At 65.1% G+C, this 55,740-nt stretch carries 57 protein-coding genes and 1 tRNA gene (1 of these 58 only partly in view); 5 read left to right on the top strand and 53 right to left on the bottom strand.

Annotation, left to right across the window (positions count from 1 at the left end; genetic code table 11):
• Window positions 1-79, bottom strand: partial view of a hypothetical protein gene (locus AC3WON_RS13990; protein ID WP_492352042.1) — the 5' portion only. Its footprint begins 767 nt before the window's first position; 79 of the gene's 846 nt are visible here — the first part of the coding sequence; its start codon is at window positions 77-79; its stop codon lies beyond the left edge, outside the window.
• Between the two features lie 265 nt (window positions 80-344).
• Between AC3WON_RS13990 and AC3WON_RS13985 the strand changes: the two genes are divergently transcribed.
• The gene (locus AC3WON_RS13985) at window positions 345-785 is read left to right on the top strand and encodes a helix-turn-helix domain-containing protein (protein WP_492321687.1); all 441 of its coding nucleotides are present in this window, start codon (window positions 345-347) and stop codon (window positions 783-785) included.
• On the opposite strand, the gene ureG is transcribed toward AC3WON_RS13985, so the two are convergent.
• From ureG to AC3WON_RS13760, 45 genes are all read right to left on the bottom strand, one after another.
• The gene (gene ureG / locus AC3WON_RS13980) at window positions 782-1,411 is read right to left on the bottom strand and encodes an urease accessory protein UreG (protein WP_013956047.1); all 630 of its coding nucleotides are present in this window, start codon (window positions 1,409-1,411) and stop codon (window positions 782-784) included. The genes AC3WON_RS13985 and ureG overlap by 4 nt on opposite strands.
• Window positions 1,412-1,425: 14 nt before the next feature.
• Window positions 1,426-2,118, bottom strand: a complete 693-nt coding sequence (locus AC3WON_RS13975; protein WP_492352041.1) for an urease accessory protein UreF — start codon at window positions 2,116-2,118, stop codon at window positions 1,426-1,428.
• 9 nt (window positions 2,119-2,127) lie between these two features.
• Window positions 2,128-2,739 (bottom strand): urease accessory protein UreE, encoded by a 612-nt coding sequence (gene ureE / locus AC3WON_RS13970; protein ID WP_492352040.1) that lies wholly within the window; start codon window positions 2,737-2,739, stop codon window positions 2,128-2,130.
• 29 nt (window positions 2,740-2,768) lie between these two features.
• Window positions 2,769-4,487 carry an urease subunit alpha gene (gene ureC, locus AC3WON_RS13965; protein WP_269148705.1) on the bottom strand — a complete coding sequence of 573 codons (1,719 nt, stop codon included), beginning with the start codon at window positions 4,485-4,487 and terminating at the stop codon, window positions 2,769-2,771.
• A complete protein-coding gene (locus AC3WON_RS13960) occupies window positions 4,484-4,789 on the bottom strand; it encodes an urease subunit beta (protein ID WP_011614866.1) in 306 nt (101 codons plus the stop codon). Before AC3WON_RS13960 ends, ureC begins: the two co-directional genes overlap by 4 nt.
• An 11-nt stretch (window positions 4,790-4,800) precedes the next feature.
• Window positions 4,801-5,412 (bottom strand): HupE/UreJ family protein, encoded by a 612-nt coding sequence (locus tag AC3WON_RS13955; protein WP_492352039.1) that lies wholly within the window; start codon window positions 5,410-5,412, stop codon window positions 4,801-4,803.
• A gap of 54 nt (window positions 5,413-5,466) precedes the next feature.
• On the bottom strand, window positions 5,467-5,769 hold the full coding sequence (locus AC3WON_RS13950; RefSeq protein WP_010809101.1) for an urease subunit gamma: 303 nt from the start codon (window positions 5,767-5,769) through the stop codon (window positions 5,467-5,469).
• Window positions 5,770-5,813: 44 nt separating this feature from the next.
• Complete coding sequence (locus AC3WON_RS13945; RefSeq protein WP_492352038.1) at window positions 5,814-6,683, bottom strand: urease accessory protein UreD; 870 nt, start codon at window positions 6,681-6,683, stop codon at window positions 5,814-5,816.
• 122 nt (window positions 6,684-6,805) lie between these two features.
• Window positions 6,806-7,498 (bottom strand): urea ABC transporter ATP-binding subunit UrtE, encoded by a 693-nt coding sequence (gene urtE / locus AC3WON_RS13940; RefSeq protein ID WP_013956039.1) that lies wholly within the window; start codon window positions 7,496-7,498, stop codon window positions 6,806-6,808.
• A 2-nt stretch (window positions 7,499-7,500) separates the two neighbouring features.
• Window positions 7,501-8,349, bottom strand: a complete 849-nt coding sequence (gene urtD / locus AC3WON_RS13935; RefSeq protein WP_010809104.1) for an urea ABC transporter ATP-binding protein UrtD — start codon at window positions 8,347-8,349, stop codon at window positions 7,501-7,503.
• Complete coding sequence (urtC, locus tag AC3WON_RS13930) at window positions 8,346-9,551, bottom strand: urea ABC transporter permease subunit UrtC (RefSeq protein WP_492352054.1); 1,206 nt, start codon at window positions 9,549-9,551, stop codon at window positions 8,346-8,348. The genes urtD and urtC overlap by 4 nt, the downstream gene beginning before the upstream one ends.
• Window positions 9,551-11,194, bottom strand: coding sequence for an urea ABC transporter permease subunit UrtB (gene urtB / locus AC3WON_RS13925; protein WP_492321681.1), 1,644 nt, complete (start codon window positions 11,192-11,194; stop codon window positions 9,551-9,553). Before urtB ends, urtC begins: the two co-directional genes overlap by 1 nt.
• Window positions 11,195-11,349: 155 nt before the next feature.
• Window positions 11,350-12,606 (bottom strand): urea ABC transporter substrate-binding protein, encoded by a 1,257-nt coding sequence (urtA, locus tag AC3WON_RS13920; RefSeq protein WP_010809107.1) that lies wholly within the window; start codon window positions 12,604-12,606, stop codon window positions 11,350-11,352.
• Between the two features lie 355 nt (window positions 12,607-12,961).
• Window positions 12,962-13,330, bottom strand: a complete 369-nt coding sequence (gene cyoD / locus AC3WON_RS13915) for a cytochrome o ubiquinol oxidase subunit IV (RefSeq protein WP_492320904.1) — start codon at window positions 13,328-13,330, stop codon at window positions 12,962-12,964.
• Window positions 13,330-13,974 carry a cytochrome o ubiquinol oxidase subunit III gene (gene cyoC, locus AC3WON_RS13910; protein ID WP_058698665.1) on the bottom strand — a complete coding sequence of 215 codons (645 nt, stop codon included), beginning with the start codon at window positions 13,972-13,974 and terminating at the stop codon, window positions 13,330-13,332. The genes cyoD and cyoC overlap by 1 nt, the downstream gene beginning before the upstream one ends.
• Window positions 13,975-13,979: 5 nt before the next feature.
• The gene (gene cyoB, locus AC3WON_RS13905) at window positions 13,980-15,953 is read right to left on the bottom strand and encodes a cytochrome o ubiquinol oxidase subunit I (RefSeq protein ID WP_010809110.1); all 1,974 of its coding nucleotides are present in this window, start codon (window positions 15,951-15,953) and stop codon (window positions 13,980-13,982) included.
• Window positions 15,954-15,961: 8 nt separating this feature from the next.
• Window positions 15,962-16,927, bottom strand: a complete 966-nt coding sequence (cyoA, locus tag AC3WON_RS13900; protein ID WP_010809111.1) for a ubiquinol oxidase subunit II — start codon at window positions 16,925-16,927, stop codon at window positions 15,962-15,964.
• A gap of 601 nt (window positions 16,928-17,528) precedes the next feature.
• Window positions 17,529-18,005 carry a MaoC family dehydratase gene (locus AC3WON_RS13895; protein ID WP_492320906.1) on the bottom strand — a complete coding sequence of 159 codons (477 nt, stop codon included), beginning with the start codon at window positions 18,003-18,005 and terminating at the stop codon, window positions 17,529-17,531.
• Between the two features lie 32 nt (window positions 18,006-18,037).
• Window positions 18,038-18,481, bottom strand: coding sequence for a MaoC family dehydratase (locus AC3WON_RS13890; protein ID WP_035819974.1), 444 nt, complete (start codon window positions 18,479-18,481; stop codon window positions 18,038-18,040).
• A 166-nt stretch (window positions 18,482-18,647) separates the two neighbouring features.
• Complete coding sequence (locus AC3WON_RS13885; protein ID WP_492352037.1) at window positions 18,648-19,766, bottom strand: acyl-CoA dehydrogenase family protein; 1,119 nt, start codon at window positions 19,764-19,766, stop codon at window positions 18,648-18,650.
• Between the two features lie 13 nt (window positions 19,767-19,779).
• Window positions 19,780-20,982 (bottom strand): acyl-CoA dehydrogenase family protein, encoded by a 1,203-nt coding sequence (locus AC3WON_RS13880; protein WP_492320909.1) that lies wholly within the window; start codon window positions 20,980-20,982, stop codon window positions 19,780-19,782.
• Window positions 20,983-21,077: 95 nt separating this feature from the next.
• Window positions 21,078-21,524 carry a DUF1178 family protein gene (locus AC3WON_RS13875; RefSeq protein WP_010809116.1) on the bottom strand — a complete coding sequence of 149 codons (447 nt, stop codon included), beginning with the start codon at window positions 21,522-21,524 and terminating at the stop codon, window positions 21,078-21,080.
• Between the two features lie 128 nt (window positions 21,525-21,652).
• Window positions 21,653-22,288 carry an NUDIX domain-containing protein gene (locus tag AC3WON_RS13870; RefSeq protein WP_492320911.1) on the bottom strand — a complete coding sequence of 212 codons (636 nt, stop codon included), beginning with the start codon at window positions 22,286-22,288 and terminating at the stop codon, window positions 21,653-21,655.
• Between the two features lie 44 nt (window positions 22,289-22,332).
• Entirely contained in the window at window positions 22,333-22,641 is a 309-nt protein-coding gene (locus tag AC3WON_RS13865; protein WP_010809118.1) for a DUF2818 family protein, read from the bottom strand.
• Between the two features lie 13 nt (window positions 22,642-22,654).
• On the bottom strand, window positions 22,655-24,130 hold the full coding sequence (nuoN, locus tag AC3WON_RS13860) for an NADH-quinone oxidoreductase subunit NuoN (RefSeq protein ID WP_492320912.1): 1,476 nt from the start codon (window positions 24,128-24,130) through the stop codon (window positions 22,655-22,657).
• An 18-nt stretch (window positions 24,131-24,148) separates the two neighbouring features.
• Window positions 24,149-25,615, bottom strand: a complete 1,467-nt coding sequence (locus AC3WON_RS13855) for an NADH-quinone oxidoreductase subunit M (protein WP_492352036.1) — start codon at window positions 25,613-25,615, stop codon at window positions 24,149-24,151.
• 27 nt (window positions 25,616-25,642) lie between these two features.
• Window positions 25,643-27,730, bottom strand: a complete 2,088-nt coding sequence (gene nuoL, locus AC3WON_RS13850; RefSeq protein ID WP_492352035.1) for an NADH-quinone oxidoreductase subunit L — start codon at window positions 27,728-27,730, stop codon at window positions 25,643-25,645.
• A 58-nt stretch (window positions 27,731-27,788) separates the two neighbouring features.
• Entirely contained in the window at window positions 27,789-28,094 is a 306-nt protein-coding gene (gene nuoK / locus AC3WON_RS13845) for an NADH-quinone oxidoreductase subunit NuoK (protein WP_010809122.1), read from the bottom strand.
• Between the two features lie 17 nt (window positions 28,095-28,111).
• The gene (locus AC3WON_RS13840; protein WP_010809123.1) at window positions 28,112-28,756 is read right to left on the bottom strand and encodes an NADH-quinone oxidoreductase subunit J; all 645 of its coding nucleotides are present in this window, start codon (window positions 28,754-28,756) and stop codon (window positions 28,112-28,114) included.
• Between the two features lie 184 nt (window positions 28,757-28,940).
• On the bottom strand, window positions 28,941-29,432 hold the full coding sequence (gene nuoI, locus AC3WON_RS13835; protein ID WP_010809124.1) for an NADH-quinone oxidoreductase subunit NuoI: 492 nt from the start codon (window positions 29,430-29,432) through the stop codon (window positions 28,941-28,943).
• A 58-nt stretch (window positions 29,433-29,490) separates the two neighbouring features.
• The gene (nuoH, locus tag AC3WON_RS13830) at window positions 29,491-30,555 is read right to left on the bottom strand and encodes an NADH-quinone oxidoreductase subunit NuoH (protein ID WP_340528739.1); all 1,065 of its coding nucleotides are present in this window, start codon (window positions 30,553-30,555) and stop codon (window positions 29,491-29,493) included.
• A 21-nt stretch (window positions 30,556-30,576) separates the two neighbouring features.
• Window positions 30,577-32,943: an NADH-quinone oxidoreductase subunit NuoG gene (gene nuoG / locus AC3WON_RS13825; RefSeq protein ID WP_492352034.1), complete on the bottom strand. Its 2,367-nt coding sequence runs from the start codon at window positions 32,941-32,943 to the stop codon at window positions 30,577-30,579.
• 12 nt (window positions 32,944-32,955) lie between these two features.
• Entirely contained in the window at window positions 32,956-34,251 is a 1,296-nt protein-coding gene (nuoF, locus tag AC3WON_RS13820) for an NADH-quinone oxidoreductase subunit NuoF (protein WP_340528743.1), read from the bottom strand.
• 1 nt (window position 34,252) lies between these two features.
• Window positions 34,253-34,750 (bottom strand): NADH-quinone oxidoreductase subunit NuoE, encoded by a 498-nt coding sequence (gene nuoE, locus AC3WON_RS13815; RefSeq protein ID WP_029044768.1) that lies wholly within the window; start codon window positions 34,748-34,750, stop codon window positions 34,253-34,255.
• A 187-nt stretch (window positions 34,751-34,937) separates the two neighbouring features.
• Window positions 34,938-36,191 (bottom strand): NADH-quinone oxidoreductase subunit D, encoded by a 1,254-nt coding sequence (locus tag AC3WON_RS13810; protein ID WP_492320917.1) that lies wholly within the window; start codon window positions 36,189-36,191, stop codon window positions 34,938-34,940.
• Window positions 36,192-36,200: 9 nt separating this feature from the next.
• Complete coding sequence (locus tag AC3WON_RS13805; RefSeq protein WP_010809130.1) at window positions 36,201-36,797, bottom strand: NADH-quinone oxidoreductase subunit C; 597 nt, start codon at window positions 36,795-36,797, stop codon at window positions 36,201-36,203.
• Between the two features lies 1 nt (window position 36,798).
• Window positions 36,799-37,281 carry a NuoB/complex I 20 kDa subunit family protein gene (locus AC3WON_RS13800; RefSeq protein WP_008643342.1) on the bottom strand — a complete coding sequence of 161 codons (483 nt, stop codon included), beginning with the start codon at window positions 37,279-37,281 and terminating at the stop codon, window positions 36,799-36,801.
• A gap of 6 nt (window positions 37,282-37,287) precedes the next feature.
• Window positions 37,288-37,647 (bottom strand): NADH-quinone oxidoreductase subunit A, encoded by a 360-nt coding sequence (locus tag AC3WON_RS13795; protein ID WP_010809131.1) that lies wholly within the window; start codon window positions 37,645-37,647, stop codon window positions 37,288-37,290.
• Between the two features lie 166 nt (window positions 37,648-37,813).
• A tRNA-Leu gene (locus AC3WON_RS13790) sits at window positions 37,814-37,898 on the bottom strand.
• A gap of 187 nt (window positions 37,899-38,085) precedes the next feature.
• Window positions 38,086-38,460, bottom strand: a complete 375-nt coding sequence (gene secG / locus AC3WON_RS13785; protein WP_010809132.1) for a preprotein translocase subunit SecG — start codon at window positions 38,458-38,460, stop codon at window positions 38,086-38,088.
• Between the two features lie 63 nt (window positions 38,461-38,523).
• Window positions 38,524-39,261 (bottom strand): triose-phosphate isomerase, encoded by a 738-nt coding sequence (gene tpiA, locus AC3WON_RS13780; protein ID WP_492320918.1) that lies wholly within the window; start codon window positions 39,259-39,261, stop codon window positions 38,524-38,526.
• Window positions 39,262-39,375: 114 nt separating this feature from the next.
• Complete coding sequence (locus tag AC3WON_RS13775) at window positions 39,376-40,380, bottom strand: NAD(P)H-quinone oxidoreductase (RefSeq protein ID WP_492352033.1); 1,005 nt, start codon at window positions 40,378-40,380, stop codon at window positions 39,376-39,378.
• Window positions 40,381-40,564: 184 nt separating this feature from the next.
• Complete coding sequence (gene pnp / locus AC3WON_RS13770; RefSeq protein WP_492320920.1) at window positions 40,565-42,736, bottom strand: polyribonucleotide nucleotidyltransferase; 2,172 nt, start codon at window positions 42,734-42,736, stop codon at window positions 40,565-40,567.
• 451 nt (window positions 42,737-43,187) lie between these two features.
• Window positions 43,188-43,457 (bottom strand): 30S ribosomal protein S15, encoded by a 270-nt coding sequence (rpsO, locus tag AC3WON_RS13765; RefSeq protein ID WP_010809136.1) that lies wholly within the window; start codon window positions 43,455-43,457, stop codon window positions 43,188-43,190.
• Window positions 43,458-43,630: 173 nt separating this feature from the next.
• On the bottom strand, window positions 43,631-44,887 hold the full coding sequence (locus tag AC3WON_RS13760; RefSeq protein ID WP_492320921.1) for a branched-chain amino acid ABC transporter substrate-binding protein: 1,257 nt from the start codon (window positions 44,885-44,887) through the stop codon (window positions 43,631-43,633).
• 202 nt (window positions 44,888-45,089) lie between these two features.
• On the opposite strand from AC3WON_RS13760, the gene AC3WON_RS13755 reads away from it, so the two are divergent.
• Window positions 45,090-45,617, top strand: coding sequence for a hypothetical protein (locus tag AC3WON_RS13755; RefSeq protein ID WP_492320922.1), 528 nt, complete (start codon window positions 45,090-45,092; stop codon window positions 45,615-45,617).
• Window positions 45,618-45,715: 98 nt separating this feature from the next.
• Here AC3WON_RS13755 and AC3WON_RS13750 read toward each other — a convergent pair whose 3' ends face one another.
• The 7 genes from AC3WON_RS13750 to AC3WON_RS13720 all read right to left on the bottom strand — a co-directional run bounded on the left by AC3WON_RS13750 (window position 45,716) and on the right by AC3WON_RS13720 (window position 53,437).
• Window positions 45,716-47,257: a 2-isopropylmalate synthase gene (locus AC3WON_RS13750; protein ID WP_010809139.1), complete on the bottom strand. Its 1,542-nt coding sequence runs from the start codon at window positions 47,255-47,257 to the stop codon at window positions 45,716-45,718.
• 335 nt (window positions 47,258-47,592) lie between these two features.
• Window positions 47,593-48,096, bottom strand: a complete 504-nt coding sequence (gene lysM, locus AC3WON_RS13745; RefSeq protein WP_010809140.1) for a peptidoglycan-binding protein LysM — start codon at window positions 48,094-48,096, stop codon at window positions 47,593-47,595.
• 124 nt (window positions 48,097-48,220) lie between these two features.
• On the bottom strand, window positions 48,221-49,120 hold the full coding sequence (gene pssA / locus AC3WON_RS13740; RefSeq protein ID WP_492320924.1) for a CDP-diacylglycerol--serine O-phosphatidyltransferase: 900 nt from the start codon (window positions 49,118-49,120) through the stop codon (window positions 48,221-48,223).
• Between the two features lie 25 nt (window positions 49,121-49,145).
• Window positions 49,146-49,796 (bottom strand): phosphatidylserine decarboxylase, encoded by a 651-nt coding sequence (locus AC3WON_RS13735; protein WP_492320925.1) that lies wholly within the window; start codon window positions 49,794-49,796, stop codon window positions 49,146-49,148.
• A gap of 246 nt (window positions 49,797-50,042) precedes the next feature.
• Window positions 50,043-51,059: a ketol-acid reductoisomerase gene (gene ilvC / locus AC3WON_RS13730; RefSeq protein ID WP_010809143.1), complete on the bottom strand. Its 1,017-nt coding sequence runs from the start codon at window positions 51,057-51,059 to the stop codon at window positions 50,043-50,045.
• Window positions 51,060-51,182: 123 nt separating this feature from the next.
• Entirely contained in the window at window positions 51,183-51,674 is a 492-nt protein-coding gene (gene ilvN, locus AC3WON_RS13725; protein WP_010809144.1) for an acetolactate synthase small subunit, read from the bottom strand.
• Window positions 51,674-53,437 carry an acetolactate synthase 3 catalytic subunit gene (locus AC3WON_RS13720; protein WP_041687231.1) on the bottom strand — a complete coding sequence of 588 codons (1,764 nt, stop codon included), beginning with the start codon at window positions 53,435-53,437 and terminating at the stop codon, window positions 51,674-51,676. Before AC3WON_RS13720 ends, ilvN begins: the two co-directional genes overlap by 1 nt.
• 378 nt (window positions 53,438-53,815) lie before the next feature.
• Here AC3WON_RS13720 and AC3WON_RS13715 point away from each other — a divergent pair, with 378 nt between their 5' ends.
• Genes AC3WON_RS13715 through AC3WON_RS13705 form a run of 3 tightly spaced genes read left to right on the top strand, consistent with a single transcriptional unit; the run spans window position 53,816 to window position 55,591 of the window.
• Entirely contained in the window at window positions 53,816-54,382 is a 567-nt protein-coding gene (locus AC3WON_RS13715; protein WP_492320927.1) for an RNA polymerase sigma factor, read from the top strand.
• Complete coding sequence (locus AC3WON_RS13710) at window positions 54,379-54,810, top strand: DUF3619 family protein (protein WP_492320928.1); 432 nt, start codon at window positions 54,379-54,381, stop codon at window positions 54,808-54,810. The genes AC3WON_RS13715 and AC3WON_RS13710 overlap by 4 nt, the downstream gene beginning before the upstream one ends.
• A 1-nt stretch (window position 54,811) precedes the next feature.
• Entirely contained in the window at window positions 54,812-55,591 is a 780-nt protein-coding gene (locus AC3WON_RS13705) for a DUF3106 domain-containing protein (RefSeq protein ID WP_492320929.1), read from the top strand.
• Window positions 55,592-55,740 lie beyond the last annotated feature (149 nt).

Genomic DNA, 55,740 nt, shown 5'->3' with positions numbered 1-55,740 from the left:
CGGGAATGAAGTCCGACGGCGCGTGGCGGTCGGCATGGAGGGCGCGCATCCGCGCCTCGAACAGCGTGAAGATCTGCATGGCAATCCCCCTGCAGGGCGACAGGCCGCAAGGCGGCTGTCCGCGCAGCTCGGCGCACGCATGACAGCGTTGCGCGCAGCATTGCGCAGTGGCCCGTTTGGCTCGGCCATGCAGGCCGTCCGGTTGATGCCATCGTGTCGCGCCATTTTGCCTGGCGCACCCCTCAATTTGCGGGTCGGACACCGATAGTGAGGAAGAGGATAAGTTGTCGTGGCCTCAAGGTCAAACCCTTAGCCTCAGACCACTCCGAACCTTTCACGACCCCATGACTTCTCGAAATCTCAGACTATTCGGATTGCATCTTGCCTGGCTACGCAAGCAGCGGGGCTGGTCCCAGGAAACCCTGTCGCTTGAGAGCGGGCTGTCGCGCTCATACCTGAGCGGCATCGAAAGCGGCAAGCGCAACCTGGCGCTCGCCAACATCTGCAGGCTGGCCGAGACGCTCGCCGTGCCAACTCCAGAGATGCTCGACTTCAGCCGCCATGACGCCAGCCAGCTGCAGGTGGAACAATCGCGCGCGCCCTTCGGCAACCGCCAGCGCGCGGCGATCGAGGCCACCGTGCGCCATATGGCGGAGCTGACCGAGCCCGAGCTGAACCTGGTGGCCGCGGTGGCGCGGGCGCTGGCGGGCAAGGGCAGCTTCCGCCCGTCGCTGACTCACGCCACCAACGCCGCGCCCGATGCCAAGGGCGACAGCGCAGACTAGACGCCCAGCATGCCCTGCCGTTCGATAAAGCGGATCACCTCGTCCAGGCCCTGCCCGGACTTGACGCTGCCCATCACGAACGGCCGGGCGCCGCGCATCTTGCGCGCATCGCTCTCCATCACTTCCAGCGATGCCCCGACGTATGGCGCCAGGTCCGTCTTGTTGATCACCAGCAAGTCGGACTTGGTAATGCCCGGCCCACCCTTTCTCGGAATCTTCTCACCGCCGGCTACGTCGATGACGTAGATCGTCAAATCAGAAAGTTCTGGGCTGAAGGTGGCAGCGAGGTTGTCGCCGCCGGACTCGATGAAGACCACGTCAGCATCCGGGAAGCGCGCCAGCATGCGGTCCACCGCCTCCAGGTTGATCGAGGCGTCCTCGCGGATCGCGGTGTGCGGACATCCGCCCGTTTCCACGCCCATGATGCGTTCCGCCGGCAACGCGCCGGAGATCGTCAAGAGGCGCTGGTCTTCCTTGGTGTAGATGTCGTTGGTGATGGCAACCAGGTCGTAGCGGTCGCGCATCGCCTTGCACAGCATTTCCAGCAGCGTGGTCTTGCCGGAGCCAACCGGGCCGCCGACGCCGACGCGCAGCGGAGGGTTCTTCTTGGTACGGGCCTGGGTCATGGTGCGGTATGGGTTCAGGATCGGAACAGCCGGGAGTACTGCGTTTCGTGGCGCGCGGAAAGCAGGCCCAGCATCGGGGAAAAGGTGGAGAGTTGCGGCGGCGTGGCGTCGGCGCGGCGCGCGGCTTCATCGACCGTGTCGAGCACCGCGCCGTGCAGGCGCCGCAGCATGTGCTGCCCCGCCACCTGGCCCAGCGGCACCGCCTTGATCGCCGCGGCGACCTGGTTCTCGGCCCAGTTGAAGCAATAGGCGGCGAGGCCGTCGCGCGCCTCGACCTGCAGCGCCACGCATGCCGCAGTGAACGCCGTCGGCAGGCACACCGGCGACAGCGCCGCCAGCGTCTCGCGCAGCACGGGCGCGCCCCACTCCATCTGCGCAATCAGCCTGGACAGCGACCAGCCCATCTGCTCGGTCTCAAGCCGCAACTCGGAAGTCTCGCGCGTGGCGCGGAACCAGTCGCTCCATGTCCGCACCTGCGCGGCATCGCCCGCTTTCCAGCAGCGATGCAGCAGCAGCCACAACGGCGCTTCGCATTGCGCCTGCACATGCAGCAGGTTGTCGCGGATCCATCGTTCTGCGCTCGGCGCATCGTGCACGCTGCCACAATCGATCGCAGCCTCCAGGCCTTGCGAATAGCTGAAGCCGCCGATCGGCAGCGATGGCGATGCCAGGTGCAGCAGCGAGATCAGTTGGGGCAGGCCGGTCATGGCACGCAATCAATGCTTGTGTCCGCAATGCTCGTCGTGGACATGGTGCGGATCACCGTGATCGTGGGAATGACCCTGTCCATGCGAATGCCCGTGCTCGTGCCCATGATGCTCATGAAACACCGCCTGCGCCGCCGCATAGTCCTCCGCAAACGTCGCATCGTGCCCATGCCTGTGCCCGCCGCCATAAGCCCCCGCCTCCGGCTCGAACGGCAGCTCGGCACGTTCGGCGCGCACGCCCAGCCGTTGCAGCATGTCCGCCAGCACCGCGTCGTATTCCAGCCGCAGGTAGTCGCGCCCGATCTCCACCGGCGTATGGCGGTTGCCAAGGTGATAGGCCGCGCGCATCAGCGCATGCGGGTCTTCCGCGCGCACTTCCAGCACCGCCTCGGCAGCGGCCTGCACTTCCACGAAGCTGCCGTCTTCGGCCACCAACAGGTCGCCGCCGCGCAGCACGGTGCCGCGCGGCAGGAACAGCGCGGCTTCGTCGCCGTTGTCGAGCACCGCGCGCAGGCGGCTCTTGCTGCGTTCGGCGAAGGGCAGGACCAGCTTGGGCGAGCGGCGCACCAGCACGGGCGCGATGCCGTGCGGGGCGCTCAGGAGTTTGTCGATCTTCAGCATGGGCGATGCGGGGCGCGGGCCCCGGCCAGTCAGAACAGGAAATAGCGCTGCGCCATGGGCAGCTCGGTGGCGGGCTCGCAGGTCAGCAACTGGCCGTCGGCAACGACCTGGTAGGTCTCCGGATCGACCGTGACGTGCGGTTGCCAGTCATTGTGCACCATGTCGCGCTTGCTTACCGTGCGCGTGCCGCGCACCGCCGACAGCGTCTTGGCCAGCCCGTAGCGCTCGCCGATGCCGGCCGCCAGCGCCGCCTGCGACACAAAGGTCAGCGACGAACGGTGCAGCGCCCCGCCGGCCGAAGCAAACATTGGCCGGTAGTGCACCGGCTGCGGCGTCGGGATCGACGCATTGGGATCGCCCATCGCGGCCGCGGCAATCATGCCGCCCTTCAGGATCAGGCTGGGCTTGACGCCGAAGAACGCCGGACGCCACAACACCAGGTCGGCCCACTTGCCGACTTCAACCGAGCCCACTTCATGGGCAATGCCATGCGTCAGCGCCGGGTTGATGGTGTACTTGGCGACATAGCGCTTGACGCGGAAGTTGTCGTGCCCGCCGCGCGCATCGTTGGGATCGCCCGGCAGCTTGCCGCGCTGCAGCGCCATCTTGTGCGCGGTCTGCCAGGTGCGGATGATGACCTCGCCGACGCGCCCCATCGCCTGCGAGTCGCTGGAGATCATCGAGAACGCGCCCAGGTCGTGCAGGATGTCTTCGGCGGCGATGGTCTCGCGGCGGATGCGGCTTTCGGCAAAGGCGATGTCCTCGGCAATCGACGGGTCCAGGTGGTGGCACACCATCAGCATGTCGAGGTGCTCGTCCAGCGTGTTGACCGTGTACGGGCGCGTCGGGTTGGTCGACGACGGCAGCACGTTGGCCTCGCCGCACACCTTGATGATGTCGGGCGCATGGCCGCCGCCTGCGCCTTCGGTGTGGTACGTATGGATGGTGCGGCCCTTGAAGGCGGCGATGGTCGCTTCAACGAAGCCGGCTTCGTTGAGCGTGTCGGTATGGATCGCCACCTGGGTGTCGGTTGCGTCCGCCACCGACAGGCAGGTGTCGATCGCCGCCGGCGTGGTGCCCCAGTCCTCGTGCAGCTTCAGGCCGATGGCGCCCGCTTCCACCTGCTCCAGGAGCGGCCCCTGCTGGCTGGCGTTGCCCTTGCCCAGCAGGCCGATATTCATCGGGTAGGCATCGGCCGCCTGCAGCATGCGCTCCATGTACCACGGCCCAGGCGTCACGGTGGTGGCGAAGGTGCCGGTGGCCGGCCCGGTGCCGCCGCCGATCATGGTGGTGACACCGCTCATCAGCGCTTCTTCGATCTGCTGCGGGCAGATGAAGTGGATATGACTGTCGATGCCGCCTGCGGTGACGATCATGCCCTCGCCCGCGATCACCTCGGTGCCCGGCCCGACCACGATGGTGACGCCCGGCTGGATATCCGGATTGCCGGCCTTGCCGATCGCCGCGATGCGCCCGCCCTTCAGGCCGATATCGGCCTTGACGATGCCCCAGTGGTCAACGATCAGCGCATTGGTGATGACGGTGTCGACGCAGTCCTTCGCCATGCGCTGGCTCTGCCCCATGCCGTCGCGGATCACCTTGCCGCCGCCGAACTTCACTTCCTCGCCATAGATGGTGAAGTCTTTCTCGACTTCGATGATGAGCCCGGTATCGGCCAGCCGCAGGCGGTCACCGGTGGTCGGGCCGAACATCTCGGCATAGGCCTGCCTGGAGATCTTTGCCATCACAGCGCTCCCATGATCTTGCCGTTGAAGCCATAGACGATGCGGTCGCCGTCCAGCGCCACCAGTTCCACCGTGCGCGTCTGGCCGGGCTCAAAGCGCACCGCGGTGCCGGCGGCAATATTCAGCCGGAAGCCGCGCGCGGTTTCGCGGTCAAAGGCCAGCGCCGCATTGGTCTCGTAGAAATGGAAGTGCGAGCCGACCTGGATCGGCCGGTCGCCGGTATTGGCCACCGTCACGCTGACCGTGGCGCGGCCGGCATTCAGTTCGATCTCGCCGTCGGCGGGCATCAGTTCACCGGGGATCATGACGATTCTCCTCAGGCCGCCAGCAGGCTGGCGCCATACAGCGCCACGCCGGCACCCGCCGCGCGGGCCAGCCAGCCGGCATGGCGGCGCAGCAACGCGCCGGCGCCGATGCCCAGCAGGTGCAGCGCCATGGTGGCGGCCGCAAACCCGCCTACGTATGCGAGTACCGCAGGCAGCGCGCCCGCAGTGGCGGGCAGTTCGGCCCCGTGGGCGTAGCCGTGGAAGATGGCAAAGCCGCCGACCAGCAGCGTACCGGCCCACGCCGGCAGCTTCGCGCGCAGCGCCAGCAGCAACCCGATCACCAGCAACGAGGCCGAGATCATCGGTTCGACTGCGGGCAGCGCCACACCGGACAGGCCGATTGCAGCCCCCACCAGCATCAGCGCCACGAAGGCCAGCGGCAGGCGCAGGGTGTCGGCGGCCGAGCGGGCAATCAATGCGCTCCACACGCCCACCGCCGCCATCGCCAGCAAATGGTCGGCGCCGGTGAAGGGGTGCGCCAGGCCGGCCCACAGGCTGGCGCTGACGGTGGCGGCATCGTGGCCGGGATGCGCCAGCGCGGCGCCGGCGGCAACGGTCAGGGAAGTGCCCAGGGCAAGGCGCAGGCAGGCGGTACGGTTCATGTCGGCTCTCGGGTTGGTCTTGTTATCGCGGTCCAGAATCGGAATCGGTCATGCTCAGACAATGGGATGGTGGACGGTCACCAGCTTGGTGCCATCCGGAAAGGTGGCCTCCACCTGGATCTCGGGGATCATCTCGGCCACGCCATCCATCACGTCCTCGCGGCCCAGCACGGTGGTGCCCTCATGCATCAGCTCGGCCACGGTGCGGCCATCGCGCGCGCCTTCCATGATGGCGGCGGTGATCAGCGCCACCGCTTCCGGGTAGTTCAGCTTCAGCCCGCGTGCCTTGCGCCGCTCGGCCAGCAGCGCGGCGGTGAAGATCAGCAGCTTGTCTTTCTCTCGCGGCGTCAGTTCCATCTCTTGTTCCTGGTTTCCTGTGTTCGGTTGTCTCTGTTGGCGGCCTACGTGGCCCACAGCCGCAGCGGCCGCGCCGCGACACCGTGGATCGGCATGCGCAGCGCCTGCCAGCTGTCGACCATGACGTGGCGCACGGCTTCCATGTGCCGGCCCAGCACGCGCAGCAGCAGCATCGACTGGCCGTTGGCGGCCAGGCAGGTCACGCCGGCGCGCAGCTCCGGCGTATAAGGCAGCTGTTCGGCCAGGGCTTCGGCCAGTTCCTGCGTCGCGCCCTCGCCTACCGCCCACAGCGTGCCCAGCACATTGAGTCCATCGAGGCCGGCTACCGCGGTGCGCAGCGGCGACTCGGCTTCAAGATGCGATTGCTCGATCCACAACGCGCGTTCGCCCGTGCCGATGCGGGTATCCAGCCACAGCGCGCCGCTGGCCCACTGCTCGCCCGATGCCTGCCGGCCCAGCACCACCGCATCCCAGCCGATCGCGCTGCCGCCGGGCGCGACGTCGAGCACGGTCGAAATCCGCGCACGGGCGTCGTCGAAGACGATGTTCTCCTGCGGCAGCCAGTCCAGCCGCGCGCCTGCGCCCACCGTCAGGCGCACATGCTGCGCCGCCTCGCGGCCGAGCGACTTGTACCACTTGGTGGCACCCGGCGTGGCCAGCACGGCGTGCGCGCCAGCCTCCACCGTCACGTCGATATCCAGGCTGTCGCCGCCTGCCACGCCCGCTGGTGGATGCAGGATCACCGCATGGCAGATGCCGCCTTCCGGGTACAGCGGCTTCTGCACCAGCAGCGGCCCCTGGTGGCGCCGCTCGGTCAGCGCGGTGCGTTCGCCGCGCTGCGCAAAGCGCAGCCGCAGGGTCGCCTGCCATGCGGCGGGCACGGTGAGCGATGAAGGAAGATCGGGATGGCGCATGGCAAGGACAGCCGGCGGAGGCGCGCGCGCAATGGCGGGAATTGCAAGCAATCATAGCGCGCTGCCTGGCTTCGCGTAAGCAGCGTATGACCCACAAATCCCGGCGCTGCCGCGCAGCCGCCCTACACGGCGATCAACTCCCGCACGCCGTCCTGCTCCATGCTGGCGCCGGCACCCCGCGCCACCACTTCGCCGCGGCTCATCACGACATAGTGGTCGGCAATATGCCGCGCGAACTCGTAGTACTGCTCGACCAGCAGCACCGTCATGCCGAACTCGTCGACCAGCAGGCGCAGCGCCCGGCCGATGTCCTGGATGATGGAAGGCTGGATGCCCTCGGTGGGTTCGTCCAGGATCAGCAGGCCCGGCTCGCTCATCAGCGCGCGCCCGATCGCCAGTTGCTGTTGCTGGCCGCCGGATAGGTCGCCGCCGCGGCGCAGCCGCATGGTGCGCAGCACCGGGAACAACTGGTAGATCCGGTCCGGCACGCCTGAAGGCCGCGCCCGGCTGGCGGCGCCGATCAGCAGGTTTTCTTCCACCGTCAGCCGCGGGAAGATCTCCCGGCCCTGCGGCACATAGGCCAGCCCGGCGGACACGCGCTCATATGGCGCCTTCTTCTCCAGCGCCTGCCCTTCCCATTGGATGCTGCCGCTGCGCGTGGGCACCACGCCCATCAGGCACTTGAGCAGCGTACTCTTGCCCACGCCGTTGCGGCCCAGCAGCGTGGTCAGCTTGCCGGCGGGCACGTCGAAACTGACATTGCGCAGGATATGGCTACCGCCGTAGAACTGGTTCAGTGCATTGACCTGCAGCATGCTTATCTTCCCAGGTAGGATTCGATCACGCGCTCATCGCGCTTGACGCTGTCGAGCGTGCCTTCGGCCAGCACGCTGCCCTCGGCCAGCACCGTGACCTGGCCGGCATCGCCCGCGAGCGCTGCGACGAACTCCATGTCGTGCTCGACCACCATCATCGAGCAGCTGCCGCGCAGGCCATTGAGCAGCGCCGCCAGCTGCATGGTCTCTTCATCGGTCATGCCGGCCACCGGCTCGTCCAGCAACAGCAGCTGCGGCTGCTGCATCAGCAGCATGCCGATCTCCAGGCGCTGCTTCTGCCCGTGCGACAGCAGCCCGGCGGGCCGGTAGGCCTCGGCCTCCAGTCCGGTCAGCGCCAGCGTTTCCTCGATGCGGCGATGCCCCTCGGCCGTCAGCCGCGCGCGCAGCGACGACCACCAGCGCTTGTCGGCCTTCATCGCCAGTTCCAGGTTCTCCCACACCGCGTGCTGCTCGAACACCGTCGGCTTCTGGAACTTGCGGCCGATGCCGACCTGCGCGATGCGCGGCTCGGTCATCCGCATCAGGTCGATGGTCTGGCCCAGGAACACGCGCCCGCTGACATTGGCATTGCGCGGCCCGGTCTTGCCGGTGATGACATCCATCATCGTGGTCTTGCCGGCCCCGTTGGGGCCGATCACGCAGCGCAGCTCGCCATGGTCGATCGACAAGGTCAGCTTGTTCAGCGCGCGGAAGCCGTCGAACTGCACCGTCAGGTCTTCCAGGTACAGGATCGGCCCGTGCGAGACGTCGATGGTGCCGGGTTCGACGATGCGGCCCAGGCCGGTGGCGTCGCCGCTTTCGGCCTGGCCGTGCTGGAGTGCGGCATTCATGCTTCACCTCCGGTGCGTCCTGCCACGGCGGGCGCGGAAACAGGGTCTGCAGCGGCTGGTGGTATGGCCGCGCGCCGCTCGCGCAGCCGGTTCCACAGCCCGGTCACGCCATCGGGCAGGTACAAGGTCACCAGCACGAACATCGCGCCCAGCAGGAACAGCCAGTATTCGGCAAAGTGGGCGGTGAACAGGGTCTTGGCACCATTGACCAGGAACGCGCCGATCACCGGCCCGATCAGCGTGCCGCGCCCGCCCACGGCGACCCACACCGCCATCTCGATCGAATTGCCGGGCGACATCTCGCCGGGGTTGATGATGCCCACCTGCGGCACGTACAGCGCCCCCGCGATGCCGCACAGCACCGCCGAGAAGGTCCACACGAAGAGCTTGTAGCCCAGCGGGTTGTAGCCGGAGAACATCACCCGCATCTCGGCATCGCGCACCGCGGTGACCACGCGCCCGAGCTTGGACGTGACGATGTAGCGGCAGGCGATGAAGCCCGCCAGCAGCGCCAGGAAGGTCAGCACGAACAGCGCCGTGCGCGTCTGCGGCGCCGCAATCGCAAAGCCGGCAATGCGCTTGAAGTCCGTGAAGCCGTTGTTGCCGCCGAAGCCGGTCTCGTTGCGGAAGAACAGCAGCATCGCCGCATACGTCATCGCCTGCGTGATGATCGACAGGTACACGCCCTTGATGCGCGAGCGGAACGCGAAGAAGCCGAACAGCCAGGCCAGCACGCCCGGCACCAGCACCACCAGCAGCAGCGCATAGCCGAGGTGCTCGGTGCCGTGCCAGAACCACGGCAGCTCCTTCCAGTCGAGGAACACCATGAAGTCCGGCAGTTCGCTCTTGTACACGCCCTCGCGCCCGATCGATCGCATCAGGTACATGCCCATGGCGTAGCCGCCCAGCGCGAAGAACAGCCCGTGGCCCAGGCTCAGGATGCCGCAGTAGCCCCACACCAGGTCCAGCGCGATCGCCGCCAGCGCAAAGCACATGATCTTGCCGACCAGCGTCAGCGCATAAGCCGACAGGTGCAGCGGATGCCCCTCCGGCAACACCAGCGCACACACCGGCACGCCGATGCCGACGATCACCACCAGCGCCGCAAGCACCAGCCAGCCGCGCGGCGAGAACAGCGCCTGCCGCTCCGGCACCGCTAGCCGGAACGCGGTGGCGGAAGAATTCGATTGGACTCGCTGCATCATGCCTCCGCGCTGCGCCCCTTGAGCGCGAAAAGTCCCTGCGGCCGCTTCTGGATGAACAGCACGATCAGCACCAGGACAAAGATCTTGGCCAGCACCGCGCCGTAGAAGGGCTCGATGAACTTGTTGATGATGCCCAGCCCGAAGGCGCCGACGATGGTGCCGGCCAGCTGCCCGACGCCGCCCAGCACCACCACCATGAACGAATCGATGATGTAGGCCTGGCCCAGGTCGGGGCCGACATTGCCGATCTGCGACAGCGCGCAGCCGCCCAGCCCGGCAATGCCGGCGCCGAAGGCAAAGGCGTAGCTGTCGACCTTCCAGGTGCGCACGCCGACGCAGGCCGCCATGGTGCGGTTCTGCGTGGTGGCGCGCACGAACAGCCCCAGCCGCGTGCGGTTCAGCACCGCCCACGCCACCGCCACCACCGCCAGCGCGAACAGGATGATGACAATGCGGTTGTACGGGATCACCAGGCCCGGCATCCATTCGATGCCGCCGCTCATCCACGCCGGGTTGGCCACTTCCACGTTCTGCGCGCCGAACAGCGTGCGCACCGCCTGCATCAGCAGCAGGCTCACGCCGAAGGTGGCCAGCAGCGTTTCCAGCGGGCGGCCGTACAGGTGGCGCAGCACCAGCCGCTCCAGCACGAAGCCCACCAGCGCGGCGGCCAGGAACGAGGCCGGCAGCGCCGCCGGCAGGTACCAGTCGAACGCACCCGGCGCGTAGGCGCGGAACAGCGACTGCACCACGTAGGTGGCATAGGCGCCGATCATCAGGAATTCACCGTGCGCCATGTTGATGACGCCGATCAGGCCATAGGTGATGGCCAGCCCGAGCGCGGCCAGCAGCAGCACGCTGCCCAGGCTCAGGCCGGCGAACAGGTTGCCGATCAGCTCGGCGCGGCGCTGGTCGCTGCGCAGCGTGTCCAGCGCCTGCTGCGCGGCCAGGCGCACGTCGGCATCGGGCTCGCGGTAGTTGCCGGCGCTGTCGCGCTCCACCAGCGGCGCCAGCTTCTGGCGGCTCTGCGGGTTGCTGTCGCTGCCGAGGATGCGGATGGCTTCAAGCCGCGCGTCATGCGCTGCGGGGTCGGCCGGCTCGGCCAGCACCAGGTTGGCCCAGATCACGTCCAGGCTGGTGCGCAGGCCGGCATCGGCCTCGTTCTTGCGCGCGGCTTCGACCGCGGCGCGCGAGGCGCTCTCGGGCTGGTCGCGCAGCGTGGCGATGGCCTGCGCGCGCACCGCGATATCGGGCGACTGCAGCAGCAGGCTGCTGGCGGCGCTGTCGACCAGCGCGCGCAGGCTGTTGTTCAGGGTCAGGGATTCGAGCTCGTCGGCTTTCACCGCGACCGGCTTGCCGGTAATGGCATCGACGGTCTTGCCGCCATCCTGGCGCACCATGCCGACCGACGGCGCATATTGCAGCGCGTCGTCCTGCAAGGCCTTCAGGATCGGACCGGCCTGTTCCGGCGAGGCCTTGGCCAGCGCGGTCAGCGCCGCGGTCTTGGCATCGAAGTCGTCTTCGGCCAGCGGCTTCAGCTCGGCCTGCGTCAGCGCCGCGGCCCACGGCGCAGCCGCCAGCAGCAGCGCCGCCAGCAGGGCGTGCAGCCATGGCAGGATGGAAACGGATAAGGGATTGCGCATAGGTGCTGGCGAGTTGCGGAATGAGTGTTTGGGGAGAAGGCAGGTGTCCATGACGAAGCGAGTGCCATCTGGCTGGCAAGCGCCTGCCCTCTCCCCCAGCCCCTCTCCCGCAAGCGGGAGAGGGGAGCCAACCGGCAGCGGGTGGCCCGGCTTGCTTACATCACCTTGTCCGGCTTGCCTTCGTTACCCGCGATGAACGGGCTCCACGGCTGCGCGCGCACCGCCTTCGGCGTCTTCCACACCACCGAGAACTGGCCGTCGCCCTTCACTTCGCCGATCATCACCGGCTTGTACAGGTGGTGGTTCTCGCCCATGGTCAGCGTGAAGCCGTCCGGTGCCTTGAAGGTCTGGCCGTACATGGCGGCGCGCACCTTGTTGGTGTCGGTGGTGCCGGCCTTCTTCACGGCCTGCGCCCACATATGGATGCCCACGTAGGTGGCTTCCATCGGGTCGTTGGTCACACGCTTGTCGCCGCCGGGCAGGTTGTTGGCCTTGACCCATGCCGCCCACTGCTTGCGAAAGGCGTCGTTCTCGGGGTTCTTGACCGACATGAAGTAATTCCATGCGGCCAGGTGGCCCACCAGCGGCTTGGTATCGATGCCGCGCAGTTCCTCCTCACCCACCGAGAACGCCACCACCGGCACGTCCTTGGCCTTCAGCCCGGCGTTGCCAAGCTCCTTGTAGAACGGCACGTTGGAGTCGCCGTTGATGGTGGAGATCACCGCGGTCTTGCCGCCCTGCGAGAACTTCTTGATATTGGCGACGATGGTCTGGTAGTCGCTGTGGCCAAATGGGGTGTAGACCTCTTCGATGTCCTTGTCGGCCACGCCCTTGCTCTTCAGGAAGGCGCGCAGGATCTTGTTGGTGGTGCGCGGGTAGACGTAGTCCGTGCCCAGCAGGAAGAAGCGCTTGGCGCCGCCGCCTTCCTTGCTCATCAGGTATTCCACCGCCGGAATGGCCTGCTGGTTGGGCGCTGCACCGGTGTAGAAGACGTTCTTCGACATCTCTTCGCCTTCATACTGCACCGGGTAGAACAGCAGCGAGTTCAGCTCTTCGTAGACCGGCAGCACGGATTTGCGCGACACCGAGGTCCAGCAGCCGAAGGTCACCGCGACCTTGTCCTTGGTGATCAGCTGGCGCGCCTTTTCCGCGAACAGCGGCCAGTTCGAGGCGGGATCCACCACCACCGGCTCCAGCTTGCGCCCCAGCACGCCGCCGCTCTTGTTGATCTCGTCGATGGTCATCAGGGCCACGTCCTTCAGCGACGTCTCCGAAATGGCCATGGTGCCGGACAGCGAGTGCAGGATACCGACCTTGATCGGTTCCTTGGACTGCGCCATGGCCAGCGGGCTGGTACCGATCATTGCCGCGGCGGCTATCGCCGACAGCTTCAGCATGTCACGTCGTTGCATTTGCAGCTCCCGTTTATGGTGTTAGTCAGGGACTACGCTCCCCGGGTGATGCTTCTGCAACTAGCGTGCCATGGAGGCAGGCCGCCTGATACCCACCGCACCCCCGGCAGATGGCGTGCTGGCGCGGCGCGCAGGCGCTGCCGCCGCCCACGATCGCGCATCCGCACCAGAACAGTGCGGGCGGCGCACGCACCACTCCCGTGCATCTGCGCAATTCCGTGCGGGCGGCATGCGCAAGGCACCAGGCGCTGCGCGTCCCCGCACCAAGGCCGGGCGTCATGCCCCAAGGCAGGCGACGGGCAAAAAAAACGGGGCCCCTTGCAGGGCCCCGCTCTCGATGCCAGGACGTTGGTCCTTACATCACCATCATGTTGGCATTCAGGTTGTGCATGATCCACAGCGAACCCGCCACCACGATCACCAGGATCAGCGCCGTGAACAGCAGCGCGATCACGTTGCTGCGCTGCTCGGACGACGTGTCCAGGTGCAGGAAGTACTTCAGGTGGACCAGGATCTGGACCGCGGCCATGCCGAGGATGATCCAGAGGATGGTGCCCTTGTCCATGCTGCCGTCCATCACGAGCTTGAACGGGACCACGGTCAGGATCACGGCCAGGATGAAGCCGATTGCGTACGACTTGAAGCTGGCGTGGGTGTCATGACCCGCGTGCGAGTCGTGCGAATCGTGGGCGCCGTGCGCCGCCGGTGCGTTGTGTTGTGCCATCACAGATGTCCCATCAGGTAGACCACGGTAAACACGCCGATCCAGACCACGTCCAGGAAGTGCCAGAACAGCGACAGGCACATCAGGCGCTTGCTCAGGGTCGGGGTGATGCCCTTCTTCGACAGTTGCCACATCAGCACGATCATCCACAGCATGCCGCTGGCGACGTGCAGGCCGTGGGTGCCGACCAGCGTGAAGAACGACGACAGGAACGCGCTGCGGCCCGGGCCGGCGCCTTCGGCGATCAGGTGATGGAATTCGTTGATTTCCATCGCCATGAATGCCGCGCCCAGCAGGAACGTGATGCCGAGCCACACCTGCACGCGGCTCAGGCTGCGGTTCTGCAGCGAGATCATCGCCATGCCGTACGTGATCGAGGAGAACAGCAGGATGAAGGTCTCCACCAGCACGTAGTTGAGCTCGAACAGCTCCTTCGCCGACGGGCCGCCTGCCAGTTCGCCGCGCAGCACGGCGAAGGCCGCGAACAGTCCGGCGAAGATGATGCAGTCGCTCATCAGGTAGATCCAGAAGCCATACACCGTATTGGCACTGGTATCGTGGTGCGCATGGTCATGGCCATGCGCGTCGGCTTTGGCCGGTGCGCCGGCCTGCGCGGGGATGCGGTCTAGGACTTGAGTCGACATGGTTCTCAGGCTTGCGAAGCAATGCGCTGCAGATGGCGCGTTTCGATCTGCTCGACCTCGGTGGCCGGCACGTAGTAGTCGATATGGTCGTCGTTGCTGCGGTGGATGAACGCCCACACCATGCCCACCAGGCCAACGATGGCCATCCACCAGATATGCCAGGTCAGGGCAAAGCCGAACACCAGGCTGAAGGCGCCGATGATGAAGCCCGCGCCCGTGTTCTTGGGCATGTGGATCTTCTCGTAGCCTTCGGTCGGCAGCGTCTCGCCACGGGCCTTCATGTCGGAGAACGCGTCCAGGTCACGCACCACCGGGGTGTGCGCGAAGTTGTAGAACGGCGGCGGCGACGAGGTGGCCCACTCCAGGGTGCGGCCGCCCCACGGGTCGCCGGTCACGTCGGCCAGCTTCTTGCGGTCGCGGATCGACACCACGATCTGCAGCACCTGGAAGAAGATGCCCAGCGCCACGAACACCACGCCGACCACGGCCAGGTACAGCCACGGCGTCCAGGCCGGGTTGTCGGTGTGGTTCAGGCGGCGGGTCATGCCCATCAGGCCCAGCACGTACAGCGGCATGAAGGCGAAGTAGAAGCCGACCAGCCAGCACCAGAAGGCGCACTTGCCCAGCCGCTCGTTCAGCGTGAAGCCGAACGCCTTCGGCCACCAGTAGGTGATGCCGGCCAGGTAGCCGAACAGCACGCCGCCGATGATCACGTTGTGGAAGTGGGCGATCAGGAACAGGCTGTTGTGCAGCACGAAGTCAGCGGCCGGCACGGCCATCAGCACGCCGGTCATGCCGCCGATCACGAAGGTGATCATGAAGCCCAGCGTCCACAGCACCGGCGAGGTCATCTGGACCCGGCCGCGGTACATGGTGAACAGCCAGTTGAAGATCTTCACCCCGGTCGGGATGGAGATGATCATGGTGGTGATGCCGAAGAACGCGTTGACGTTGGCGCCCGAGCCCATCGTGAAGAAGTGGTGCAGCCACACGATGAACGACAGCACCATGATCGCGGCGGTCGCGTACACCATGCCCTTGTAGCCGAACAGCTTCTTGCCCGAGAACGTGGCGATCACTTCAGAGAAGATGCCGAACGCCGGCAGGATCAGGATGTACACCTCGGGGTGGCCCCAGATCCAGATCAGGTTCACGTACATCATGGCGTTGCCGCCACCGTCGTTCGTGAAGAAGTGGGTACCGACGTAGCGGTCCAGGCCCAGCAGCGCCAGGGTCACGGTCAGCACCGGGAAGGCAGCCACGATCAGCACGTTGGTGCACAGCGCGGTCCAGGTGAACACCGGCATGCGCATCAGCGTCATGCCCGGCGCGCGCATGCGCAGGATCGTCACCAGGAAGTTCACGCCGGTCAGCAAGGTGCCCAGGCCCGAGATCTGCAAGCTCCAGAGGTAGTAGTCCACCCCCACGCCCGGGCTGAAGTCCAGGCCCGACAGCGGCGGGTAGGCCAGCCAGCCGGTCTTGGCGAATTCACCGACGCCCAGCGAGACATTGACCAGCATGGCGCCCGACACGAACAGCCAGAACGACAGCGTGTTCAGGAACGGGAAGGCCACGTCGCGCGCGCCGATCTGCAGCGGCACGACCAGGTTCATCAGGCCGGTCATCAGCGGCATGGCCACGAAGAAGATCATGATCACGCCGTGGGCGGTGAAGATCTGGTCGTAGTGCTCGGGCGGCAGCACGCCGGTCGCGCCATTGGTGGCGAGCGCCAGCTGGGTGCGCATCATGACCGCGTCGGCGAAGCCGCGCAGCAGCATGATCAGCGCGACCAGGCAGTACATCACGCCGATCTTCTTGTGGTCGACCGAGGTGAACCACTCGTTCCAGAGGTAGCCCCACTTCTTGAAATAGGTGATCGCGCCTAGCAGCGCGGCACCGCCCAGGGCGACGCCGGCCAGAACGACCATGATGATCGGCTCATGAAACGGAATCGCCGACAAACTCAACTTGCCAAACATCATTGCTCCTAGGATTGCGCGCCCAGCGCCTTCACAGGCGTGGTCATCGACAGCTGCTCTTCACCGAGGGTGTTGCGCGACGTGCAGATCGGGCCGCCCTTGAACCCGTCGGCGGCGAGCGCCGTGCCGCTGTGGTCCATGTACTTGTGCAGGATGTTGTGGAAGAGCTTGTCTTCCACCTTGCCGTAGTACGTGACCGGCTCCTTCTCGCTGGGTTGTGCCAGCGTCTTGTAGCCTTCAACGCCCAGTTCGGTGGACGAGGCGCGAACCTTGGCGACCCACTGGTCGAACTCATAGTTCGACATGGCGACCGCCTTGAACTTCATGCCCGAGAAGCCGCCGCCGCTGTAGTTGGCGGACACGCCGTCGTAAGAGCCGGCTTCGTTGGCGATCAGGTGCAGCTTGGTCTCCATCCCTGCCATGGCGTATACCTGGCTGCCCAGTTGCGGGATGAAGAACGAATTCATGATCGAATCCGAGGTGATCTTGAAGTTCACCGGGGTGTCGACCGGGAAGGCGATCTGGTTGACCGTGGCGATCTTCAGTTCCGGATAGATGAACAGCCACTTCCAGTTCAGCGCCACCACCTCGACGGTGACCGGCTTCTTGCTGGATTCGAGCGGCTTGTACGGGTCCAGGTCGTGCGAGGACTTCCAGGTGATGATGCCCAGCGCAATGATGATCAGGCAGGGGATCAGCCACACCACCACTTCGATCGCGGTGGAGTGCGACCAGTCCGGCTCATAGCGCGCCGAGGTATTGGACGCGCGGTACTTCCAGGCGAACACCAGCGTGAGCACGATCACCGGCAGCACCACCAGCAGCATGAGCCAGGTCGCGATCAGGATGATGTTCTTGATGTCGACGCCGACCTGCCCTTTCGGGTCGAGCAGCGTCATGTTGCAGCCGGCGAGCAGGAGCAGGCCAAGGCAAGGCAGGAACCGCGTCCAACGCGGCAGTATGGGTTTCTTCATGTCACGACTGGTTTGGTTACACCGCGCTTCGGGCAAAAGCGTGGCTAAACCGCCTGATGCTCGCGCAAGAGGCGTGGGGCTGAGGGAAAACCGGAAGGACGTGTCCTTAGCTGGCGTTGCGGTCGGGCGGCGGATCGAACGCCGGGGGACCATGCGGCCTTGCAACGCCATGAACACGGAAGGACAACTGACTGCGTGCGCTGCAGGCCCTGTAGGACCTTGCCGGCGCTGCGGCACCTGGCCGAAACCGCGAACGGTCCCGGCTCAGCACAGCGGCCGGGTAGCGTTGGAATACGAGGTTTTTGCACTTCCCGACGGACTTGCCTTCATGGCAAGCGCGGTTTTCGGCCGGGGAGCGCAACACGTAAAACATCGTGGGCGCGACTGTACCGCAACGCAACATTAGGGGTAAACCCAACGGCACAGAACACACTGTTCAGCAGAACGGACAATCGACGCACAAATCCGCGAAGCAGCATTTGACCGGCATCAACGTCACAAATCGGTTCCTAAAAATGCAGAAAGCCGCGCATTAGGCGGCCTCCGGGGTGCGACATGCCTGTGTGGCATATTGTCGCACCGCGTCAAAACTGCGTATCCGTCACCCGTAGCGGCGCGTGATCGACTCGGCGACGCAGACCGGACGGTCGCTGCCCTCGCGCTCCACCGTCACTTCCCAGGTGGACTGTGCCCCCACCAGTTCGGGCGACTTCGGCAGCGGATCGAGACGCTCGACCTTCAGCAGCTTGATGCGCGCGCGCAGCTTGCTGCCCACCGGCACGGGTGCCGTGAAGCGCACGCGGTTCAGGCCGTAGTTGACGCCGATCTTCGACGGCATATGCAGCGCGTTGTGCATGAACTTTGGCAGCAGCGACAGCGTCAGGAAGCCGTGGGCGATCGGGCCGCCATAGGGCGACTCCTTCTTCGCGCGCTCCACGTCGATGTGGATCCACTGGTGGTCGCCGGTGGCATCGGCAAACTGGTTGACCTGCTGCTGGGTCACCTCGATCCAGTCGCTGACCGCGACTTCCTGGCCCTGCAGGCCTTCCAGTTCTTCCAGCGTTGCGATGGTGCGCATGTCGATAGTCTCCTCGTGACGATAAAGTGTTCTTAAGCGGGGCGGCGGCCGTACATGCCCATGCCCTTGACGGTGCAGACCAGTTCGCCGCGCTGGTTGGTGGCTTCCCACTGGGTGTGGACCACGCCGCGGTCCGGCTTGGACTGCGACGGCCGGGTATCGAGCACATTCAGCACGACGGTGAGCGTGTCGCCGGCGTAGACGGGCTTGAGCCAGCGGATCTCGTCCACGCCGGGCGAGCCCATGCTGGCCGACTTGCCGGTGGTGCTCAGCACCAGCAGCCGCATCATGATCGAGCACGTCATCCAGCCGCTCGAGATCACGCCGCCATAGATGCTCTTGGCAGCGGCTTCCTTGTCGATATGGAACGGCTGCGGATCGTACTGGCGGGCAAAGGCCAGGATCTCTTCCTCGGTGACGAGGTACGAACCCAGTTCGCGGCGGCTGCCGACTTCAAAGTCCTCGAAATACAGCATCGGTTGTCTCTCTGTAGTGATTGGCGCCAGGGCGCTAAGTTTGCTCAGGCGATGATCGCATGGCCGCCGGGGGCCGGCGTCCGTATTTGCCGAACCCGCCCCTAACGGTCCCCAAAGAAAAAAACCGCGCCTGGACTACAGCGCGGTTTTGCTTGGACTGACAGGATCAGGCAGCTTCCTGGAACCCCGGCTGGGCGGCGAACCTGCCCAGGTGGTGATCCACGTCGCCGAAGGTGGTGTTGATCAGCGTCAGCCGCTTGAACATGTGCGCGGCCGGCAGTTCGTTGGTCACGCCCATGCCGCCGTGGATCTGCACTGCCTCCTGGCCGACCGTGCGCGCTGCCTGCCCCACGCGCGCCTTGGCGGCGGAGACATAGCGGCGGCGCTCTTCCGGCGTTACTTCTTCGAAGCGTGCCGCGGCCAGCAGCGTGATCGAACGCGACTGCTCGGCGTGGATGAACATCTCCACCATGCGGTGCTGCAGCGCCTGGAAGCGCGCGATCGGCACGCCGAACTGCTGGCGCGTCTTGGCATATTCCAGCGTGGCGGCGTTGAGCGTATCCATCACGCCCACGGCCTCGGCGCACAGCAGCACGGCAGCGTAGTCGGCCACTTGCTCGATCACCGGGAAGGCCTTGCCGGCTTCGCCCAGCAGTTGCGCGGGGGCATCCTGGAAGGTGATGTCGGCCGCGCGCAGGTTGTCGATGGTGCGGTAGTCCTTGATGCTGACGCCGGCGCCCGTGGCATCCACCAGGAACAGCGAGATGCCGTCCTGGTCGGCTTCGGCACCGCTGCTGCGGGCCGACACGATCAGCTTGTCGGCCTGGCCGCCGTGCAGCACCACGGTCTTGCGGCCGTTGAGCTTGCCGTCGCGGGCGGTGACGCGCACGTCGTTCAGTTCATAGCGCGCCTGCGGCTCGTTGAAGGCCACGGCCAGCTTCAGTTCGCCGCCGGCGACCTGTTCCAGCAGTGCATCCTGGCCACCGGCCAGGCCCAGGGCGTAGGCGCCCACCACCGTGGCCAGGTACGGCTCCACGATCAGGCCGCGGCCCAGCTCCTGCTGCACCACCATCATGTCCAGGGCCTTGCCCGCGAAACCGCCCTGCGCTTCCGGCACCGGCAGCGCGGTCAGGCCAAGCTCGACCAGCGAGCCCCAGGCGGCGTCGCCATAACCGGCGGCGCTTTCGTAGTTCTGCTTGCGGGACTCGAAGCCGTAGTCCTTGTCGATGAAACGGCGGACGGCGTCGGCCAGCTGCTTCTGTTCGTCGCTGAGATTGAAGTTCATGTTGCGTGTCTCCTCACAGCCCCAGAATCATCTGGCTGATGATGTTCTTCTGAATTTCGTTGGACCCGCCATAGATGGAGGTCTTGCGATAGTTGAAGTAGTACGCGGCCAGCGGCGCTGCGTCGTCGTAGCCGGTCACGGCGTGCTCGGTCTCGCACTCCAGGTAGGCGGTGTCGAACGGCTGCGCGTACGGGCCGACGGCCTCGACCATCAGCTCGGTCAGCAGCTGCTGGATCTCGGTGCCCTTGATCTTGAGCATCGAGGCCTCGGGGCCGGGGCCCTTGCCTGCCGCTTCGCTCGAGACCACGCGCAGCACGGTGATTTCCAGCGCCATCAGTTCGATTTCCAGCGCGGCCACCTTGGCGCCGAACACCGGGTCTTCCAGCAGCGGCTTGCCGTTCTTCTGCTGCTGGCGCGCCACGCGCTTGAGGAAGCCGAGCTCGCGCTTGGAGTTGCCCACGCGGGCGATGCCGGTGCGCTCGTGGCCCAGCAGGTACTTGGCGTAGGTCCAGCCCTTGTTCTCTTCGCCGACGCGGTTCTCGACCGGCACCTTGACGTTGTCGAAGAAGACTTCGTTCACCTCATGCTCTTCGTCGAGCATGATGATCGGGCGCACGGTGATGCCCGGGGTCTTCATGTCGATCAGCAGGAACGAGATGCCCTCCTGCTTCTTGGCTTCCGGGTCGGTGCGCACCAGGCAGAAGATCATGTCGGCGTGCTGGCCGAGCGTGGTCCAGGTCTTCTGGCCGTTGACGATGTAGTGCTTGCCGTCCGAAGTCAGCTCGGCACGGGTCTTCAGCGAGGCCAGGTCCGAGCCCGAGCCCGGCTCCGAATAGCCCTGGCACCACCAGTCGGTGCAGTCCAGGATGCGCGGCAGGTAGTACGACTTTTGCTCTTCGCTGCCGTACTTCATGATCACCGGCGCGACCATCGCCACGCCGAACGGCAGCACGCCGGGCGCGCCGACGCGGGCATTCTCTTCATCCCAGATATGGCGCTGGGTGGCGTTCCAGCCGGTGCCGCCGTACTGGACCGGCCAGTGCGGTGCCGACCAGCCCTTACCGGCCAGGGTCTTGTGCCAGCGCACCAGGTCGTCGCGGTTCGGACGGCGGTGGTTGAGAATCTTGCTGCGGATGTCCGCCGGCAAGTTGGCTTCGAGCCAGCTACGCACTTCCTCGCGGAAGGCGTTGTCGGACGCCGAGTAGTTGAGATCCATGCCCGTCTCCAGTGGTGCCGGCTTGGCGTGGGGCCGCCGGCGGTTTGTTCTGCCTGCACGTCAAGCGCCGACAGCAAACGGGCACAAGACGCAATTCAGTGAGCCGTCTGCTTCAGCGCATCCGGCACCACGAGCGGGAAAGTCTCGATGCCCTCTTCGGCCAGCGCCTGCACCTCCTCCGCCGAGGCCGAACCGCGAATGCCGCGTTCCGGCGCCTCGTCATAGTGCATGCGCCTCGCCTCTTCGGCAAAGCGATCGCCAACGTCCTCGGTCTGTGCCAGCACCTGCTTCACTGCCTTCATATAGAGCGCTTGCAGTGTCACCGGTGCGGCGGCCGGCTGCGCCGGCCTGGCGCTGCCTTCGCGCGCGGTCGCGCCCGACAGGTTCAGGCGCGGCGCGCTGGGCAGCCGCGTCACGGCGTGGTCGCCACAGACCGGGCATTGGACGAGGTCACGAGAGATTTGCGACTGCGCATCTTCTTCCGAGGCAAACCAGCCCTCGAAACCATGGTCATGCGCGCAGCGCAGGTCGAGCACCTTCATGATCTTTCCAGCCCGTCAAAAGCTATATTATCCGCGAATCGAAATTTTGTGAACGGTCGTGCTAAATTTTTTAGAACGACCGTTCGGGAACAACCGCATGGCGCAGAATCCACGCGGCTCACTACTCACTATACGGCGTAATGCGGCAGCGGCTGTTCGCCCGGTTGCCAGGCACCCGAGATCACTTTTTCCAGCCAGAATGCGCCGATGATGGTCTTTACGTCGGTGATGCGGCCGCTGCGGACCCAATCGATCACCTGCCCCACCGGCGTGATGAAGGTTTCGATGAACTCGCCGTCGTCGAGCTGCGCCTCGCCATGCGTCAGGTCGCGCGCCAGGAAGATGTCGATGAACTCGGTGGAATACGAGATAACCGGGTGGATGCGCGTCAGGTAGTCCCAGCGCGCCGCGCTGTAGCCGGTCTCCTCCAGCAGTTCGCGTTCGCCACAGCGCTGCGCGCCCTCTTCCGGATCAAGCTTGCCGGCGGGGAATTCCAGCATCACTTCGCCGATCGGATAGCGGAACTGGCGCTCCATCAGCACGGTGCCGTCGCTGAACAGCGGGATCATCATCACCGCGCCCGGATGGACCACGTACTCGCGCCCGGTCTGCTTGCCGTCCGGCAGCCTGACGATATCTTGCTTGAGGGTGAGGAACTTGCCGCGATGGACCGTGGCCGAGGCGACGCACACTTCCTTCAGTGCGTCGTCGTTCCCGGCGGGTTCAGCGGTAGACGGGGTGCCGCGTTGGATCTTGTCGGTCATGGACGCTCCGGATCAGGCAGGGCCCGGCGCCGACAAGACCGGCTTCAGGCCGTGCGGTGTTTGACGAGGTATTGCCAGGTGAAGCCCGGGAAGGCAAACACCAGCATCATGCACGCGGTGATGGCGTAAAACTGCCAGCCCTGCGGGAAGGCGTTGCCAAGGCTGGCCTCCACCGCAAAGCCGGCGGCGCCCGCCACCGCGAACCATACGATCAGTTCCAGCAGGCGCAGCCACAGCGGCTTGCGCGCCCGCCGCAGCGGGATCAGCACGAACAGGCGCTGGTTCACAAACGGCAGGTTCGCACTGATCAGTGCCAGCAGGATGACAAACCAGCCGCTTGCGGATGCGCTCATGGCGTGTGGCGGATCAGGAACCCAGGGTCGAGCGGATGGCCTGGTAGCACAGGTTCATCAGCGCGGCCGGGAAAATACCCAGCAGGATCACCGCGGCGCCGTTCACGCTCAGCATCGAGCGCAGACCAAAGGTTGCTTCCAGCTCTTCTTCAGCAGCGGGCGCATCGAAGTACATCAGCTTGACGATACGCAGGTAATAGAACGCGCCGATCAGCGAGAACAGCACGGCCACCACGGCCAGCCAGGTCATGCCCGACTTGACCACCGCATCCAGCACGGCCAGCTTGGCATAGAAGCCCACGGTCGGCGGAATGCCGGCCAGCGAGAACATCATCACCAGCATCAGGAACGCGAACCACGGGTTGCGGCGCGACATGCCCCTCAGGTCTTCCAGGGTTTCGGCCTCGAAACCCTTGTTCGTGCGCAGCAGGATGATGCCGAAGGTGCCCAGCGTGGTCAGCAGGTAGGTCACCGAGTAGAACATCGCCGAGCTGTACGCATCGGCGGCGCCGTCAGCCTTGTTGGCGACCACGCCCGACAGCAGGCCCAGCAGCACGAAGCCCATGTGCGAGATGGTCGAGTACGCCAGCATCCGCTTCAGGTTGCTCTGCACGATGGCGGTCAGGTTGCCGATGGCCAGCGAAATGATCGACAGCACCACCAGCATCATCTGCCAGTCGCTGGCCAGGGGCAGCAGGCCTTCCACCAGCACGCGGATGAACAGCGCAAAAGCTGCCACCTTGGGGCCGCCGGCGATCAGCAGCGTCACCGCGGTCGGCGAACCCTGGTAGATGTCCGGGATCCACATGTGGAACGGCGCGGCACCCAGCTTGAACGACAGGCCGGCGACGATAAAGACCACGCCAAAGGCCAGCATGGTGGTGTTGACGCGGCCCGACTCGACCACGCGGAACACTTCGCCCAGGTTCAGCGAACCGGTGGCGCCGTACATCATCGAGATGCCGTACAGCAGGAAGCCCGAAGCCAGCGCGCCCAGCACGAAGTACTTCATCGCCGATTCCGAGGTCACGCGCGATTCGCGGCGCAGTGCCACCAGCGCGTACGACGACAGCGACAGCAGTTCCAGGCCCAGGTACAGGGTCAGGAAGTTGTTGCCGGTGATCATCACGATCTGGCCGCCCAGCGTGAACAGGGCCAGCATGTAGAACTCGCCGGCGAACATGTCGCGCTCAGCCAGGTAGCGGCGCGTGTACACCAGCGTGACAAACAGGCCCGCCGCGCAGAACGCCGACAGCACGTTGGCCATCGGGTCGATCACCACCAGGTTGGAAAACGCGTAGTGGGTCTCGCCGGCGGCGGCGTTCAGGCCGAACCACACCGTCAGCACCAGGGTGGTCAGCAGCGACAGCGGATAGGCAACGCTTTGCTTGCCCTTGCCGCGCGCAAGGTCGATCCAGTTGATCGCGGCGATGGCGATCGCCAGGAAGATGATCGGCGCCACAGGGCCGAGTGTCGAGGACGGTTGCATGTTGATTTCTCTCCCCGATTACAGCTTGGACTGCGCCGCGTGGGACAGCAGGTTCACCACGGACGCGTGCATCACGTCGGTAAAGGGCTTCGGGTGCAGGCCCATGTACAGCGTCATGATGGCCAGCAGGCCGAGCATGACGAACTCACGCTTGTTCAGGTCGACCAGCTCGCGCACGTGCTGGTGGACGATATCGCCGAAGATCACGCGCTTGACCATCCACAGCGAGTAGGCGGCGCCGAAGATCAGTGCGGTGGCGGCCAGCAGGCCGATCCAGAAGTCGAACTTGACCGCGCCCAGGATCACCATGAATTCGCCGACGAAGCCCGAGGTGGCCGGCAGGCCGCAGTTGGCCATCGCGAAGAACACTGCCAGCGCGGCGAACTTGGGCATGGTGTTGACCACGCCGCCGTAGTCGGCGATCTGGCGCGAGTGCACGCGGTCGTACAGCACGCCGATGCAAAGGAACATCGCGCCGGAGATAAAGCCGTGCGAGATCATCTGCACGATGCCGCCTTCAACGCCGATGTCGCTGAAGATGAAGAAGCCCAGCGTGACGAAGCCCATGTGGGCGATCGACGAGTACGCCACCAGCTTCTTCATGTCGGCCTGCACCAGGGCGACCAGGCCGATGTAGATCACCGCGATCAGCGAGATGGTGATGATGAACGGGGCCAGGTAGTGGCTGGCGTCAGGCGCGATCGGCAGCGAGAACCGCAGGAAACCGTAGGCGCCCAGCTTCAGCATGATGGCAGCCAGCACCACCGAACCGCCGGTCGGCGCTTCCACGTGGGCGTCCGGCAGCCAGGTGTGCACCGGCCACATCGGCACCTTGACCGCGAAGGCGACGAAGAAGGCAATGAACAGCGCGATCTGCTCGTTCATCGACAGCTTGGCCTGGTGCCATTGCAGGATTTCGAAGGTACCGGTCTTGTTGTACAGGTACAGCAGCGCGATCAGCGTCAGCAGCGAGCCCGCCAGCGTGTACAGGAAGAACTTGAACGCGGCATAGACGCGGTTCGGGCCGCCCCAGACACCGATGATGATGTACATCGGGATCAGCGTGGCCTCGAAGAACACGTAGAACAGCATGCCGTCCAGCGTGCAGAACACGCCGACCATCAGGCCCGACAGGATCAGGAACGAGGCCATGTATTCGGCCACACGCTCGGTGATCACTTCCCAGGCCGAGATCACCACGATCACCGTGATGAAGGCGGTCAGCACCACGAACCACATCGAGATGCCGTCAACACCCAGCAGATAGTGGATGTTGAAGCGCTCGATCCAGTCCGCCTTCTCGACGAACTGCATGGCCGCGCTGGTACGGTCGAAGCCGAAGACCAGCGGCAGCGTGACGACAAAGCTGGCGATCGAGCCGAACAGCGACATCCACCGGACAAAGCCAGGGCTGCGGTCCGAGCCGAAGGCCAGGATCAGCAGGCCGAAAAAGACAGGCAGCCAGATTGAGAAAGACAGAACCATTTCTATGTTTTCCTTACTTGGTGCCTATCACTTGGTGCCGATCACGCCCGTGACCGTCAGCGTCAGCAGCACCAGCATGCCGACGATCATCGCGAACGCGTAGTGGTAGATATAGCCCGACTGCAGGTAGCGGCTTGCCGAAGCAAACGAAGCCACCAGGCGCGCCGCGCCGTTAACGAACAGGCCGTCGATCAGGCTCTGGTCGCCGCCCTTCCACAGGCCGGTACCGAGCAGGCGTGCGCCGCGGGCGAACACGGCCTGGTTGATGGCGTCCATGTAGTACTTGTTGTCCAGCAGCTTGTAGAGACCCGAGAAGCGGTTCGCGATGGCTTCAGGGATATCCGGGCGCTTCATATAGAAGAACCAGGACAGCACCACACCGGCGACGGCCAGCCACAGCACGGGCGTGGTCAGCGAGTGGATCGCCATTGCCACCCAGCCGTGGAATGCTTCCTTGAGCTCGGCCATGGCGTGGTGGTTCTCGCCGACGAAGATCACGTCCTTGAACGCGATGCCGTTCTTGAAGAAGTTGCCAAACAGCATCGGCTCGATCGCGATCGCACCGACGATCACCGACGGGATCGCCAGCAGCACCAGCGGCAGCGTCACCACCCACGGCGACTCGTGCGGCTTCTCGCCGGCGGCCAGGCCATGGTGGTGGTCGCGCGAGACCTCTTCGTCCTCATGGTCGCCCTCATGATGCTGGTGGGCATGGTTCTGGCCCCAGCGCTCCTTGCCGTGGAAGACCAGGAAGTACATGCGGAACGAGTAGAACGCGGTGACGAACACGCCCGCCAGCACGGCGAAGTAGGCAAAGCCCGAACCCGCGATATGCGACTCGGCCACGGCCTCGATGATCGAGTCCTTGGAGTAGAAGCCCGCGAAGAACGGCGTGCCGATCAGCGCCAGCGAACCCACCAGCGAGGTGATCCAGGTGATCGGCATGTACTTGCGCAGGCCGCCCATGTTGCGGATGTCCTGGTCGTGGTGCATGCCGATGATGACCGAGCCCGCACCCAGGAACAGCAGTGCCTTGAAGAACGCGTGCGTCATCAGGTGGAACACGGCCACCGAGTATGCCGAAGCGCCCAGCGCCACGGTCATGTAGCCCAGCTGCGACAAGGTCGAGTAAGCGACCACGCGCTTGATGTCGTTCTGGATGATGCCCAGGAAGCCCATGAACAGCGCCGTGATGGCACCGATCACCAGCACGAAGGACAGCGCCGTATCCGACAGCTCGAACAGCGGCGACATGCGCGCCACCATGAAGATGCCGGCGGTCACCATCGTTGCCGCGTGGATCAGCGCCGAGATCGGGGTCGGGCCTTCCATCGAATCAGGCAGCCAGACGTGCAGCGGGAACTGCGCCGACTTGCCCATCGCGCCGATGAACAGGCAGATGCAGGCCACGGTGATCATCAGCCAGTCGGTGCCCGGGAAGATCACGGTCGCCAGCTGGTCGCGCGCGGCGAACACTTCGGTGTAGTTCATGCTGCCGGCGTAGGCCAGCAGCAGGCCGATGCCGAGGATAAAGCCGAAGTCGCCGACGCGGTTGACCAGGAACGCCTTCATGTTGGCGAAGATCGCCGTCGGGCGGGTGTACCAGAAGCCGATCAGCAGGTACGACACCAGGCCCACCGCTTCCCAGCCGAAGAACAGCTGCAGGAAGTTGTTGCTCATCACCAGCATCAGCATCGAGAAGGTGAACAGCGAGATGTAGGCGAAGAAGCGGTTGTAGCCGGGGTCCCCGTCCATGTAGCCGACGGTGTAGATGTGCACCATCAGCGAGACGAAGGTCACCACCACCATCATCATCGCGGTCAGCGAGTCGACCAGGAAGCCGACCTCCATCTTCAGGCTGCCGATGGCCATCCACTCGTAGACGGTGCCGTTGTAGCCGGCGCCGTTCATCACGTCGAGCAGCACCATCACCGACAGCACGCAGGCAATGGCCACGCCCAGAATCGTCGAGGTGTGGGCCACCATCCGGCCGCCGCGCGACTCCGAGGAAAACAGGTCAAAGAACTTGGTACCGAACAGGCCGGCGATCGCGGAGCCGACTAGCGGCGCCAGCGGGATCGCAAGCAGCAGGTTGGGGTTGAGCGTGGTTGCCATAGGACGCTTAGTGGTGTGCGGTCGGTGAGTCTTGGGTATCTGCGTAGTGCGCCACGGATCAGCCCTTGAGGGTATCCATGTCGTCCACGTTGATCGTATCCAGGTTGCGGAACAGCACAACCAGGATGGCGAGACCGATTGCCGACTCGGCGGCGGCCACCGTGAGGATGAAGAAAACGAAAACCTGACCAGCCAGGTCGCCCAGGTAATGCGAGAAGGCGACGAAGTTGATGTTCACCGCAAGCAGCATCAGTTCGATCGCCATCAGCAGCACGATCACGTTCTTGCGGTTCAGGAAGATGCCGACGATGCTGATCGCAAACAGGATCGCACCGAGCACGAGGAAATGAGCGAGAGAGAGCACAGCGATTTCTCCGGGCTTTAGTTCTTATTGGCGGCAGCCGCGGCTTCCGTCTGCTGGGTCTGGCCTTCGGACTGCATCGGCACCAGGCGCACGCGCTCGTCGCGGCGGGTGCGCAGCTGCGCCGACACGTCCTGGGCCTTGACGTCCTTGCGGCGGCGCAGGGTCAGCGCCACGGCGGCGATGATTGCCACCAGCAGGATGATGCCGGCCACTTCGAAGGCGTAGATATAGTCGGTGTAGATCAGCTTGCCGAGCGCGGCGGTGTTCGAGTAGCCCGGGTCCTGCGAACCGTTGGTGGCCACCGGCGTGGTGGTGCCGATAAAGTTGCGCACCAGCACGATCGCCATTTCGGCGATGATCAGCGCGCCCACCACCGAGGCCATCGGCACGTAGGTCCAGAAGTCCCGCCGCAGGTGCTCGATGTCGATATCGATCATCATCACCACGAACAGGAACAGCACCATCACCGCGCCGACATAGACCAGCACCAGCAGGATGGCGAGGAATTCCGCCTTGAGCAGCATCCAGATCGCCGCGGCCGTGAAGAACGACAGCACGAGGAACAGTGCGGAATGCACCGGGTTCTTCGCAGTGATGACTTTCAGTGCGGAGAGCACCAGCACCAGCGCAAAGACGTAGAAGATGGTGGTCGTGAGTTCCATGGTCCCTATCGGATCCTCTCTGGGCCGTCCGGCACAAGCCACCCCTCGGGTGGCCCGCTCCTGCGGCATCCTTGCATTGGCCCCTTGCATTGCAGGGGCCGCATTCAAATTCGGTGGCGGCGGCTGCCAGGTCTGCTGCTTGCGGCAGCCGCGAACCGGTCGTTACTTCTGTCGCTGCTTCGGCTTAGCGGTACTTCGCGTCGGCAGCCTTGGCTGCGGCGATCTGCGGCTCGTAGCGGTCGCCCACTGCCAGCAGCATGTCCTTGGTGAAGTACAGGTCGCCGCGCTTCTCGCCGTGGTACTCCAGGATCTGTGTTTCCACGATGGCGTCGACCGGGCAGGCCTCTTCGCAGAAACCGCAGAAGATGCACTTGGTCAGGTCGATGTCATAGCGGGTCGTGCGGCGCGTGCCGTCGGCGCGCGCGTCGGACTCGATCGTGATGGCCAGCGCCGGGCACACCGCCTCGCACAGCTTGCAGGCGATGCAGCGCTCTTCCCCGTTGGGGTAGCGGCGCAGCGCGTGCAGGCCACGGAAGCGCGGCGAGATCGGCGTTTTCTCTTCCGGGAACTGGACGGTGATCTTGCGCGCGAAGAGATAGCGGCCGGTCAGGGCCATGCCCTTGAAGAGTTCCTTCAGGAGCAGGCTGTTGAAGAAGTCCTTGATGGCGAGCAGCATGATGCTTCCTAGTATTTCCACACGGTGCGCGCCACGGCGCGCACCGTCGTTTGGCCGTTCAGTGCCAGATGTTCCAGGGCGACTTGATCCAGATCGCCACGATGATCAGCCACGCCACCGTCAGCGGGATGAACACCTTCCAGCCCAGGCGCATGATCTGGTCATAGCGGTAGCGCGGGAACGAGGCACGGATCCAGATGAAGACGGACAGCAGCAGGAATACCTTGATCACCAGCCAGAAGAAGCCCGGGATCGCATTGGTCAGCACGCTATCGACCGGGGGCGCCCAGCCGCCCAGGAACATCAGCGCGGTCATCGTCGAGATGATGATCATGTTGATGTACTCGGCCAGGAAGAACAGCGCGAAGCCCATGCCCGAGTATTCGATCATGTGGCCGGCCACGATTTCCGACTCGCCTTCCACCACGTCGAACGGGTGGCGGTTAGTTTCGGCCACGCCCGAGATAAAGTAGACGCCGAACATCGGCAGCAGCGGCAGCCAGTTCCACGACAGGATGTTGATGCCCATGTCGGCAAAGTAACCGGTGTTCTGGCCGTTGACGATGGCCGACAGGTTCAGGCTGCCGGCAACCATCAGCACCGTCACCAGCGCAAAGCCCATGGCGATTTCATACGACACCATCTGGGCCGCGGCGCGCATGGCGCCGATGAAGGCGTACTTGGAGTTCGAGGCCCAGCCGGCCAGGATCACGCCGTACACGCCCACCGAGCTGATCGCCATCACGTACAGCAGGCCGGCGTTGACGTCCGCCAGCACCACTTCAGCCTGGAACGGAATCACGGCCCAGACCGCCACGGCGGGCATCAGCACCATCAGCGGGGCAATCAGGTACATGCCCCGGCTGACCTGCGTGGGCATCATGACTTCCTTGAGCAGCAGCTTCAGCACGTCGGCGATCGGCTGCAGCAGGCCCAGCGGACCCACGCGGTTCGGACCGATACGGACGTGCATCCAGCCGATCAGCTTGCGCTCCCACAGGATCAGGTAAGCCACGCACAGCAGCAGCGGCACCACGATGATCACGGCGCGAATCAGGATCCACAGCGGTGTCCAGTAGGCACCCAGCAGGCCCTGTCCTTGCGAGGTAATCCAGTCAATCATGTCTTGTTCTCGCTCTTGTTCTTACGCCGTGGCCACGGTGCCGGTGGCCGGCGCCAGGTCAATGGCCTTCTCTACGGTGACCGTGCCGTACATCGCGCCCAGGCTCATGGCCGCCGGCGTTGCCGCCGGCACGCGCACGGTGTTGGCCGGGAGAGTGGCTTCGAGCACGGCCGGCAGCACCACGCTGCCCTGCCCTTGCGTGACCCGAACCGGATCGCCGGACTGGATGCCAAGGCTGGCGAACAGGTCGGCCGGCAGCGAGATCTGCATGGCGCGGCGCGCGGCAGCGCTCAGCTGCAGCGATTCGGCGCGGCGCACGATCGGGTCGGCGTGGTAGATCGGCACATCGGCGATGCGTTCGATGCCGTTGGCGGCAGCGGCGGCAACGCGGATCGGCGCGTCGGTGGCGTTGTCCAGCTGCGCGCCGACCGGGGCCGACAGCACTTCGGCACGCACCGACTCGGCGGTTTCGTAGTCGAAGCCGGCCACGTCCAGCAGGTTGCCCAGCACGCGCAGCACCTTCCAGCCCGGACGCGATTCGCCCAGCGCGCGGACCACGCCGTTGAAGCTCTGCGGCTTGCCTTCGCAGTTGACGAAGGTGCCGGCGGTTTCCGTGAACGGCGTCACCGGCAGGATCACGTCGGCGTACTGCATGGCCGCTTCCGAGCGGAACGGCGACAGCACCACCACCGTGCCGGCCTGGGCCAGCGCGGCCAGCGCCTTGCGCGGGTCGGCGGCGTCGAACTCGGGTTCGGTGTTCAGCAGGATGTAGGCCTTGCGCGGCGTGTCCAGCATCGCCTGCGCATTGGCGCCACCCTGCCTGGGCAGCGCGCCGGCGACATAGCCGCCGACGGTGTTGGCGGCTTCGGTCAGGAAGCCCAGCGTCGCACCGGTTTCAGTGGCGATCCACTGTGCCAGCGCGTGCAGCGCCGAGAACTGCGGATGGCGCACGGCCTCGTTGCCGAGGAACACCGCGCGGCGCTCGCCCGACAGCAGCGCTTCGGCCGTCTTGGCGGCAACATCGCCACCGTCGAAACCTTCGGTGCCGGTCGGGGCGGCCACGCCCTTGGCAGCAGCCACGGCACGGGCCACGCCGGCGAGGGCCGCGGTCCAGCCCGACGGCGCCACGTCGATGCGGGCGGCCACGGGCATCAGCAGGTCTTCACCGCCGGCGCCCAGCACGGCCACGCGGGCGCCCTTCTTGGTAGCCTGGCGCAGGCGCGAGGCCAGCAGCGGATGATCCTTGCGCAGCGACGAGCCGATCACCAGCACGCGTTGCAGCGTGGTCACGTCGGCCACCGGCATGCCGAGCCACGGCGCGCCCTTGAGCGCGGCCGAGAAGTCGGACTGGCGCAGGCGGAAGTCGACGTTGTCGCTGCCCAGGCCGCGCACCAGCTTGCCCAGCAGGAACAATTCTTCGAGCGTGCTGTGCGGGCTGGCGAGCGCGGCGATCTGGTCGGCGCCGTGCTCGCGCTTGATGCCGGCCAGGCCGTTGGCCACGTATTCGAGTGCGGTCTGCCAGTCGGTTTCCATCCATTCGCCGCCCTGCTTCAGCAGCGGGCGGGTCAGGCGGTCGGCGCTGTTCAGGCCTTCATACGAGAAGCGGTCCTTGTCGGAGATCCAGCACTCGTTGATGTCTTCGTTTTCCAGCGGCAGCACGCGCATCACGCGCTGGTTCTTGGTCTGCACCACCAGATTCGCGCCCAGGCCGTCGTGCGGCGACACCGACTTGCGGCGGGCCAGTTCCCAGGTGCGGGCCGAGTAGCGGAACGGCTTGCTGGTCAGCGCGCCGACCGGGCACAGGTCGATCATGTTGCCCGACAGTTCCGAATCGACGGTCTTGCCGACGAAGGTGGTGATCTCGGAATGCTCGCCGCGGCCCAGCATGCCCAGCTCCATCACGCCGGCCACTTCCTGGCCGAAACGCACGCAGCGGGTGCAGTGGATGCAGCGGGTCATCTCCTCCATGGAGATCAGCGGGCCCACGTTCTTGTGGAACACCACGCGCTTCTCTTCCTTGTAGCGCGACTCCGAGGCACCGTAGCCCACGGCCAGATCCTGCAGCTGGCATTCGCCGCCCTGATCGCAGATCGGGCAGTCGAGCGGGTGGTTGATCAGCAGGAATTCCATCACGGACTTCTGCGCCTTGACCGCCTTCTCCGAATTGGTGAAGACCTTCATGCCGGGGGTCACCGGCGTGGCGCAGGCAGGCAGCGCCTTCGGGGCCTTTTCGACCTCGACCAGGCACATGCGGCAGTTGGCCGCGATGGACAGTTTGCGGTGGTAGCAGAAGTGCGGGATATAGGTGCCCAGCTTGCGGGCTGCTTCCATCACCAGGCTGCCTTCAGCAACCTCAACCTTCTTGCCGTCGATCTCTAGTTCAACCATGTTCTGCCACGCTTAGATGTAGGCCGGAACCATGCACTGCTTGTGTTCGACGTGATATTCGAACTCTTTCCAGTAGTGCTTGAGCATGCCGCGGACCGGCATCGCCGCGGCATCGCCGAGCGCGCAGATGGTGCGGCCCATGATGTTTTCCGCGACGTTATTGAGCAGGTCCAGGTCTTCCTGGCGCCCCTCTCCGTGTTCGATGCGATTGACCATGCGGTAGAGCCAGCCGGTGCCTTCGCGGCAGGGCGTGCACTGGCCGCACGATTCCTCAAAATAGAAGTACGACAGGCGCAGCAGCGAGCGGACCATGCAGCGCGTCTCGTCCATCACGATCACCGCGCCCGAGCCCAGCATCGAGCCAGCCTTGGCGATCGAGTCATAGTCCATGTCGGACGCCATCATCAGGTCGCCCGGCACCACCGGCGCGGACGAACCGCCCGGGATCACCGCCTTGATGCGCTTGCCGCCGCGCATGCCGCCGGCGAGCTCCAGCAGCTTGGCGAACGGCGTGCCCAGCGGGATCTCGTAGTTGCCGGGACGCTCGACGTCGCCCGAGATCGAGAAGATCTTGGTGCCGCCGTTGTTCGGCTTGCCCAGCTTCAGGTAGTTCTCGGGGCCGACGGCCAGCAGGAACGGCACCGCGGCGAAGGTCTCGGTGTTGTTGATGGTGGTCGGCTTGCCGTACAGGCCAAAGCTGGCCGGGAACGGCGGCTTGAAACGCGGCTGGCCTTTCTTGCCTTCCAGCGATTCGAGCAGCGCGGTTTCCTCGCCGCAGATATAGGCGCCGTAGCCGTGGTGGGCATGCAGCTGGAAATCGAAGCCCGAGCCCAGGATGTTGTCACCCAGGAAGCCGGCCGCGCGCGCCTCTTCGAGGGCTTCCTCGAAGATCTTGTACTCGTTCCAGATTTCGCCGTGGATGTAGTTGTAGCCCACGGTGATGCCCATCGCATACGCGCCGATGGCCATGCCTTCGATCAGCGAGTGCGGGTTGTAGCGGATGATGTCGCGGTCCTTGAACGTGCCGGGCTCGCCTTCATCGGTGTTGCAGACCAGGTATTTCTGACCCGGGAAGGTGCGCGGCATGAAGCTCCACTTCAGCCCGGTCGGGAAACCCGCACCGCCGCGGCCACGCAGGCCCGATGTCTTGACATCGGCGATCACCTGCTCGGGCGGGATCTTCTCGGTCAGGATGCGCTTCAGTTGCTGGTAGCCGCCACGCTTGACGTAGTCTTCCAGGTGCCAATTCTTGCCGTCCAGGCCGGCCAGGATCAGCGGCTGGATATGGCGGTCGTGCAGACTGGTCATATTACTTGCCCCCCTTGGCGGCTTCGCTCTTGAGCTCGTCGACAAGCGCGTCGAGCTTGTCGTCGCTCATGAAGCTGCACATGCGGGTGTTGTTGACGATCATCACCGGCGCGTCGCCGCAAGCGCCCATGCACTCGCCCTCTTTCAGGGTGAAGCAGCCGTCAGCGGTGGTCTCGTTGTAGTCGATCCCGAGCTTGCGCTTCAGGTACTCGCCAGCCCGCTCGCCGCCCGACAGGGCGCACGGCAGGTTGGTGCAGACGGCGAGCTTGAATTTGCCCACCGGCTTGGTGTCATACATGTTGTAGAAGGTCGCCACCTCTTCCACCCACACGGGCGGCATCTCGAGGTAGTTGGCGACGAACTGCATGACTTCGGGGGAAACCCAGCCCACCTCGCCCTGCGCCACGGCAAGCGCCGCCATCACGGCCGACTGCTTCTGGTCGGCCGGATACTTCGCGATCGCGCGATCGATTTCCTTGAGAGCTTCTGCTGATAGCATGGTCATTGCAGTAAAACGGCGTCAGGCAGCGCCACCGGGCGTTCCCTTCCGCAGGTTTGCAGCCGTCGCTGCCCGTTCCGCCGGCAGGCCTGAGGCCGTACCGGTCCGCCGCGGGTCTTCCGCCCGCTCCCCCTTGGGGAGCGCCGCGGAAAGCGCCCGGATCGTCGTCCGGGCCGGCGGTCCGTGATTAGCGGTCGATCTCGCCGAAGACGATGTCTTGCGTGCCGATGATCGTTACCGCGTCAGCAATCATGTGTCCCTTGGCCATTTCGTCGAGCGCGGCCAGGTGGGGGAAACCAGGTGCACGGATCTTCAGGCGGTACGGCTTGTTGGCCCCGTCCGAGATCGCGTAGATGCCAAATTCGCCCTTCGGATGCTCCACCGCTGCATACGCTTCGCCTTCCGGCACGTGCATGCCTTCGGTGAACAGCTTGAAGTGGTGGATCAGTTCTTCCATGTTGGACTTCATGTCCACGCGCGAGGGCGGCGCCACCTTGTGGTTGTCGGTGATCACCGGGCCCGGGTTACGGCGCAGCCATTCCACGCACTGCTTGATGATGCGGTTGGACTGGCGCATCTCTTCCACGCGCACCAGGTAGCGCGCGTAGCAGTCGCCGCCCACGCCCACCGGCACGTCGAAGTCCAGCTTGTCGTACACCTCGTACGGCTGCTTCTTGCGCAGGTCCCACTCGATGCCGGAGCCACGCAGCATCGGGCCGGTAAAGCCCATCTGCAGCGCACGTTCCGGGCTGACCACGCCGATATCCACCAGGCGCTGCTTCCAGATCCGGTTGTCGGTCAGCAGCGTCTCGTATTCGTCGACGTACTTCGGGAACCGGTTGGTGAAGTCCTCGATGAAGTCCAGCAGCGAGCCCGAACGCGCCTCGTTCATGGCCTTGATCGCGCGCTCGTTGTGTACCTTGGAGGCACGATATTGCGGCATCGTGTCAGGCAGGTCGCGGTAGACGCCGCCCGGACGGTAGTAGGCCGCGTGCATGCGCGCGCCCGACACCGCCTCGTACATGTCGAACATGTCCTCGCGCTCGCGGAAGGCGTACAGGAACACCGCCATCGCGCCCACGTCCAGCGCGTGCGAGCCGATCCACATCAGGTGGTTCAGCAGGCGGGTGATCTCGTCGAACATCACGCGGATGTACTGCGCGCGCACCGGCACTTCCAGGCCCAGCAGGCGCTCGATCGCCATCACGTAGGCGTGCTCGTTGACCATCATCGACACATAGTCGAGTCGGTCCATGTACGGCACGCTCTGAATCCAGGTCTTCTGCTCGGCCAGCTTCTCGGTGGCACGGTGCAGCAGGCCGATATGGGGGTCGGCGCGCTGGATGACTTCGCCGTCCAGCTCCAGCACCAGGCGCAGCACGCCGTGCGCTGCCGGGTGTTGCGGGCCGAAGTTCAGGGTGTAGTTCTTGATGTCTGCCATGGCGCGTTATCAGTGCAAGCCGCCGTAGTTGTCCTCGCGGATCACGCGCGGGGTGATTTCGCGCGGCTCGATCGTGACCGGCTGGTAGATGACCCGCTTCTGCTCCGGGTCGTAGCGCATCTCGACGAAGCCCGAAACCGGGAAATCCTTGCGGAACGGATGGCCGACGAAACCGTAGTCGGTCAGGATGCGGCGCAGGTCCGGATGGCCGTCGAACACGATGCCGTAGAAATCGAAGGCTTCACGCTCGAACCAGTTGACGCCGTTCCACACGTCGATCAGCGACGGCAGCACCGGGAAATCATCGTCCGGGGCGAACACGCGCACGCGCAGGCGCCAGTTGTGGGTGATCGACAGCAGCTGCGAAACCGCGGCAAAGCGCAGGCCGTCCCAGGCACCGTCGCCGTACTCGGAATAGTCCACGCCGCACAGGTCGATCAGCTGCTCGAAGCGCAGCGACGGATCGTCGCGCAGGATGCGGGCAACTTCGAGGTAGTCGTCGGCCTTGACGATCAGCGTCAGTTCGCCGGTCGCCTCGATCAGGTTCTGCACGCGCTTGCCGAGAGCTTTCTCGAGCGCGGCCTTCAGGATGTCAAGCTTCGCCATTTCAGCCCTTGCGCGCGATGGTGTTGGTGCGCTTGATCTTGTTCTGCAGCTGGATCACGCCGTAGATCAGCGCCTCGGCCGTCGGCGGGCAGCCCGGCACGTAGATATCCACCGGCACGATGCGGTCGCAGCCACGCACCACCGAGTACGAGTAGTGGTAGTAGCCGCCGCCATTGGCGCACGAGCCCATCGAGATCACCCAGCGCGGTTCTGCCATCTGGTCGTAGACCTTGCGCAGCGCGGGGGCCATCTTGTTGCACAGCGTGCCGGCCACGATCATCACGTCCGACTGGCGCGGCGACGGGCGGAAAATCACGCCGAAGCGGTCCATGTCGTAGCGCGCGGCGCCGGCATGCATCATTTCCACGGCACAGCAGGCCAGGCCGAAGGTCATCGGCCACAGCGACCCGGTGCGGGTCCAGTTGATCAGCTTGTCAGCGGTTGTCGTGACAAAGCCTTCGTTGAGAACGCCTTCGATTGCCATTTCACATCACTCCCAATCGAGCGCGCCCTTTTTCCAGATGTAGACGAAGCCCACGATGAATTCCAGCAGAAACACGCCCATGGCGATGAAACCCGGCCAGCCGATATCGCGCAGGGCGACACCCCACGGAAACAGGAAGGCGGTTTCGAGGTCGAACAGGATAAACAGGATGGCGATGAGGTAGTAGCGCACATCGAACTTCATGCGCGCGTCCTCGAACGCTTCGAAGCCGCACTCGTACGGCGACAGCTTCGCGGGATCGGGCTTGTTCGGACCGAGGATCCGACCGATCGACATCAGCGCCACGCCAAGCACGACACCGAAGATGATGAAGATGAGAACGGGGAAGTAGGCTTCGAGATTCAAGGTACGGCCAGCCTTATCTGGAATGTTGTCAACAGCACCAGCTGAAGCGGCGTCCTGTTGCCCACCCCAGGCGCTAAGCCATGAGCCTCATGGCGCGCCGCCTTGCGGACTGCCGGAGCCCCACGCTCGGGTGCATTGCCCGGCCAGGGACTCCGATCAAGTTGTTTGGTGCCGACGGCGAGACTCGAACTCGCACAGCTTTCGCCACTACCCCCTCAAGATAGCGTGTCTACCAATTTCACCACGTCGGCTGGGGGAGAAACAATATTGCCTGGCGCCGGGTTTTCAGGCCCTTCAGGTCCGCTGCAGAGGCTTACGTCTTTGCTCGGAACCCATCGCTGGGGAATCGTTTCAAGCCTTGCATTCTAACCTAGATTTCTTGCTTTGTTCAACGCACAACTGCAAAAAAACTCAGGAATCCGCCGCAAGGCTTACGGATTATTTCGGTACAGCGGGAGCTGCCGGCGCCGATGCATCAGCGGCCGCTGCCGGGGCTGCAGCGGGAGCCGAAGCACCTGCCACTGCGGGCGCCGAAGCCGGCGCCGCGCCCATCACGCCCAGCGATGCAGCCGGCTTGTAGTTGCCCAGCAGCGTTAGCGCCAGCGTGCAGACGAAGAACAGCGTGGCCAGCACGGCGGTGGTGCGCGACAGGAAGTTTGCCGAGCCGGTGGCACCGAACAGGCTGCCCGAGGCGCCCGAACCGAATGCCGCGCCGACATCGGCGCCCTTGCCATGCTGGATCAGCACCAGGCCAATCACGCCCAGCGCCGACAACACCTGCAGCACCACCAACAAAGTCTTGAAGATTGCCATTTGATTTAGATAAGCCTTACTGGCTGGTTACTTGCCTGATCGGTCGATCGGAACGGCCGGCATTCAGGCGTTGCCGATCGCGAGAAAATCTTCCGACTTCAGCGAGGCGCCGCCAATCAGGCCCCCGTCGATATCGGTCATGGAAAACAGTTCGGCCGCATTGTCCGGCTTGACGCTGCCGCCGTACAGGATGGCCATGCGCTCGGCCACACCCGCGTCGCGCGCGGCAACCTGGCCACGCAGGAACGCGTGCACCGCCTGCGCCTGCTCGCTGGTGGCGGTCTTGCCAGTGCCGATCGCCCAGACCGGCTCATAGGCCAGCACCACGCGGCTCAGCTGCTCCACCGTCAGCGCGTCCAGCACGGCCTGCAGCTGCCTGCCGACCACCGCTTCGGTTTCGCCCGCGTCGCGCTGGGCCAGGGTTTCACCCACGCAGACTACCGGGACGATGCCGAATTCCAGCGCGCGCAGCGCCTTCGCCGCCACGGTCTGGTCGGTTTCGCCATGATAGATGCGGCGCTCCGAGTGGCCGACCAGCACATAAGTGCAGCCAAACTCACCCACCATCGATGCCGCGACTTCACCGGTGAAGGCGCCGCGCGCCTCTGCCGACACATCTTGTGCACCCCAGGCCACTTGCGAGCCATTCAGCAACGCCTGGCATTGTGCAAGATAGGGGAACGGCGCGCAGACCGCCAGCGTCGCCTTGGCCGCGCCAGCCTTGATGCCCTCCAGCAGCGCCGCGTTTGCAGCCAGACTGCCATGCATCTTCCAATTGCCGATGACGAGCTTTTGTCTCACGAAGTGCCCCTCCCAAATCAAACCCGCTATTGTAGCTTGTGGCGGGGGCACGGCGCTACCGCCGCCCGATGGCGGCGGGCGGCAGCATTGGCCACATGCAACGGTCGATGTGCCTTACCAGGTCAGCACGATCTTGCCGATATGCTCGCTTGACTCCATCAGGCGATGCGCATCGGCCGCCTGCGCGGCCGGGAACACCTCGTGGATCACCGGCTTGATCTTGCCGGCGGCCAGCAGCGGCCACACCTGCTCGTGCAGTGCCGCGGCAATCTTGCCCTTGAACGATGCCGGGCGCGGACGCAGCGTGGAGCCGGTCACGGTGATGCGCCGGCGCAGGATATCGCCCAGCGGGATCTCGGCCTTGGCGCCGCCCAGCAGCGCAATGATGACGATGCGGCCATCGTCGGCGATGCACTTCAGCTCGCGCGCCAGGTACGGGCCGGCAACCATGTCGAGGATCACGTCGACACCGTTGCCGCCGGTCAGCGCCGACACCTCGGCGACGAAGTCCTGCGTCTTGTAGTTGATCGCGCGGTCGGCGCCCAGGTCTTCGCAGGCCTTGCATTTCTCATCGGTGCCGGCGGTGACGAACACCTTGTAGCCCAGCGCCTTGGCGATCTGGATCGCGGTCGTGCCGATGCCGCTGGAGCCGCCCTGGATCAGCAGGGTCTCATCCTTGCCGCGCGGGCCCTGGCCCAGGCAGCCGCGGTCGAACACATTGCTCCAGACGGTGAAGAAGGTCTCGGGCAGCGCCGCGGCCTCGATATCGCTCAGGCCTTGCGGCGCGGGCAGGACCTGCGCCAGCGGCGCCGTGCACAGCTGTGCGTAGCCGCCGCCCTGCACCAGCGCGCAGACGCGGTCGCCCACCTTCAGGCCGAAGCGGTTGTCGGCATGCGACAGGTCGCCGCCCACCACCACGCCCGCCACTTCCAGGCCGGGCAGGTCCGAAGCACCCGGCGGCACCGGGTAGTTGCCGGTGCGCTGGAATACGTCCGGACGGTTGACACCGGCGGCAGCCACGCGGATCAGGACCTCGCCCGCACCCGCAACCGGGTCGGGACGCTCGGTCAGCTGGAGGACTTCGGGGGCACCGTATTCGCGGATTTCGATGGCTTGCATGCTGCTCTGCTCCTTGTACTTGTCTTGGCGCGGGTCGACGATGCATCGCGCCAGGGTCGGTGTGAGCCTTGGCTCGATAGGGTTGCCGGCAGTGTAAACAAAAAAACGACTGGACATCGTCCAGCCGTTTTTTTGGCGGCGCCACCTTGCGGCGGCACCTGCGGGCAATCCTGCCCCGCTGGCTTTACTGCTGTTCCGAGCCTTCGGCCGGAGCCGCCGGCGCGGCGGCTTCGCCGGCGTTGATCGGGCTGATGCTGCCGCCCTCTTCGGCCAGCGCGGCCTTCAGCGACAGGCGCAGGCGGCCCTTCTCGTCAGCCTGGATCAGCTTGACGCGGACTTGCTGGCCTTCCTTCAGCCAGTCCTTGATGTCCTTGACACGCTCGTTGACGATTTCCGAGATGTGCAGCAGGCCATCCTTGCCCGGCAGGATGTTGACGATGGCGCCGAAGTCCAGCAGCTTCAGCACGGTGCCGGCGTAGATCTTGCCCACTTCGGCTTCCGCGGTGATGCCCTCGATGCGGCGCTTGGCTTCGGCCATGCCGTCGGTCGAGGTCGACGCGATCGTGATCGTGCCGTCTTCCTGGATGTCGATGGTGGTGCCGGTTTCCTTGGTCAGCGCCTGGATGGTCGAGCCGCCCTTGCCGATCACTTCGCGGATCTTGTCCGGATGGATCTTCATGGTGATCATGCGCGGAGCGTGCGCCGACAGTTCGGTGCGGGCGTGGCCCATCGCTTCCTGCATCTTGTGCAGGATGTGCAGGCGGCCTTCACGGGCCTGCGCCAGCGCGACCTGCATGATCTCCTTGGTGATGCCCTGGACCTTGATGTCCATCTGCAGCGCGGTGATGCCGTTGTCGGTACCCGCCACCTTGAAGTCCATGTCGCCCAGGTGATCTTCATCGCCCAGGATGTCGGTCAGCACGGCAAACTTGTTGCCTTCCAGGATCAGGCCCATGGCCACGCCGGCCACGTGCGCCTTGACCGGAACGCCGGCGTCCATCAGCGCCAGGCAGCCGCCGCAGACCGAAGCCATCGACGACGAGCCGTTGGATTCGGTGATTTCCGAAACCAGGCGGATGGTGTAGGCGAATTCATCGTCCTTCGGCAGCACCGGGATCAGCGCGCGCTTGGCCAGGCGGCCGTGGCCGATTTCACGGCGCTTCGGGCTGCCCACGCGGCCGGTTTCACCGGTGGCGAACGGGGGCATGTTGTAGTGGAGCATGAAGCGGTCGCGGTATTCGCCGGCCAGTGCGTCGATGATCTGCTCGTCGCTCTTGGTGCCGAGCGTGGCCACCACCAGCGCCTGCGTTTCACCACGGGTGAACAGCGCCGAGCCGTGCGCGCGCGGCAGCACCGACGAGCGGATCTCGATCGGGCGCACCGTGCGGGTGTCGCGCCCGTCGATACGCGGCTCGCCGGCCAGCACCTGGCCGCGCACGATCTTGGCTTCCAGGTCGAACATGATGTTGCCGACTTCCACCTTGTCGGCTTCCACGCCGGCGGCTGCCAGCGCGGCCGCCACGTTGGCGTTTACTTCCTTCAGCTTCTGGCTGCGGGCCGACTTCTGGCGCAACTGGTAGGCTTCCTGCAGCAGCGGCAGTGCAACTTCGGTGACCTTGGCGATCAGCGGCTCGTTCTTGGCGGCCGGGGCCCAGTCCCACTCGGGCTTGCCGCCTTCGCGCACCAGCTCATGGATGGCGTTGATCGCGATCTGCATTTGCTCATGGCCATAGACCACGGCGCCCAGCATGACGTCTTCCGACAGCTGGTTGGCTTCCGATTCCACCATCAGCACGGCGCGCTCGGTACCGGCGACCACCAGGTCCAGGTCCGAGGTGGCGAGCTGCGAGCGGGTCGGGTTGAGCAGGTACTGGCCATCCTTGTAGCCCACGCGCGCGGCGCCAACCGGGCCGTTGAACGGGATGCCCGACACGGCCAGCGCGGCCGACGCGCCGATCAGCGCGGGAATGTCAGCGGGCACTTCCGGGTTCAGCGACACCACGTGGATCACCACCTGGACGTCATTGTAGAAGCCTTCCGGGAACAGCGGGCGCAGCGGACGGTCGATCAGGCGCGAGGTCAGGGTCTCGTTTTCCGACGGACGGCCTTCACGCTTGAAGAAGCCGCCGGGGATCTTGCCGGCTGCGTAGGTCTTCTCGATGTAGTCGACGGTCAGCGGGAAGAAGTCCTGGCCCGGCTTCGGGCTCTTGGCGGCGACCACGGTCGCCAGCACCACGGTGTCTTCCACATCGACCAGCACGGCACCGCCGGCCTGGCGGGCGATTTCGCCGGTTTCCATGCGGACCGTGTGCTGGCCCCACTGGAATTCCTTGACGATCTTGTTGAACATGGACATGTGCATTCCTTGGCTTGCGTGCAGGCCGCGCAATCACGCAATAACACGCGCACGGCCTGCGACGCCTGCGTTCTCAGCCGCAGGCAAACTGCCGGGTCGCCGGTCGCAGTCGCAGGGAAGTGCTATGCCATTCCAGCGCGGCACCGGCGTTGCCGATGCCGTGCTGGAATGACACAAAGCCCTGTTTCTTTGGCCGGTCCGGGGTATTGAAAACAGAAAAAAGAACAACTTACTCCGTTGCGCAGCTTGCTGCAACGGGCGCCCGGTGAATCAGAATGTCCGCCGGGCGGCGTGAAGCGAAAATCACTCCATCATCTGCCTGCATCGCTGGACAAGGCGGATTCACCCCGCCAGAAATGCAAAATGCCTGCCCCAGCATTGCTGAAGCAGGCATCGAGGCCTCACGCGAAACCGTGCAAACCCTGGAATCGCGCTGCCATCGGGCGCAATCTTACTTGCGCAGGCCCAGCTTTTCGATCAGGGCGCGGTAACGGTCGGCGTCGTTGGACTTGAGGTAGTCCAGCAGGCGGCGACGGCGGCTCACCATGCGCAGCAGACCGCGGCGGCTGTGGTGATCCTTCATGTTGGCCTTGAAGTGCGGGGTCAGTTCGTTGATGCGGGTGGTCAGCAGGGCCACTTGCACTTCGGGGCTGCCAGTGTCGTTGGCGCCACGTGCGAACTGCTTGATGACTTCGGACTTGTTGATATCGGCAACTGCCATGATGATTTCCTTTCACTTGCGAACGCTACAGCGCGGGATGCGCCGCATGCGTCGTGCCATGTTTTGACTGGCTACCGCCGCCACCGGGCCAACGGCCAGGCAACGACAGCCGCCGATTATAGCCGAAAAGCCGCGGCAGGAATACCGGGCGGCCCGCGCAGGCGCGCTGGCGCTCAGGGGCGCTCCATCCGGCACGTGGTCGGCAGCGTGGTCTGCGCGGCCTTGAGCTTGCGCACGGTACGGAAGCCATAACCCGAGCCCTCGTTGTCGAAGCGCACTGCCCCGCCCTGGCGCTCCATCACGGACACGTACAGCGGCTGCAGCACCTGGTGGTCGTCGGCGCGCACGGTGGCCTCGTGGAACTGGTTGACGTAGCGCATGTTCTCGAGCGCGCGCGCCACCTTGACCGCATCGGTGGAACCGGCCTGCTCGATCGCGCGCGCCAGCATTTCCACCATCATCTGCATGCGCAGGTGCACGTAGTCGTCCTTCGGCTCCGGATAGCGCGCGCGGAACTGCTGGTAGAACGCGTCCGACGCCGCCCCGCCCACGTTCGGGTGCCACTCGGCCACCGCCAGCACGCGGCCCACGCCGGCATCGCCCATCGCCGCGGGCGCGCCCAGGCCATTGCCGTAGAAGGTGTAGAACTTGGCCTGCAGGCCGCCTTCGCGCGCGGCCTTGACCATCAGCGTCAGGTCGTTGCCCCAGTTGCCGGTGATGACCGCGTCCGCCCCGCTCGCCTTGATCTTGGCGATATAGGGCGCAAAGTCCTTGATCTTGCCGATCGGGTGGAACTCGTCGCCCACGATCTGGATGTCCGGCCGGCGCGCCGCCAGCATCTCGCGCGCCGAGCGCGACACCTGGTGGCCGAAGCTGTAGTCCTGGTCGATCAGGTAGACGCGGCGCACGGCCTGGTCCTGGCGGATCACCTCGGTCAGCGCCTGCATGCGCATATCGGCGCTGGCGTCGAAACGGAAGTGCCAGAAGCTGCAGTTCTCGTTGGTCAGGCTGGGATCGACCGCCGAGTAATTCAGGAACAGCGCGCGCGCGTCGGGCTGGCGCGCATTGTGGCGGTTGATGGCCGACACCAGCGCGCCGGCCACGGCCGAGCTGTTGCCCTGCAGGACAAAGGGAATGCGCTTGTCGGTCAGGGCCCGCAACTGGATCAGGCTCTCGTCGACATTGCCCTTGCTGTCAAAGGTGACCAGCTCCATGGGCCGCGCACCCTCTGCGGTCTTCACGCCGCCGCGCGCATTGATGCGCTCGATCGCCAGGCGCAGGTTGCGCGTCACGGCTTCGCCTGCGTTGGCAAACGGGCCGGACAACCCGTCGATCATGCCCAGCCGGATCGGCTCTTGAGCTGACGCGCCCGCCGCGGCCGCCAGCAACAACCCGCCCAGCCATCCACGCCACCGTCCCGCAACCTTCATGTTCTCTCCCGGAAAGCGCAGGATAGTACGGCAGCGACCGGTTGCGGGCAAATGCCACCGGGCCCGATCATTGGTGCCGTTTCCGCGAGGAAAGCGCCAGGTTGCGCGAAGATCCACCGAAAAGCAGCGCCCGGCGCACACAAGCGCGGAGGCCGCACTACACTTGCGGTATTCACCATCCACGCATTGACCGAGGTTCGCCATGAATTCTGTCATCGCCAACGGCGCGCGCCGGCTCTTGCTGGCGCTGGGCGCCGCCATGCTGTCTGCCTGCACCACGCTGATGCCGGTACCGGAAGGCACCAAGCTGGTGGGCCAGCCGCAGGCCGCAGTACAGGCCGCGTTCGGGCCGCCCACCGATGTGTTCCAGCTGCGCGACGGTACCTCGCGCTGGATCTACACCAAGCAGCCGCTAGGCCAGTACGCCTATGGCGCCGACTTCGACCGCAACGGCAACCTGACCCGCTTCAGCAATGTGCTGTCCACGCTGGAACTGTACAAGGCGCAGGTCGGCACCTGGACCAGGCAGGATGTGGCCGAGCATTTCGGCATGACGCGCCTGCCGGTCGAGTACTACCCACTGATGCGGCGCGAGGTCTGGTCCTACCGCTTCCGCCATGAAGACGTGTGGCCGTCGCTGTACCACTTCTATTTCGACGACGCCGGCATCCTGCGCCAGACCCAGATCACGCCCGACCCGATGTACGACCCCGACGAGCGCCGCCGCTGAGCCATGAAAAAAGCCCGCCATCCCCGGGTCGGGAATGGCGGGCCTGGTCCGGACGCTCAGGCCGGGGAAGCCTTCCGCCGTCTACGCAGGGGCCTCGGTCAGATCTGCGGATTGATCTTTTGCACAGCCTTGTCGTGCAGCTTGTTCAGCGCGGCCAGGTAGGCTTTGGCCGAGGCGGCGACGATATCCGGGTCGGTGCCCACGCCGTTGACGATGCGGCCGGCCTTGGACAGGCGCACGGTGACTTCGCCCTGGGCCTCGGTGCCGCCGGTGATGGCATTCACCGAATAGAGCACCATCTCTGCGCCGCTGGACACGCGTGATTCAATCGCATGCAGGGTGGCGTCGACCGGGCCGTTGCCCTCGCCCTCGCCGCTCTGCTCCTGGCCGTCCATGCTGAACACCACGCGCGCATGCGGGCGCTCACCGGTCTCGGAGCGCTGCGACAGCGAGATAAAGCGGAAGTGCTCGTTGGCATCGTGCTGGGCCTCGTTCGAGACGATGGCGACGATGTCCTCGTCGAAGATCTCGGCCTTCTGGTCGGCCAATTCCTTGAAGCGGGTGAAGGCGGCGTTGACTTCGGTCTCGCTCTCGAGCTCGATGCCCAGTTCCTGCAGGCGCTGCTTGAAGGCGTTGCGGCCCGACAGCTTGCCCAGCACGATCTTGTTGGCGCTCCAGCCCACATCCTCCGCGCGCATGATCTCGTAGGTGTCGCGCGCCTTGAGCACGCCATCCTGGTGGATGCCCGAGGCATGCGCGAAGGCATTGGCGCCCACCACGGCCTTGTTCGGCTGCACCACGAAACCGGTGATCTGCGACACCAGCTTCGAGGCCGGCACGATCTGCGTGGTATCCACGCCGATATCGAGGTCGAAATAGTCGCGGCGGGTCTTCACCGCCATCACCACTTCTTCCAGGCTGGTGTTGCCGGCGCGCTCGCCCAGGCCGTTGATGGTGCATTCGATCTGGCGCGCGCCGGCCATCTTGACGGCGGCCAGCGAGTTGGCCACGGCCATGCCCAGGTCGTTGTGGCAGTGCACCGACCAGATCGCCTTGTCCGAGTTGGGAATGCGCTCGCGCACCGAGCGGATCAGCTCGGCGTAGCCTTCCGGCACGGCATAGCCCACGGTATCCGGCAGGTTGATGGTGGTCGCCCCCTCGGCGATCACGCCTTCCAGCACGCGGCACAGGAAGTCCATGTCCGAGCGGCTGCCGTCTTCCGGCGAGAACTCGATATCGTCGGTGAACTGGCGCGCAAAGCGCACCGCCAGGCGGGCCTGCTGGTACACCTCGTCCGGCGTCATGCGCAGCTTCTTCTCCATGTGCAGCGCGGAGGTGGCGATGAAGGTGTGGATGCGGAACGAGTTGGCCGGCTTGAGCGCCTCGGCGGCGCGGGCAATGTCCTTGTCGTTGGCTCGGGCCAGCGAGCAGATGGTCGAGTCCTTGACCACCTGCGCGATCGAGCGGATGGCCTCGAAGTCGCCGTTGGAGCTCGCCGCGAAACCGGCCTCGATCACATCGACCTTCAGGCGTTCCAGCTGGCGTGCGATGCGGATCTTTTCCTCGCGGGTCATCGAGGCGCCGGGCGACTGCTCGCCGTCACGCAAGGTGGTGTCGAAAATGATGAGTTTGTCAGACATTTTGTGGAGCTCCTGATTGCTTGTCGTGTGCTGTCCCCGGCATGCTGCGTCCGGGGCCTACCGCCTGTTCCGCGCTCCACGGCTGTGGAATGCAAAACGCCCCGGCGTGCATGGAGCAGGCCGGGGCGTTGGAAAAATTCCTTGCGGATGTCGCGCTAAGGGGTAAGTCCGTCCTTAGCGCGCGCGCGTCCCGACCTGATGGCCTAGTAGGCCACCTAGGGTGGTGCGGGCGATTAGGACTTGGCGCGAAATCATGCCAGCGACTATAGCCGAGTTCGCGCGCCCGTGCAATACAGGGTTTAGCCCATATTGCCCGGACGCGCCAGCGGCACGGATCAGCCCTTGGGCGGAATGCGCAGCTTCTGGCCCGGGTAGATCTTGTCCGGGTGGCTCAGCATCGGCTTGTTGGCCTCGAAGATCTTGTTGTACTCGGCACCGTTGCCGTAAGCAGCCTGGGAGATCGCCCACAGCGTGTCGCCCTTGACCACGGTATGCCAGCTCGATTCCGCGGATTCGACGTTGACCGACATCTTGTCCTCGACCTTGTCCACGCCCTCGACGTTGCCGGCGCACAGGATGATCTTCTCGCGCGTGGCCTGGTCCGGTGCCACGCCGAACACCGTGACCAGCCCCTGCGAGCCGTCCACCTGCACCATCAGCCCGGTGGCATCCAGGCCCATCTTCCTGATGTAGCCCTCGATCGCATCGCCCGCGGCGCGATTGGCGGCATCGACCTTCTCCGCCGACGCATCCGCCGCGGCGGCCTCTTGCGCGGCCTTGGCCTCGCCCGTGCCGAACAGCTTTTCTCCCGCTTCCTTGATGAAGTCGAACATGCCCATGACATCCTCCTGACGGTGAGTGGAAAACACTGCAGAGTGCCACGCCTCGATGGCCGCGGCATGAAAACAATTGTGAACCCGGAAATGCATGAAGGGCGCCTGAGCGCCCTTCTGCCTGAAGCGTCTATGAAGCCTTGGCGCCGTTCTCGCGCTGCTTCTTCTCGATGGCCGGCTTGCCGTGCATCGCCCGCCAGGCCCATAGCACATAGCCCGAGATCGCATAGGCCACGAACAGGCCGAACAGCGCCACCGGCGGATCGGTGGACACCACCACGAACAGCACCAGGACCAGCACCATCATGCCGAACGGCACGCGGTAGCGAACGTCAAGCGCCTTGCCGCTGTAGAACGGCGCGTTGGACACCATCGACAGGCCGGCGTACAGCGTGATGCCGAACGCCACCCACGGCATCCACAGCTCCTTGACCGGCAGCTTGTTGTCGATCACCAGCCAGACGAAGCCCGCGACCAGCGCGGCGGCGGCCGGGCTGGGCAGGCCTTGGAAGAAGCGCTTGTCTACCACGCCGATGTTGGCGTTGAAGCGCGCCAGGCGCAGCGCCGCGCAGGTGCAGTAGACAAAGGCTGCGATCCACCCCCACTTGCCCAGGTCATGCAGGATCCACTCATACATCACCAGCGCCGGCGCAACCCCGAAAGAGGTCATGTCCGACAGCGAGTCATACTGCTCGCCAAACGCACTCTGCGTATTGGTGATGCGCGCCACGCGCCCGTCCATGCCGTCCAGCACCATCGCCGCGAAGATGGCAATGGCCGCCGCATCGAAGCGCATGTTCATGGCCTGGACGATGGCGAAGAAACCCGCGAACAGCGCCGCGGTGGTGAACGCGTTGGGCAGCAGGTAGATGCCGCGCCGGCGCGGACGCTGGTAGACGATGTCGTGGTCGTCGGCGGTTTCGTCGTCGAAGTCATCGTCGGCGCCGCGCAGCTGGTTATGGCGGAACGGCCGCAGGTGGGTCACGTTGCCGCTGCTGCTGCGCTTGTTACGTCGATGGAAGGCAACCATCACAGTCCTCCGGTCAGGCTGTCGCTCACTTCACGTCGAGTTCGGCGAGGATGGTCGACGAGGCCGATACCTTCTCGCCGATGGTCACGCGCGGGCGCGCATCGAGCGGCAGGTAGACGTCCACGCGCGAGCCGAAGCGGATAAAGCCGTAGCGCTGGCCGCGCGCGAGGTTGTCGCCCACCTTGGTGTAGCACAGGATGCGGCGGGCCACCAGGCCGGCCACCTGCACCAGCGTCACCAGCTGGCCGTCCGCAGCGCGCCGGATCAGCACGGCATTGCGCTCGTTCTCGACCGAGGCCTTGTCCATGTCGGCGTTGACGAACTTGCCGGGGAAATATTCGACCTTCTCGACCGCGCCGTCGACCGAGACCCGGTTCGAGTGCACGTTGAAGACGTTCATGAAGACGCTGATCTTCAGCGCCTCGCGGCCGGCGTACGGGTCCTGGGTCTTTTCGACCACGACGATGCGGCCGTCCGCTGGGGCCAGCACGGCGTTGGGTTGCGACGGGATCGGGCGCGGCGGATCGCGGAAGAACTGGAGCACGAATACCGTGATGATCCACAACGGCAACGCCCACCAGAAGCCCGCGCTGGCGTGCACCAGCAGCGAGATGACAAAGGCGCCGGCCAGGAACGGCCAGCCTTCACGGGCGATCAGCGGATGAGGATAGTTCATGCAGTACAGGTGTCGGTGGATACAAGACCATGGCAAGGCGGCGCGGCGGCGGCGATAGCCACCATCGGGCGGCGCCCCCGTGGTCGCGGAGCAGGATAATGCACGCCTTGCCCAAAGTCTGACAAGCATAACAAAAAGCCGTTCAGGTCCCGCGACTCCCCTCTGATAATAGAAGGGCGTGGCACGGAACGCTGAACGGCTTCGGCCCGCCGCCGTGCGGCGCGGGCCATCAGACAGCGATGCAGCTTAGTTCTTCGACTGGTCGACCATCTTGTTCTTGGCGATCCACGGCATCATCGCGCGCAGCTTGGCACCCACTTCCTCGATCTGGTGCTCGGCCGTCAGGCGGCGGCGCGAGATCAGCGTCGGGGCGCCGGCCTTGTTCTCCAGCAGGAAGCTCTTGGCGTACTCGCCGGTCTGGATGTCGGTCAGGCACTGCTTCATCGCCTTCTTGGTCTCTTCGGTCACCACGCGCGGGCCAGTGACGTACTCACCATATTCCGCGTTGTTGGAGATCGAGTAGTTCATGTTGGCGATGCCGCCTTCGTAGATCAGGTCGACGATCAGCTTCAGTTCGTGCAGGCACTCGAAGTAGGCCATTTCCGGCGCGTAGCCGGCTTCCACCAGGGTTTCGAAGCCAGCCTTGATCAGCTCGACGGTACCGCCGCACAGCACGGCCTGCTCGCCGAACAGGTCGGTTTCGGTTTCTTCGCGGAAGTTGGTCTCGATGATGCCGGCACGGCCGCCGCCGTTGGCGGTGGCGTACGACAGCGCGATGTCACGGGCGGCGCCGGACTTGTTCTGGTGCACGGCGATCAGGTGCGGCACGCCGCCACCTTGCGTGTACGTGGCGCGCACGGTGTGGCCCGGGGCCTTCGGCGCGATCATGATCACGTCCAGGTCGGCGCGCGGGATCACGGCACCGTAGTGCACGTTGAAGCCGTGGGCGAAGGCCAGCGCCGCGCCTTCCTTGATGTTGTCGTGCACTTCGTTCTTGTACACGTCGGCGATCTGCTCGTCCGGCAGCAGGATCATGACCACGTCGGCACCCTTGACGGCCTCGGCCACTTCCTTCACTTGCAGGCCGGCGTTGGCAGCCTTGTTCCACGACGCGCCGCTCTTGCGCAGGCCGACCGTCACATTGACGCCCGAATCCTTCAGGTTCAGCGCGTGGGCATGGCCCTGCGAGCCATAGCCGATGATGGTGACGTTCTTGCCCTTGATCAGGGAGAGGTCGGCGTCCTTGTCGTAAAACACTTTCATGATGATTCCTTCAATCTCTGTCTTTTGTATGAGGGGGGCGGCATCCTCGGACGCATCGTGTGCGTCCGGATCGCGCCGCCCCGGGGATGCTGCGTGAAGCCGTATGGGTGAGCCGGGGCCCGGTCAGACCTTCAGGATGCGCTCGCCGCGGCCGATGCCCGAGCCGCCGGTACGGACGGTCTCGAGGATGGCGGTGCGGTCGATGGCGTCCAGGAACGCATCGAGCTTGACGCCGTTGCCGGTCAGCTCGATGGTGTAGGTCTTCTCGGTGACATCGATGATGCGGCCGCGGAAGATGTCGGCGGTGCGCTTCATTTCCTCGCGCTCCTTGCCCACCGCGCGCACCTTGACGAGCATCAGCTCGCGTTCGATGTGCGCGCCTTCGGTCAGGTCGACCACCTTGACCACTTCCACCAGGCGGTTCAGGTGCTTGGTGATCTGCTCGATCACATCATCCGAGCCGGAGGTGACAATGGTCATGCGCGACAGCGAGGCATCCTCGGTGGGTGCCACGGTCAGCGTCTCGATGTTATAGCCGCGGGCCGAGAATAGGCCCACCACGCGCGACAGCGCGCCCGGTTCGTTTTCCAGCAGGACCGAAATGATGTGACGCATTACAGGTCCTCCGCGCCGAGCAGCATTTCGGAAATGCCCTTGCCCGCCTGGACCATCGGCCAGACGTTTTCGGTGGGATCGGTCTGGAAGTCCAGGAACACGGTACGGTCCTTCAGGCGGAACGCCTCGCGCAGCGCCGGCTCGACGTCCGACGTCTTCTCGACGCGCATGCCGACGTGCCCGTAGGCCTCGGCCAGCTTGACGAAATCGGGCAGCGCGTCCATGTAGGAGTGCGAGTAGCGATTGTCGTACTCGATTTCCTGCCACTGGCGCACCATGCCCAGGTAGCCATTGTTGAGCGAGCAGATCTTCACCGGGGTGTCGTACTGCAGGCAGGTCGACAGTTCCTGGATGCACATCTGGATCGAGCCTTCACCGGTGATGGTGACGACTTCCTTCTCCGGGAACGCCTTCTTGATGCCCATCGCGTACGGCAGGCCCACGCCCATCGTGCCCAGGCCGCCGGAATTGATCCAGCGGCGCGGCTCGTCGAACTTGTAGAACTGCGCGGCCCACATCTGGTGCTGGCCGACGTCGGAGCAGATGAAGGCATCGCCCTTGGTCAGTTCCCAGATCTTTTCCACCACGTACTGCGGCTTGATGATCTCGGAGCTGCGGTCGTACTTCAGGCAGTCCACCGAACGCCATTGCTCGATCTGCTCCCACCATTTGGCGAGCGCTTCGCGCTTGGGCTTGATGTCGCTGGCCTTGATCTGGGCGATCAGTTCCTGCAGCACGTCCTTGACGTTGCCGACGATGGGGATGTCGACCTTGACGCGCTTGGAGATCGACGACGGATCGATGTCGATATGGATGATCTTGCGCGCCTGCGAGGTGAAGTGCGCCGGGTTGCCGATCACGCGGTCGTCGAAGCGGGCACCGATGGCGATCAGCACGTCGCAGTTCTGCATGGCCATGTTGGCTTCATACGTGCCGTGCATGCCGAGCATGCCGACGAACTGCTTGCTGGTGCCGGGGAACGCGCCCAGGCCCATCAGCGTGTTGGTCACCGGGTGGCCGGTCAGCGCCGCCAGCTGGCGCAGCTCGTCGCTGGCATTGGCCAGCACCACGCCGCCGCCGGTGTAGATATACGGACGCTCGGCACCTTGGAGCAGGGCCACGGCCTTGCGGATCTGGCCCGAGTGGCCCTTGTTCACCGGGTTGTACGAGCGCATGTCGATCGACTTGGGGTACTCGTACTTGCAGGCATTGCGCGAGACATCCTTGGGGATGTCCACTACCACCGGGCCCGGACGGCCGGTCGCGGCAATGAAGAACGCCTTCTTGATGGTCGCGGCGAGGTCGCGCACGTCCTTCACCAGGAAGTTGTGCTTGACGATCGGGCGGGTAATGCCGACGGTGTCGCACTCCTGGAAGGCGTCCTGGCCAATGGCGTGGGTCGGCACGTTGCCGGTGATCACCACCATCGGGATCGAGTCGAGGTACGCGGTGGCAATGCCGGTGACGGCATTGGTCACGCCGGGACCGGAGGTCACCAGTGCCACGCCCACCTTGCCGGTTGCCCGTGCATAGCCGTCTGCGGCATGGACCGCGGCCTGCTCGTGGCGCACCAGGATGTGCTCGAACTTGGTTTGCTTGTGGAGCTCGTCGTAGATATACAGCACTGCGCCGCCGGGGTAGCCCCAGACGTACTCGACGCCTTCTTCGGCAAGTGCGTGAACGAGAATTTCCGCCCCGATCATTTCGGGTGCGGCAGATGAATTGCTGTCTGCGTGGGAGAATTCCGCGCTGGGCATGTTCATTTCAGTCCTTTGCAATTTTCGGCAAAAAATTGTTTGGATGCTCTCTGCCGGGCTTGTGGCTCGGGTTCAAGCGGTGCGCGTCTGCATGGAAGACCGCCTCATAAGCGGCCGGATGAGACAACCACTGATGTCGTGTGAACCGACGATGATACTGCAATGCACCAGCGCGGTCTACGGTTGTTTTTGCCCTGCGCATGAGGGATTTTCCCGAGTGCGGCGGATCTTTTGCGCGCCGCAATGTATTTGCAGCAATACAAAGTGGTACAGGGGGTCGTTTTTTTGCTAGCATCGCAGCACCTCGAATGTGCCACGGGCCGTACGCAGCACATTCACCAGAACCGGGCATTTGTCCCGCAGCAACGAGCCGCAACCGCCTGAATGGCCACCGACCAGGAACTGTCCGATTTTCTTGCCAGCGTCGAGCGCCGCGCCTTCAAGCAGGCCGTATTTGCGGTCCGCGACGACGACGCCGCGCTGGACATTGTCCAGGACGCCATGATCAAGCTGGCCGAGAAGTACGGAGACAAAGACGCCGCCGAGCTGGCGCCGCTGTTCCAGCGCATCCTGCAGAACACCATCCACGACTGGTTCCGCCGCCAGAAGGTGCGCAACACCTGGGTCTCGCTGTTTTCCAGCCTGCGCGACGACCGCGAAGGCGACGACAATGACCTGCTTGAGACGCTGGAGGCACAGGCTGGCTCTGCATCGGCCGAAAGCAGCGCCGACAAGGTCGAGCGCGCCCAGGTCATGCACATCATCGAGCAGGAAATCCAGCGCCTGCCGACGCGTCAACGCGAGGCATTCCTGATGCGTTACTGGGAAGATATGGACGTCGCCGAAACCGCCGCCGTAATGGGGTGCTCCGAAGGCAGCGTCAAGACGCACTGTTCCCGTGCCACGCATACACTTGCGCAGGCCCTGCGCGCACGGGGGGTCCGACTATGAGCAGAAACGAAAAAGAAATCCGCGAACGCCGGTTTGCCCAAGAGATTCGGGCGGCACTCGATGCCGGCACCGACGACCTGCCGGCCGACATCACCGAACGGCTCGCCGCTGCGCGCCGGATGGCGGTCGCCCGCAAGAAGGCCGCGGCACCCGTGCTGGTCCCGCAACTGGCCATGCCCGGCGCGCACGTCCCGCTGTTTGATGAAGACAGCTCCCCGCTGCACCGCGCCGGCGCCTGGCTGCGCCGCCTTGGCCTGATCTGGACGCTGGTGGCGCTGGCCGCCGGCCTGATCGGCATCTATCACTGGCAGGAGCAGAAGCGCATCGAGGAACTGGCCGATATCGACGCCGCCATGCTGCTCGACGATCTGCCGCCCACGGCCTACGCCGACGAGGGCTTCCACGTATTCCTGAAGCGCGGGCAATAGCATGGCGCGCGCAATATTCCACCCCGACGCCTTGCGCCGCCGGCTGGCCGCGCTGCTGGCCGGTGCCGGCGCAGCCGCCTGCTGGGGCCTGCTGCCGCCCGCGGCGCATGCCCAGGGGGCTTCGGCGGTGACAGCGCCTGCGGCCGCGCAGGCAACCAATGCCCGGCCGGCCTGGGCCGATCTGAGCCCGGTCAACCAGCGCATCCTGGCCCCGCTGCAGCCGCTGTGGGACAGCCTGCCGGAACTGAACCGCCACAAATGGCTGCGCATCGCCGAGCGCTACCCCAAGTTCTCCCCGGCCGAGCAGGCCCGGCTGCAGGCTCGCATGGCGGAATGGGTCAAGATGACCCCGCAGCAACGCCGGCTGGCGCGCGAGAACTACCAGATCACCCGCTCGCTGCCGGCCGAGAAAAAGGCCGAGGCCTGGGACAAGTACCAGCAGCTGCCTGAAGAGCAGAAAAAGAAGCTGGCCGCCACCGACCATGTGCCGCGCCGCCCCGGCGCTGTCAGCGCGCTGCCCAGCGGCAAGCGCCTGCCCAGCGACACCAGCCGCCAGTTCCACCGCGAGCCGAAAGCGGCCAGCGCCGCAGCGGGTCGCAGTGGCCACGCTGCCGGCATGCCCGCCAGCGAAGCCCAGGCGCAACCGGCCTCCGCGCCCGCGGCCGTGACCGCCGCCGCGGCGCCGGCTGCTTCGGCACCGGCAGCGCTCGCCGCACCGGCATCCGCAGCCGAGGCCGCCACCGAAGCGGCCGCGGCTTCCGACGCCACCGTGCGCCAGTAATCCCCACGTCATTTGGCATAATGGCCGTCTCACGCCGGCCAGCGCAGCAAGGCCGGCCCCGACTGACCCGCGCCGGCACCGCCATGCCCCCGTGCGCCAGCCCAGCCTTCTTCGCCTTCCATGCCCGCTGCCACCCTCGATCCCAACCC

The organism is Cupriavidus sp. FW305-46, from assembly GCF_058787075.1.
The sequence above is the reverse complement of the archived record's forward strand: the minus strand, read 5'-3'. Positions and strand labels throughout refer to the sequence as shown.

Excerpts from the sequence above, each read along its gene's own strand:
- AC3WON_RS13985 (WP_492321687.1), top strand. The coding sequence starts at position 345 with ATGACTTCTCGAAATCTCAGACTATTCGGATTGCATCTTGCCTGGCTA.
- ureG (WP_013956047.1), bottom strand. The coding sequence starts at position 1,411 with ATGACCCAGGCCCGTACCAAGAAGAACCCTCCGCTGCGCGTCGGCGTC.
- AC3WON_RS13975 (WP_492352041.1), bottom strand. The coding sequence starts at position 2,118 with ATGACCGGCCTGCCCCAACTGATCTCGCTGCTGCACCTGGCATCGCCA.
- ureE (WP_492352040.1), bottom strand. The coding sequence starts at position 2,739 with ATGCTGAAGATCGACAAACTCCTGAGCGCCCCGCACGGCATCGCGCCC.
- AC3WON_RS13960 (WP_011614866.1), bottom strand. The coding sequence starts at position 4,789 with ATGATCCCCGGTGAACTGATGCCCGCCGACGGCGAGATCGAACTGAAT.
- AC3WON_RS13955 (WP_492352039.1), bottom strand. The coding sequence starts at position 5,412 with ATGAACCGTACCGCCTGCCTGCGCCTTGCCCTGGGCACTTCCCTGACC.
- AC3WON_RS13950 (WP_010809101.1), bottom strand. The coding sequence starts at position 5,769 with ATGGAACTGACGCCGCGAGAGAAAGACAAGCTGCTGATCTTCACCGCC.
- AC3WON_RS13945 (WP_492352038.1), bottom strand. The coding sequence starts at position 6,683 with ATGCGCCATCCCGATCTTCCTTCATCGCTCACCGTGCCCGCCGCATGG.
- urtE (WP_013956039.1), bottom strand. The coding sequence starts at position 7,498 with ATGCTGCAGGTCAATGCACTGAACCAGTTCTACGGCGGTAGCCATATC.
- urtD (WP_010809104.1), bottom strand. The coding sequence starts at position 8,349 with ATGAATGCCGCACTCCAGCACGGCCAGGCCGAAAGCGGCGACGCCACC.
- urtC (WP_492352054.1), bottom strand. The coding sequence starts at position 9,551 with ATGCAGCGAGTCCAATCGAATTCTTCCGCCACCGCGTTCCGGCTAGCG.
- urtB (WP_492321681.1), bottom strand. The coding sequence starts at position 11,194 with ATGCGCAATCCCTTATCCGTTTCCATCCTGCCATGGCTGCACGCCCTG.
- urtA (WP_010809107.1), bottom strand. The coding sequence starts at position 12,606 with ATGCAACGACGTGACATGCTGAAGCTGTCGGCGATAGCCGCCGCGGCA.
- cyoD (WP_492320904.1), bottom strand. The coding sequence starts at position 13,330 with ATGGCACAACACAACGCACCGGCGGCGCACGGCGCCCACGATTCGCAC.
- cyoC (WP_058698665.1), bottom strand. The coding sequence starts at position 13,974 with ATGTCGACTCAAGTCCTAGACCGCATCCCCGCGCAGGCCGGCGCACCG.
- cyoB (WP_010809110.1), bottom strand. The coding sequence starts at position 15,953 with ATGTTTGGCAAGTTGAGTTTGTCGGCGATTCCGTTTCATGAGCCGATC.
- cyoA (WP_010809111.1), bottom strand. The coding sequence starts at position 16,927 with ATGAAGAAACCCATACTGCCGCGTTGGACGCGGTTCCTGCCTTGCCTT.
- AC3WON_RS13895 (WP_492320906.1), bottom strand. The coding sequence starts at position 18,005 with ATGCGCACCATCGCAACGCTGGAAGAACTGGAAGGCCTGCAGGGCCAG.
- AC3WON_RS13890 (WP_035819974.1), bottom strand. The coding sequence starts at position 18,481 with ATGCTGTATTTCGAGGACTTTGAAGTCGGCAGCCGCCGCGAACTGGGT.
- AC3WON_RS13885 (WP_492352037.1), bottom strand. The coding sequence starts at position 19,766 with ATGAACTTCAATCTCAGCGACGAACAGAAGCAGCTGGCCGACGCCGTC.
- AC3WON_RS13880 (WP_492320909.1), bottom strand. The coding sequence starts at position 20,982 with ATGGATCTCAACTACTCGGCGTCCGACAACGCCTTCCGCGAGGAAGTG.
- AC3WON_RS13875 (WP_010809116.1), bottom strand. The coding sequence starts at position 21,524 with ATGAAGGTGCTCGACCTGCGCTGCGCGCATGACCATGGTTTCGAGGGC.
- AC3WON_RS13870 (WP_492320911.1), bottom strand. The coding sequence starts at position 22,288 with ATGACCGACAAGATCCAACGCGGCACCCCGTCTACCGCTGAACCCGCC.
- AC3WON_RS13865 (WP_010809118.1), bottom strand. The coding sequence starts at position 22,641 with ATGAGCGCATCCGCAAGCGGCTGGTTTGTCATCCTGCTGGCACTGATC.
- nuoN (WP_492320912.1), bottom strand. The coding sequence starts at position 24,130 with ATGCAACCGTCCTCGACACTCGGCCCTGTGGCGCCGATCATCTTCCTG.
- AC3WON_RS13855 (WP_492352036.1), bottom strand. The coding sequence starts at position 25,615 with ATGGTTCTGTCTTTCTCAATCTGGCTGCCTGTCTTTTTCGGCCTGCTG.
- nuoL (WP_492352035.1), bottom strand. The coding sequence starts at position 27,730 with ATGGCAACCACGCTCAACCCCAACCTGCTGCTTGCGATCCCGCTGGCG.
- AC3WON_RS13840 (WP_010809123.1), bottom strand. The coding sequence starts at position 28,756 with ATGGAACTCACGACCACCATCTTCTACGTCTTTGCGCTGGTGCTGGTG.
- nuoI (WP_010809124.1), bottom strand. The coding sequence starts at position 29,432 with ATGCTGCTCGCCATCAAGGACTTCTTCAACAGCCTGCTCCTGAAGGAA.
- nuoH (WP_340528739.1), bottom strand. The coding sequence starts at position 30,555 with ATGATTGACTGGATTACCTCGCAAGGACAGGGCCTGCTGGGTGCCTAC.
- nuoG (WP_492352034.1), bottom strand. The coding sequence starts at position 32,943 with ATGGTTGAACTAGAGATCGACGGCAAGAAGGTTGAGGTTGCTGAAGGC.
- nuoF (WP_340528743.1), bottom strand. The coding sequence starts at position 34,251 with ATGACCAGTCTGCACGACCGCCATATCCAGCCGCTGATCCTGGCCGGC.
- nuoE (WP_029044768.1), bottom strand. The coding sequence starts at position 34,750 with ATGCTATCAGCAGAAGCTCTCAAGGAAATCGATCGCGCGATCGCGAAG.
- AC3WON_RS13810 (WP_492320917.1), bottom strand. The coding sequence starts at position 36,191 with ATGGCAGACATCAAGAACTACACCCTGAACTTCGGCCCGCAACACCCG.
- AC3WON_RS13805 (WP_010809130.1), bottom strand. The coding sequence starts at position 36,797 with ATGGCGAAGCTTGACATCCTGAAGGCCGCGCTCGAGAAAGCTCTCGGC.
- AC3WON_RS13800 (WP_008643342.1), bottom strand. The coding sequence starts at position 37,281 with ATGGCAATCGAAGGCGTTCTCAACGAAGGCTTTGTCACGACAACCGCT.
- secG (WP_010809132.1), bottom strand. The coding sequence starts at position 38,460 with ATGGCAATCTTCAAGACTTTGTTGGTGGTGCTGCAGGTGTTGTCGGCG.
- AC3WON_RS13775 (WP_492352033.1), bottom strand. The coding sequence starts at position 40,380 with ATGCAAGCCATCGAAATCCGCGAATACGGTGCCCCCGAAGTCCTCCAG.
- pnp (WP_492320920.1), bottom strand. The coding sequence starts at position 42,736 with ATGTCCATGTTCAACAAGATCGTCAAGGAATTCCAGTGGGGCCAGCAC.
- rpsO (WP_010809136.1), bottom strand. The coding sequence starts at position 43,457 with ATGGCAGTTGCCGATATCAACAAGTCCGAAGTCATCAAGCAGTTCGCA.
- AC3WON_RS13760 (WP_492320921.1), bottom strand. The coding sequence starts at position 44,887 with ATGAAGGTTGCGGGACGGTGGCGTGGATGGCTGGGCGGGTTGTTGCTG.
- AC3WON_RS13755 (WP_492320922.1), top strand. The coding sequence starts at position 45,090 with ATGAATTCTGTCATCGCCAACGGCGCGCGCCGGCTCTTGCTGGCGCTG.
- AC3WON_RS13750 (WP_010809139.1), bottom strand. The coding sequence starts at position 47,257 with ATGTCTGACAAACTCATCATTTTCGACACCACCTTGCGTGACGGCGAG.
- lysM (WP_010809140.1), bottom strand. The coding sequence starts at position 48,096 with ATGGGCATGTTCGACTTCATCAAGGAAGCGGGAGAAAAGCTGTTCGGC.
- pssA (WP_492320924.1), bottom strand. The coding sequence starts at position 49,120 with ATGGTTGCCTTCCATCGACGTAACAAGCGCAGCAGCAGCGGCAACGTG.
- AC3WON_RS13735 (WP_492320925.1), bottom strand. The coding sequence starts at position 49,796 with ATGAACTATCCTCATCCGCTGATCGCCCGTGAAGGCTGGCCGTTCCTG.
- ilvC (WP_010809143.1), bottom strand. The coding sequence starts at position 51,059 with ATGAAAGTGTTTTACGACAAGGACGCCGACCTCTCCCTGATCAAGGGC.
- ilvN (WP_010809144.1), bottom strand. The coding sequence starts at position 51,674 with ATGCGTCACATCATTTCGGTCCTGCTGGAAAACGAACCGGGCGCGCTG.
- AC3WON_RS13720 (WP_041687231.1), bottom strand. The coding sequence starts at position 53,437 with ATGAACATGCCCAGCGCGGAATTCTCCCACGCAGACAGCAATTCATCT.
- AC3WON_RS13715 (WP_492320927.1), top strand. The coding sequence starts at position 53,816 with ATGGCCACCGACCAGGAACTGTCCGATTTTCTTGCCAGCGTCGAGCGC.
- AC3WON_RS13710 (WP_492320928.1), top strand. The coding sequence starts at position 54,379 with ATGAGCAGAAACGAAAAAGAAATCCGCGAACGCCGGTTTGCCCAAGAG.
- AC3WON_RS13705 (WP_492320929.1), top strand. The coding sequence starts at position 54,812 with ATGGCGCGCGCAATATTCCACCCCGACGCCTTGCGCCGCCGGCTGGCC.